Origin of the sequence: Scytonema hofmannii PCC 7110 (genome assembly GCF_000346485.2) — a bacterium.
Taxonomy (GTDB): Bacteria; Cyanobacteriota; Cyanobacteriia; order Cyanobacteriales; family Nostocaceae; genus Scytonema; species Scytonema hofmannii.
The window spans coordinates 5,631,800-5,672,996 of record NZ_KQ976354.1; the positions used below are offsets into that span (position 1 = coordinate 5,631,800).

Annotated in this window: 33 protein-coding genes, 4 pseudogenes, 1 CRISPR repeat array and 1 riboswitch (1 of these 39 only partly in view); of the genes and pseudogenes, 21 read left to right on the forward strand and 16 right to left on the reverse strand. The window is 42.8% G+C overall.

Annotated elements, in window-relative coordinates:
- The 11 genes from cas8a1 to WA1_RS23435 all read left to right on the forward strand — a co-directional run.
- Positions 1-476 carry the end of a type I-MYXAN CRISPR-associated Cas8a1/Cmx1 gene (gene cas8a1, locus WA1_RS23390; RefSeq protein WP_017740137.1) on the forward strand. Its footprint begins 1,078 nt before the window's first position, so only the last 476 of its 1,554 coding nucleotides appear in the window; its start codon lies beyond the left edge, outside the window; the stop codon is at positions 474-476.
- A gap of 79 nt (positions 477-555) precedes the next feature.
- Entirely contained in the window at positions 556-1,482 is a 927-nt protein-coding gene (cas7i, locus tag WA1_RS23395; RefSeq protein ID WP_017740136.1) for a type I-B CRISPR-associated protein Cas7/Cst2/DevR, read from the forward strand.
- Positions 1,479-2,150: a type I-MYXAN CRISPR-associated protein Cas5/Cmx5/DevS gene (gene cas5 / locus WA1_RS23400; RefSeq protein ID WP_017740135.1), complete on the forward strand. Its 672-nt coding sequence runs from the start codon at positions 1,479-1,481 to the stop codon at positions 2,148-2,150. The genes cas7i and cas5 overlap by 4 nt, the downstream gene beginning before the upstream one ends.
- A 57-nt stretch (positions 2,151-2,207) precedes the next feature.
- Entirely contained in the window at positions 2,208-3,872 is a 1,665-nt protein-coding gene (locus WA1_RS23405) for a type I-MYXAN CRISPR-associated endonuclease Cas4/Cas1 (RefSeq protein ID WP_017740134.1), read from the forward strand.
- 9 nt (positions 3,873-3,881) lie between these two features.
- Complete coding sequence (gene cas2, locus WA1_RS23410; protein WP_017740133.1) at positions 3,882-4,175, forward strand: CRISPR-associated endonuclease Cas2; 294 nt, start codon at positions 3,882-3,884, stop codon at positions 4,173-4,175.
- Positions 4,176-4,438: 263 nt separating this feature from the next.
- Positions 4,439-5,979: direct repeats of the CRISPR family, unit length 36 nt; unit sequence CTGATTAAACCTTAGATACCGTAAGGTGTTGAGCAC.
- Positions 5,980-6,196: 217 nt separating this feature from the next.
- Positions 6,197-6,436, forward strand: a complete 240-nt coding sequence (locus WA1_RS23415; protein ID WP_017740132.1) for a hypothetical protein — start codon at positions 6,197-6,199, stop codon at positions 6,434-6,436.
- Positions 6,433-6,711: a type II toxin-antitoxin system Phd/YefM family antitoxin gene (locus WA1_RS23420; RefSeq protein WP_017740131.1), complete on the forward strand. Its 279-nt coding sequence runs from the start codon at positions 6,433-6,435 to the stop codon at positions 6,709-6,711. Before WA1_RS23415 ends, WA1_RS23420 begins: the two co-directional genes overlap by 4 nt.
- Before the next feature lie 18 nt (positions 6,712-6,729).
- Positions 6,730-6,936, forward strand: a complete 207-nt coding sequence (locus WA1_RS53100) for a BrnT family toxin (protein WP_081402924.1) — start codon at positions 6,730-6,732, stop codon at positions 6,934-6,936.
- Entirely contained in the window at positions 6,920-7,174 is a 255-nt protein-coding gene (locus tag WA1_RS23425) for a hypothetical protein (protein ID WP_017740130.1), read from the forward strand. The genes WA1_RS53100 and WA1_RS23425 overlap by 17 nt, the downstream gene beginning before the upstream one ends.
- A gap of 184 nt (positions 7,175-7,358) precedes the next feature.
- Complete coding sequence (locus WA1_RS23430) at positions 7,359-7,589, forward strand: GAT domain-containing protein (protein WP_026134324.1); 231 nt, start codon at positions 7,359-7,361, stop codon at positions 7,587-7,589.
- Positions 7,582-8,004, forward strand: coding sequence for a pepsin/retropepsin-like aspartic protease family protein (locus tag WA1_RS23435; protein ID WP_017740127.1), 423 nt, complete (start codon positions 7,582-7,584; stop codon positions 8,002-8,004). The genes WA1_RS23430 and WA1_RS23435 overlap by 8 nt, the downstream gene beginning before the upstream one ends.
- A 118-nt stretch (positions 8,005-8,122) precedes the next feature.
- Here WA1_RS23435 and WA1_RS23440 read toward each other — a convergent pair whose 3' ends face one another.
- Complete coding sequence (locus tag WA1_RS23440; RefSeq protein ID WP_017740126.1) at positions 8,123-8,530, reverse strand: FAD-dependent oxidoreductase; 408 nt, start codon at positions 8,528-8,530, stop codon at positions 8,123-8,125.
- A gap of 133 nt (positions 8,531-8,663) precedes the next feature.
- On the opposite strand from WA1_RS23440, the gene WA1_RS23445 reads away from it, so the two are divergent.
- Positions 8,664-9,308, forward strand: coding sequence for a TetR/AcrR family transcriptional regulator (locus tag WA1_RS23445; protein WP_017740125.1), 645 nt, complete (start codon positions 8,664-8,666; stop codon positions 9,306-9,308).
- A gap of 343 nt (positions 9,309-9,651) precedes the next feature.
- Here WA1_RS23445 and WA1_RS61785 read toward each other — a convergent pair whose 3' ends face one another.
- From WA1_RS61785 to WA1_RS23465, 4 genes are all read right to left on the reverse strand, one after another.
- Positions 9,652-9,813, reverse strand: coding sequence for a DUF4926 domain-containing protein (locus tag WA1_RS61785; protein ID WP_017740123.1), 162 nt, complete (start codon positions 9,811-9,813; stop codon positions 9,652-9,654).
- A gap of 349 nt (positions 9,814-10,162) precedes the next feature.
- Complete coding sequence (locus tag WA1_RS23455) at positions 10,163-11,464, reverse strand: SLC5/6 family protein (protein WP_017740122.1); 1,302 nt, start codon at positions 11,462-11,464, stop codon at positions 10,163-10,165.
- A gap of 45 nt (positions 11,465-11,509) precedes the next feature.
- Positions 11,510-11,755, reverse strand: a complete 246-nt coding sequence (locus WA1_RS23460; RefSeq protein WP_017740121.1) for a hypothetical protein — start codon at positions 11,753-11,755, stop codon at positions 11,510-11,512.
- A 139-nt stretch (positions 11,756-11,894) separates the two neighbouring features.
- A riboswitch (cyclic di-AMP (ydaO/yuaA leader) is annotated at positions 11,895-12,016 on the reverse strand.
- A 200-nt stretch (positions 12,017-12,216) separates the two neighbouring features.
- A complete protein-coding gene (locus tag WA1_RS23465; protein WP_017740120.1) occupies positions 12,217-12,654 on the reverse strand; it encodes an arsenate-mycothiol transferase ArsC in 438 nt (145 codons plus the stop codon).
- 321 nt (positions 12,655-12,975) lie between these two features.
- On the opposite strand from WA1_RS23465, the gene WA1_RS23470 reads away from it, so the two are divergent.
- On the forward strand, positions 12,976-15,387 hold the full coding sequence (locus WA1_RS23470) for a sucrose synthase (RefSeq protein WP_017740119.1): 2,412 nt from the start codon (positions 12,976-12,978) through the stop codon (positions 15,385-15,387).
- Positions 15,388-15,561: 174 nt separating this feature from the next.
- The gene (gene pgmB / locus WA1_RS23475) at positions 15,562-18,423 is read left to right on the forward strand and encodes a beta-phosphoglucomutase (protein ID WP_017740118.1); all 2,862 of its coding nucleotides are present in this window, start codon (positions 15,562-15,564) and stop codon (positions 18,421-18,423) included.
- A 94-nt stretch (positions 18,424-18,517) separates the two neighbouring features.
- On the opposite strand, the gene WA1_RS23480 is transcribed toward pgmB, so the two are convergent.
- The gene (locus tag WA1_RS23480; protein WP_017740117.1) at positions 18,518-20,092 is read right to left on the reverse strand and encodes an AAA family ATPase; all 1,575 of its coding nucleotides are present in this window, start codon (positions 20,090-20,092) and stop codon (positions 18,518-18,520) included.
- A gap of 227 nt (positions 20,093-20,319) precedes the next feature.
- On the opposite strand from WA1_RS23480, the gene WA1_RS23485 reads away from it, so the two are divergent.
- Genes WA1_RS23485 through WA1_RS23500 form a run of 4 tightly spaced genes read left to right on the forward strand, consistent with a single transcriptional unit; the run spans position 20,320 to position 25,100 of the window.
- Positions 20,320-20,955, forward strand: coding sequence for a hypothetical protein (locus WA1_RS23485; RefSeq protein ID WP_017740116.1), 636 nt, complete (start codon positions 20,320-20,322; stop codon positions 20,953-20,955).
- Positions 20,956-20,985: 30 nt separating this feature from the next.
- On the forward strand, positions 20,986-21,951 hold the full coding sequence (locus tag WA1_RS23490; protein WP_033334513.1) for a DUF1822 family protein: 966 nt from the start codon (positions 20,986-20,988) through the stop codon (positions 21,949-21,951).
- A gap of 22 nt (positions 21,952-21,973) precedes the next feature.
- Positions 21,974-24,307, forward strand: a complete 2,334-nt coding sequence (locus tag WA1_RS23495) for a CHASE2 domain-containing protein (protein ID WP_017740114.1) — start codon at positions 21,974-21,976, stop codon at positions 24,305-24,307.
- Between the two features lie 13 nt (positions 24,308-24,320).
- On the forward strand, positions 24,321-25,100 hold the full coding sequence (locus WA1_RS23500; RefSeq protein ID WP_017740113.1) for a DUF928 domain-containing protein: 780 nt from the start codon (positions 24,321-24,323) through the stop codon (positions 25,098-25,100).
- A gap of 9 nt (positions 25,101-25,109) precedes the next feature.
- On the opposite strand, the gene WA1_RS23505 is transcribed toward WA1_RS23500, so the two are convergent.
- Positions 25,110-28,409: a two-partner secretion domain-containing protein gene (locus tag WA1_RS23505; protein WP_017740112.1), complete on the reverse strand. Its 3,300-nt coding sequence runs from the start codon at positions 28,407-28,409 to the stop codon at positions 25,110-25,112.
- A 380-nt stretch (positions 28,410-28,789) separates the two neighbouring features.
- Between WA1_RS23505 and WA1_RS23510 the strand changes: the two genes are divergently transcribed.
- The gene (locus WA1_RS23510; RefSeq protein ID WP_017740110.1) at positions 28,790-29,872 is read left to right on the forward strand and encodes a hypothetical protein; all 1,083 of its coding nucleotides are present in this window, start codon (positions 28,790-28,792) and stop codon (positions 29,870-29,872) included.
- Between the two features lie 47 nt (positions 29,873-29,919).
- Here the strand turns inward: WA1_RS23510 and WA1_RS57195 are convergent, their stop codons facing one another.
- Positions 29,920-30,075, reverse strand: a complete 156-nt coding sequence (locus WA1_RS57195; protein ID WP_158516681.1) for a hypothetical protein — start codon at positions 30,073-30,075, stop codon at positions 29,920-29,922.
- 149 nt (positions 30,076-30,224) lie between these two features.
- Here WA1_RS57195 and WA1_RS55245 point away from each other — a divergent pair.
- Positions 30,225-30,356 (forward strand): annotated as a pseudogene (locus tag WA1_RS55245) (IS630 family transposase); the annotation flags it as partial.
- A 199-nt stretch (positions 30,357-30,555) separates the two neighbouring features.
- On the opposite strand, the gene WA1_RS23515 reads toward WA1_RS55245, so the two are convergent.
- The 4 genes from WA1_RS23515 to WA1_RS23530 form a co-directional block, all read right to left on the reverse strand.
- Positions 30,556-32,067: a beta-barrel domain-containing protein gene (locus tag WA1_RS23515; protein ID WP_017740108.1), complete on the reverse strand. Its 1,512-nt coding sequence runs from the start codon at positions 32,065-32,067 to the stop codon at positions 30,556-30,558.
- Between the two features lie 102 nt (positions 32,068-32,169).
- A complete protein-coding gene (locus WA1_RS23520; protein WP_017740107.1) occupies positions 32,170-34,392 on the reverse strand; it encodes a peptidase domain-containing ABC transporter in 2,223 nt (740 codons plus the stop codon).
- A gap of 222 nt (positions 34,393-34,614) precedes the next feature.
- On the reverse strand, positions 34,615-34,992 hold the full coding sequence (locus WA1_RS23525; protein ID WP_017740106.1) for a hypothetical protein: 378 nt from the start codon (positions 34,990-34,992) through the stop codon (positions 34,615-34,617).
- A 291-nt stretch (positions 34,993-35,283) separates the two neighbouring features.
- Entirely contained in the window at positions 35,284-35,685 is a 402-nt protein-coding gene (locus WA1_RS23530; protein ID WP_017740105.1) for a beta/gamma crystallin-related protein, read from the reverse strand.
- 562 nt (positions 35,686-36,247) lie between these two features.
- Between WA1_RS23530 and WA1_RS61790 the strand changes: the two genes are divergently transcribed.
- The gene (locus WA1_RS61790; RefSeq protein WP_419183620.1) at positions 36,248-36,385 is read left to right on the forward strand and encodes a hypothetical protein; all 138 of its coding nucleotides are present in this window, start codon (positions 36,248-36,250) and stop codon (positions 36,383-36,385) included.
- A gap of 340 nt (positions 36,386-36,725) precedes the next feature.
- Here WA1_RS61790 and WA1_RS61360 read toward each other — a convergent pair.
- From WA1_RS61360 to WA1_RS23545, 4 genes and pseudogenes are all read right to left on the reverse strand, one after another.
- Positions 36,726-37,112, reverse strand: a pseudogene (locus tag WA1_RS61360) (two-partner secretion domain-containing protein); the annotation flags it as partial.
- Positions 37,113-37,275: 163 nt separating this feature from the next.
- A pseudogene (locus WA1_RS53115) lies at positions 37,276-37,433 on the reverse strand (two-partner secretion domain-containing protein); the annotation flags it as partial.
- Between the two features lie 37 nt (positions 37,434-37,470).
- A complete protein-coding gene (locus tag WA1_RS23540; RefSeq protein WP_017740103.1) occupies positions 37,471-40,110 on the reverse strand; it encodes a CHAT domain-containing protein in 2,640 nt (879 codons plus the stop codon).
- A gap of 58 nt (positions 40,111-40,168) precedes the next feature.
- Positions 40,169-41,197: pseudogene (locus WA1_RS23545) on the reverse strand (S-layer family protein); the annotation flags it as partial.

A 41,197-nucleotide genomic window follows, 5' to 3' on the forward strand; every position in this document is an offset into this window, starting at 1 on the left:
AGCTTTTTCAAAAATTAGCGTATGAAAGGGGAGGATTGTTTCAAGTGATTCAAAAAGTACAGTCAGACGAACGTGAAAAACTATTCGTTAAAACTTGTCATGAAGCTATTAATTATACTTTTGGGAGAATCTCAGATGTAGCCAAAAAAAGAGGAGAATCCCCTAATTTCGACCGTGAAACTATACGTATTAGAACTGGCTTAAGTCGATGTAAAAATTCTGATAGCTTTCGAGAATTTATTACAGACTTTTGGTCAAGAGCCGGAAAAATACCTACTTTGCAGAAACATTGGGAAGAATTAATAGAATTTGTGATGTTAGAGAAAAATTGGAAAAAATCAAGAGATTTAGCCTTACTGGCATTAGCTAGTTATAAAGGGACAGGAAGTTCTAATCGAGATAAAGATGATTCTGATGAAGGCGATCCTGTTGATGATGATACTTTTGATGAAGAAAACGCTCCTGATATTCTTTAACTCTCTCGTTTTTTCATCACAAAGCTCTAAATTTTAACGAGTTTCAAGGACATTTTTATTTATTTAAGGAGATTGACAAGTGACATTTCATTTATTTGGAAATATCTTAACTGGATACGGAACTGCTGCCAATAATCGTGGAGAAAATGAAGGAAATATTACGACTCTCCAAAAAATTCTGTGGAAAAATAATGTACATACAACAGTTTCCGCCGAAGCGATTCGTTGGGCATTACGTTATTACTGGCAAACTTGTGGTGACGATTATCAAGTCAATCGTCGTTGGAATGATGATGCTAACGACAATATTTGGCAAAATGAGAATTTTGATGATACAGCTTTTATTGATGATGATGTTTTAGGTTTCATGCGTGCTGAAGGTGCAAAAGTTGAAGCATCAGATGAACCAAAAGCTAAAGGTAAAAAAGCGGCTGTTGCTAAAGGCACAACGACTGCAAAACGAGGTGTTTTAGAAGTGACTCGTGCTGTTTCCATAACACCCTTCAGTGGTGACTTAACCTTTAATTCTTTAAGTGGTAAAAAAGGCAGAACTTCACTTTATGGAACAGAAGTACACGCAACTTGCTATCAATATGGATTTGCATTAACTCCAGAAAGATTAAAAGATAAATCTCGGATCATGGCAGTTTTAGATGGTTTAAGTTCTTTGGGAGAAGTTGCAGGCAATCATTCGCGGTTTCTCTATGATTTTTCTCCTGAAAGCTTGATTTTACGATGGACACATGATTTTTCTCCTCGTATTTTATATTGTTTTGAAGAGGATGAGGGAGAAATATCTATTGGAGAATTAGTCAGAAAAGTGAGAAATCAAGATATCGAACCAGAGGAATTGTGGCTAGCTGGTGCTGTTACTGAATCTGAGGAAATAAAAGAATTAGAAGAATTGGGAGTACATATTTTTCCTGGGATTAAGTTAGCCGTGCAAAGCATGAAACAAGTTATTGCTAGAGATTTAAAACTACCACAATTAGAGTTAATCCGATGATAACTGCAATCAAGAAAAATTTGGCATTAGAAATTGAAGTTCCCATCGCTTGCTTTCGTCAATCTCGCGCTAGGGAGTATGCTGAAACTTACCTATTTCCCCCACCATCGACAGTCTATGGAATGCTATTGTCAATCGTGGGAGAAACCAATAGGTATAAACATTGTGGTGTGAAATTAGCGATAGCTATGCTGACCTCCGGTAACGCAGTTCTTTCTCAACCTCAAAAATCAACCATCATCCGTACTTTTCGCCGTTTTAAGAAAAAAGACATTCACGATCCAACAAACTCTAGACCAGATTACCAAGAATTACTCACTGATGTGAAATTTATTACTTGGATTGATTCTCAAACCGATCAATCCCAAACAACATTATCCGAAAGGTTAGAACAAGCATTTACAAACCCTGCTTCAATCGAACGTTTCGGGGGTTTATGCTTAGGAGAAAGTCGGGATTTAGTCAATTCTATAACAATGTGGTCAGAAAGCGATCGCAGTCAGTCTTTGCAATGGTTAGTACAAGATGAGGATGGATTATTCACTTTGCCTTATTGGGTAGATCATGTTGGCTCCAAGGGTACGCGATGGAAAAGGTATTTAATACTTGAGCCATCAAAAAATTATCTTCCTCCTGAGACTGCTTGGACGGTCATTCAGCCAACTTAATCATCATTAACCTTAGATGTCGTAAGGCGCTAAAACACAATTACCTTACAGACATATATGCAAATTCTCGAAGATATCGAACTCTCTACCAAACTGGAAACCATCCGCGTTTCTGCTCTCCATGCTTTAGCCTATTGTCCCCGCCTATTTTACCTTGAAGAAGTCGAAGAACTCTACACCCAGGATGCTGCCGTATTTGCTGGACGTAGGTTACACGCTGAACTTGAAAAGCAAGAAGATGAAGACTGGGAGGAATTATTCCTCATCAGCGAAGAATTAGGTATACGGGGACGAGTTGATGCATTGCGGACTCGCGAAGGAGAAACAATTCCCTACGAACACAAGCGGGGAAGATGCCATCGGGATGAAAACAAACAACCCCAAGCATGGGAAAGCGATAAATTACAAATCCTTGCCTACTGTTGTTTGCTTGAATCATCTCTTGGTATACCTATTCAAGAAGGTCGCATTCGCTATCATGCTGACAATGTATTAGTTCGCATCCCACTAGATGATTTAGGACGAGCCGCAGTGCGGGGAGCGATAGAAAAAGCACGCAACCTCAGACAGTCTACCCATCGACCACCAGTAACCGACAACGAACGCTTGTGTACTCGTTGTTCCCTGGCTCCCGTGTGTTTACCCGAAGAAGCACGTCTAGCACACGATCGCGAATGGCAACCGATACGCTTGTTTCCTGAAGATGACAATAGGCAAGTCATTCACGTTCTCGAACCTGGTACTAATGTAGGTAGAACTGGAGAGCAAATCAAAATTGCCCGTCGCAACCAACCATTAGAAACTATTCCCGCTCGACAAGTAGCTCAATTGGTACTGCACAGCTATTCGCAGATTTCCACCCAAGCACTACATTTCTGTGGCGAACAGGGAATTGGCGTACATTTTGTTTCTGGTGGTGGTCGTTACCTGGGTAGTTTTGATACTCGGAATGGTAGCATTCAACGTCGCATTCGTCAGTATACTGCCCTGAGTTCCCCCGATACTTGCCTAGAGTTGGCACGTAAACTCGTAATTTGCCGCGCTCAAGGACAGCGAAAATTTCTCATGCGTGGGAAGGGCAAAAACAAAGCTAGCGAGAAATTGACAAAAGCGATCGACCAAATGAAAGCCGTGCTAAAACTTATTCCTCACGCAAAATCTTTGGAATCGCTCTTAGGATATGAAGGAAATTTAGCAGCACTCTATTTTAATGCTTTCCCCGATTTGATTTCACCTGATGTACCAAAAGAAATGGGGTTCGACATCAGAAATCGTCGTCCTCCTAAAGATAGATTCAATTGCCTTTTAGGATTTGGGTACGCTTTGTTACTCAAAGATATCATGAATGCCATCTTGATAGTAGGGTTAGAACCTGCACTAGGGTTTTACCACCAACCGCGATCGCAAGCTGCACCCTTAGCTTTAGATTTGATGGAAATTTTCCGAGTTCCTTTAGTAGATATGATTGTCATGTCTTCCGTCAATCGCAATCAATGGGATATAAAAACTGATTTTGATATTCGCGGACAACAGGTTTGGCTGAGCGAAGCTGGTAAACGTAAGTTTGTGGAACTCTACGAAAATCGCAAGCAGGAAACTTGGAAGCATCCAGCAACAGGGTATTCCCTTACTTATCGGCGTTTACTGGAGTTAGAAGTGCGACTCTTGGAAAAGGAATGGATGGGTGAGGGTGGTTTATTCGGTCAGTTGATTGTCAGATGAGGTGATGATATGGGAGAAATCAGAAATTGTTACATCATTTGCTACGACATTCGCTGTCCAAAACGTTGGCGCAAAGCTTACAAATTGTTGGAGGGCTATGGAGAACGGATACAATACTCAATTTTTCGCTCCGTCATGAATCAACGCGATCGTGAAAAACTACGTTGGGAGTTGGAGACGATTTTGGCAAAGGAAGACAGTATTTTGTTTGTGCGTTTGAGCGATCGCTGCGTGCAAGATATACCCAAGTATAATCGACCAGGTACATGGGAAAATACAGATAAGCCTTTTTTGATTGTTTGAAAAATACAAGCATCTGTGTTTGTTAGGATAATCAAAGTAAACGTTTTCGCTGAAACCCTGACCAATATAATGTTTGAGAGATTTTTGAGGTTCTGTAGGTGCTTGTAAAATTTTCAAACCGGCTTCTATCATGGGTTTTAGCTGGTGAAGCCAGGTTGGATTTAAGGAAGAATTGCGAAATTTCAGTTTTTTCTTGGTTTTTTAGCAAGGTGCTTGTAAACTTGAGTTGGAGCGCCTGCTGGTTGAGCCTTTCAGCCTTCGCTCTGATTAAACCTTAGATACCGTAAGGTGTTGAGCACTAGCAGAACCAGGACGATTTGATGGACTACTACCACTGATTAAACCTTAGATACCGTAAGGTGTTGAGCACAAGAGGGATTTCCCGTATACTGATTGGCGCTGATCTGATTAAACCTTAGATACCGTAAGGTGTTGAGCACGATATTAACTTGTCCGGTAAATTTCCAGACTGATACTGATTAAACCTTAGATACCGTAAGGTGTTGAGCACAGACTAAGCTAGTAATTTTTATTTGCAATAATTAAGGCTGATTAAACCTTAGATACCGTAAGGTGTTGAGCACTTCACCATTTGTCAAAATAGCCGCTTGTCCGTTTCCTGATTAAACCTTAGATACCGTAAGGTGTTGAGCACATTTTTACTACTTTAAAACTTCTGATGCCTACAAACTGATTAAACCTTAGATACCGTAAGGTGTTGAGCACTCTCTGATCCACTTCTCAGGATCGTTACTCCAAAAGCTGATTAAACCTTAGATACCGTAAGGTGTTGAGCACAAAAGTAGTACATTTCCTCAAAATGGCATTTTAGCCTGATTAAACCTTAGATACCGTAAGGTGTTGAGCACCTTTATCAACTTTCTTCTTCGACTTGAACATATCCCTGATTAAACCTTAGATACCGTAAGGTGTTGAGCACATTTGCGCCCACAACCATCGGAGCTACAATGCGGCTCTCTGATTAAACCTTAGATACCGTAAGGTGTTGAGCACAGTAACCAGTAAGTAGCAAACAAGTAACAGGTTTTCTGATTAAACCTTAGATACCGTAAGGTGTTGAGCACCCAATAGGCGTTGAGCACTTTCGAGCTTGACAGGTACTGATTAAACCTTAGATACCGTAAGGTGTTGAGCACGTAGCGGTAACTTATCATCGATTCGAGGTAGCTTAAACTGATTAAACCTTAGATACCGTAAGGTGTTGAGCACTCATTACCAACACTTCGGATAAGTGGTGGCAACATACTGATTAAACCTTAGATACCGTAAGGTGTTGAGCACGAGGTCTTCTGGAAACCAATAATCACTGCGCTTCCGCTGATTAAACCTTAGATACCGTAAGGTGTTGAGCACGAATTATTAGAGCAACTAAGAGAATATTTGTAATAACCTGATTAAACCTTAGATACCGCAAGGTGTTGAGCACCTTAGCTTGATTAATGTCAGGTATCGAGAAATCGAACTAATTAAACCTTAGATACCGCAAGGTGTTGAGCACTCTTTTATGTTTCTCTCATCTCGTGTGCTGAGTTTCTAATTAAACCTTAGATACCGCAAGGTGTTGAGCACGATAGAGAAGGAGCGCAAAAAGCTAAAAAGACACCACCTGATTAAACCTTAGATACCGTGAGGTGTTGAGCACTTTGAGCTTAAGCTGCTGGTTTTGAGTGTTAAAGCTGATTAAACCTTAGATACCGTGAGGTGTTGAGCACCAAATGGGAAAATTGAAAACGAGCTAGCCACAGAACTGATTAAACCTCAGATACTGCAAGGTGTTGAGCACAAGTTGTTCCAGAAGGATATTAGATAATGGAAGTTCTGATTAAACCTTAAATACCCCCACTATCTAGGAAAGCACAAAAAATTGAGATCGAGTCATTTACATATGACTATAATGATGACTATAATAATAGTCAATAATACCAAAGCCTAATTTCACTCTAATCTTTGCTCCTGAAATCATCGCTCACCTTAGAGCGATCGATAAAAAGTATCACAATTTGATTCGAGAAACGATTGCCGAACAATTATCTTACACACCTCTTGAAATCACTCGAAACCGCAAGCCAATGGAACAACCAGCCCCATTTAGTGCAACCTGGGAACTTCGTTTTGGCTCTCAAAATTGCTTTCGCGTGTTTTATGAGGTGAATACAGTAGAGCAAACGGTTCTGATTTTAGCCATTGGTGTCAAAGATAGAGAAATATTACTCATTGGCGGAGAGGAAGTTGAGTTATGAAAATTGCACCAATTGCAGATGTAAAAGCACAACTCAGTGCGTATGTAGAACAGGCTCAAAGTGGACCGATTGTGATTACTCGCAATGGCAAAGCAGTAGCGGTTTTAATTGCTCCAACTGATGATGAGGATTTAGAAAACCTTTTGCTATCGCGATCGCCTCGGTTTCAAAAAATTCTGAATCAATCACGGCAAAGTATACAATCTGGAAAAGGATTATCTGCTGATGCACTTTGGGAAGTTGTAGAACAAAACACTGAAGAACCAGGGACTTGATTTGAATTGTTAAGTTAGTTGAGATCCCCGTTTAATGACCCGCTATCTGTGACCTTTCCTGACCCCGATCGTTCCATCGGAGAAAGTCGCTACATTATTATTGGCATATCTGGGTTTGAAAAACTCCTAGTTGTCGCACACACAGATCGAGGAGAAAAGATACGAATTATCAGTGCCCGAAAAGCTACCCGTCAGGAGAAGAGGTTTTATGAAGAAGGAAGTTGAGAACGAAATGGAAGACGAATTACGTTCTGAATATGACTTTGCTCAAATGGAGGGAGGTGTGAGAGGAAAGTATGTTGAGCGATATCGTGCAGGAACAAACTTAGTGCTTTTAGATCCAGATGTTGCCCAAGCTTTTCCAACTGATGCAGCAGTGAATGACGCACTGAGGCTGTTGATTCAGGTTGCACAATGCCAGCAGCTTAACAATGCTGTACAACTCCCAGAACAGAGTTTCTAAGTATAGCCTTTCCCAAGCAACTGAGGTACACCTAAATTTTTTGAACCTTTATTAAAACACAAACAGATTTCAAATCGTACCTCACCAGACTGGTAAATGCTGTAACGAAGCATTGAAGAACCAGAAACATGATTTGAATACTTCTCATGATACTATATATTTAGGGTTGTATAAATTTATATTTATGCCTGTTACTGAACTGCTACAAGATTTGCAAAAGCTATCTCGTGCTGACAAGTTAAAAGTCATGCAATTTCTGATACTGGAACTTTCTAGAGAGGAAGAAACTGAAAGCTCTTTATATAAGTTCCAATCTCATGTAAATGACACGATGAATTCACCCTATGATTCTTATGAAGCGGCTCATAAGATGAACAAAATGCTAGAAGATTATAAGCATAGTAAAAATGTCTAAAAGGCAAAGCTTTGCGTACACTAACAAGAAAAATAATTTAGGTTTGACTCTCCATGTACCATTTTTGGGCTTAATACTGAATCATAGAGATCGCTTCTTACAAGTAACTGCTTTGCTTGATACAGGTGCTGATGTCAATGTTTTGCCATATAATATCGGAGAGCAGCTAGGAGCAGTTTGGGAAGAACAAACAACAACATTGCAACTGGGAGGAAATTTAAGTCAATTTCCAGCACGAGGGTTAATTTTGATAGCGACTGTAGGTGAGTTTTCACCAGTTCCTTTGGTATTTGCTTGGAGTCAGTCCAATAATGTCCCTTTACTGCTTGGTCATGTCAACTTTTTTGCTGAGTTTGATGTATGCTTCTACACCTCTCAGTTGTCTTTTGAAATCAGCTTAAAGCAGACAAACTAGAGTGTAATTGGGCTGCATTTAAATCTTGTCCTTCCTGATTAAACCTGAGATACAAGGAATTAAGCTCGGTAAGCATGGAAAGACTTGAAACTGTTGCCGATCGCTGAACTCATTGCCTTCATAAAAGTATTGAAACCCGATCTCCTTTGAGCGATTTGAGCGCAAAGGTTTCTCCCAAAATGAATTTCTCAGGCGGTACATTGCGCCACAATAACTGATGCAGTTGAGCGCGATGAATTCCGATAACGGGTAACTCGGAGTTATCGAGCGCAATATTCACTAACTCAAAGCCACGTTGGGAATTGAATTGATAGTTTGTAATAAAATAACCAACCCGCATCGCTTCTTCCAACAAGCTTAAGTTCTTCAAGATATGGGTTGCGTTTGCCCAAAGCGCAATCCCAGCCCCAACTTCTTGCAACTCTTTTGTTCGCTCGTAAACGACAGGCTCAAAACCAGCACGAAGAAGGGCGAGTGCAGTTGCAGCACCGCCAATTCCACCACCAATGATGATGACTTTTTTCATAATTTTTTGAATTATCGACAGACTTGTCAGTTTTTTACCCTTTATCAAACAGGTTTTCTACAGTTTTGTCAACTGACTATTCAGTCGGGAAAAGGTATACTGATTCATAAGTTCTTCAAATCTTATAACAACTGTGGTGCGTACAAAATCTGAAAAAGTCAAGAATACCAAGCAAGAGAGAGATGCTGAAGCAACTCAATCTGTGATTTTGGCAGCTGCGGAAGAAGAATTTGCCCAACACGGTTTTACAGCAGCGCGAACAGAAGCAATCGCAGCCAAAACAGGTGTTGCAAAGTCAATGATTTATTACTACTTCAAAGATAAAGAAGGTTTGTATCAAGCGGTGTTGGAGCGATCGCATACAGATCTGTTACAAACAATTCAGCAATTACAGTTAGAGCATTTGTCACCTGAAGTCGCGTTGGAAAGATTTTTGAGAGCATTGCTCGGTTGTGTATCGCGTAACCCAAAACTTCCGACTATCATGTTTCACGAAGCAGTGCAAAACCAGGGAAAGTACTATAAACGCAGTAGTTCTGTGAGTATTGATACTGCTTTGATCGCAATTTTAGAACAAGGCTTGGCTGAGGGGGTATTTCGCCCACTCAATCCGTTTCAGTCTGCAATTAATATTATGGGAACTTGTTTGTTCTATTTTATTGGTGCGGGAAACATTCAGCAAATTCCCCAAGGTAAACGGCTTTTTAGCAAAGCAATGCTCGAACAACACACCACTGAAGCGATCGCGCTTATCCTAGCAGGTGTGCGACAATCCTGACTGCGGCTTTGTTCTGATTTTAGCCCTTGGTGTCAAAGATAGAGAAATATTACTCATTGGCGGAGAGGAAGTTGAGTTATGAAAATTGCAATAAAAATATATAAAAGAAAAAGCTTTGCGTACACTAAAAAGAAAAATAATTTAGGTTTGACTCTCCATGTACCATTTTTGGACTTAGTACTGAAACATGGGGATCTACATAGAGACTCATGTAAAGGACTTAATAAAAAATAGCTAACTCACTTGTGTAGCAGTTTATATTACTGCCATTTCAGAGGTTGAATCAGGGGAAGCTGGCTCAAAATGCAGTATCATAAATTGGTCTGGACGTAAACCAATCGACTCATAAGTACGCCCCGCCGCGATCGCTAAACTCAACTTCAAACGCCGTACCACCAGCCAAGACTTCTACCACCGTCCCTACCTGTCCGCGTAACAGGTTGTCATCGGGAAGGTCAATTGTCAATGCAACAATATCAAATAATTTGACTCTCGTCGTTCTCATCCGATCTCACCTTTGATTCCAGTTCGGCTTTTACATTTAATGGTACTATCGTCGATGATGGCAATGAAATATTTTTCATTCAAACTAACGATTTATCGGTAATTACTGGTAATGTAAATAAGGATATCTAGGAATTAAGAATCGGTCACTGGTTAATGTTGGGTTTCGTTCCTCAACCCAACCTACACCCTTCTGAATTTTTTATTACGGATTACGAATTATTCGGTTATTGATCATTGGTTAATGTTGGGTTTCGTTCCTCAACCCAACCTACGCCATTCTGAATTTTTTATTACGAATTACTCGTTTACTGGTTACTGGTCACTGGTCACTGGTCACTGCTCACTGATTACTGGTCACTGGTTACTGTTCCTGATGCGGGGAAGTATTTTTCTATGACTTCACCCACAGACAAAAATAATATTCCAGAGAAAATTCCTGCTCCCATAATATTTAATTCTGTACTTCCCAAGAGTTCTAAATGGGAATTAAAACGAGTGACTATTAAAAGAGATATTGACGAACAACTGCTTGCGATTAAAGATAGCTTAACACTGGTTCTAGAAAAAGTATAACGTTTTCCTTGACTCATTAAATAAGCAGCAAAAGGAACAATAACTGCACCTACATAAGCAGCGTAAAAAGCCACAATTAAACTGACAATTTCGCCTCCTCTTAAGGCGACTATTAAACCAAAAAGTGAATTTCCAAAGGTGACAAGTAATTGAGTGCCAAGCGATACTGGCAAAATATGAAAATCAAAAATAATTTTGCTCTGTACTCTTAATATACTGCTACCAATACCGAGTGAGGGAACTAATAAAGATATAATCAACGCAATCCCCAAGGGTTTGTCAGTTCCACCACCAATCCAAGACAGAATATAGGGTAGTGTTTCTTTACCACCTATGTCATCAGGTAAAATTCCGGCTTGATGAGCGGCTGTCACAAGGGTTGAAGGTAATAAAGCAAGCAACAGTAATACAGTACCAGCTAAAAGACATCCTTTATACAGACTTTTTATATCTTTTGCTTGAACGAGATACATTTGGTACTTCATATCTATAAGTACCAATAAAACTGTAGATAGTGTTATACCTATTGTTGTTGGTAAGCTTTCTGTTTGAAGTGAATTTGCAAAATCTATGGGCGATCGCAAATACTCAGGAAATCCATGCAGCACCCACAGCCCGTAAAGCAGAGCTAAAAAATTGACAAATAGTAACCCTCTCAATATCCAACCTGCTTTCTCTACTGGTAATAGGGAGATAATCGCAAACAAAGTTGCTAAAACAATCATTGAGGGTATAGGCGGGATGCCAAAGACTTTGAGGATGGAAGCTGCTGAAATTAACTGAACTGCTTCAATTCCAATCAGAGAAGCCCAAGACATTAGCCCCACAAATATTTTCACTCCACTTCCATAAGCAGAACCGAGGAGAGTCCAAATTTGTTCTGTTTGCGTCCAGTAAAACTTTGCTAATGCTATGAGAGCAATTGTACCCAAGCCAAGAGAGACAGCATAAAGGCTACCAGCCGCACCATGAGTTAGGGATTTCTCTGCTGTTCCTAAAAGAAATCCCAAACCATAATGTGCTGAAACCAATAAAGCCGCCAGGGAGAAAGTATCTAACCTGCGGTGATTCATCATCAGTGACCAGTGACCAGTGATCAGTGAGCAGTACTGATTACTGTTTTAAATTTCTTCTACAATTGTAACTGGCTCGTTGCTCAACTTTAGCAGCTCGTAAAGATCGTAGGCGAATAAATCTTCTTGGCTTGGTTCTTCTGTCTGACTTGTAGCTACAATCGGTTCGCCGTAGCCTTTCGTTCTACCAATAAGTAAAAGTTTTTTACCAGCACACTCACCAATTTCCTTGAATTGGTTCTCTGGCAAAAAGGTAACGTGTTCGGTAAAGAATGTGCGATTTTGGATAGGCATTTTATCCTCCTTAATTTTGAACTAGACCTACTTAGCAATAAACGTGGCTCATCGCTAGCTATGCACGGTTTTTTAAGATGTGCTGTTACTTGATACATAGGAGGATCTAGGGACACGGCTTAATACAAGCTGCTACCATTGATACTCCTTCCAATGCCGACGGAGTTAGCTGACGGGCTAAGGCTGGAAGGTGCCTTTCTCTATCCAAAGATTCGCCCCAATACATTGGTTCCTCCGCTTCTAACCCAGTTACTTAGATTCCTCAACCACAGAACTGAATTGAATTAGGCGACTTTTCCCAATCAATACATAAAATAATACTGAAACGCCAAAGCAGTCAATCTCTATTTTACCTTCTCAACGCAATCTTTACTTAAAGGATGTTTGTAAAGTCTTAATTCATACTTGCCTGGTGAAGACAAGGTTGTTGCTATTGTGGAGTTCTCTAAGTGCGCTACGCACTAACTTTGAGCTAATTGTTCTATAAGTTGAAATAGGTTTTTTTCAATTTGCCCAAGAGCTTCTAGAGCAGAAGTTTTATCTATATCGTGAACTAGCCAGTATTCAGTTTTCTCTGCCCATTGAGGAAAGCGCTCATTCATCAGTGGTCCGTGTTCTAACTCATCTAGGGCAATAATTCTAGAAGCTGCTTGAAAATCTTGCTCGCTTGCTAGCTTAGGAAACCGTTCATCATCAGTTACATTTACCAATCGCACGGCTAAAGCCTCAAGCGCATATCGGGAAATCGGTCCCACATTATTTACTCCTCGCTCAATTGCCAAGCCTCGTGAATCAGCCTGCCAATCTAACCCCTGCTTAGTTGCCAACCAATTAAAAAGATGTTCGGCAAAGCGGCTGCGGTAGTAGTTACCTGTACAAAGGAACAAGATTTTCTTCATTGAGAATGACCAAATGATTGTCAGTCAACCGACGAGTGCTTTTTACTAGCAAATGAGATAATTTGCTACATATCTACTGTACGTTCAATCATCACTTTTAAAACATCCTCTTCAGGAATAAGAATGAAATATAAAGTATAAATTTTTACAATTAATCTTTCAGACTTCCTCCTTTATCCTTTCCAATGAATCCGATCCCAAACCAAGATATGCGCTAACGTAGGGGGTGAACCTCTATAAAAGCGTCATCACAGGGCAAATAGTTATTTCGGTCAGGGAGAAAAATGAGGTTGCGGTCTATCTAACGATCAGGAGTTGGCTATGCATGAACTAGTTCAAACTGTTGTAAACAGTGATGAGAAGACGGCTCTGCGTCAGTTGGTCTACGATCTAAGTGCTTCTGGGAAGAAATACTTCCTGAGAAACGAAATTTTGCAAGCTTTTGCGGACTATTGCAACCAATCGCAAAAGCCAGCCTACTTTTTTCACTCTTCTTCTCTAGGCAAACTGATTCACTACACTCATGAAATCATTCTAGAAGAGGAAAGTGCCTGGTTCCTTCTCCGACCTCGGATAGGTGTCCAAGAAGCTTGGAGATTGGGAGCAAATTTGACAAGCTTTGAGCAAATGACGCCGCAAGAACTGCTTGATGTGCGCGATCGCCGTGTGGAGCGCTACCAGCCTCAAATCTTAGAAATAGACTTCCGCCCGTTCCACCACGGTTCTCCCAAAATCGACGATCCCAGAAATATTGGTCAAGGACAGGGGTTTCTCAATCGGTACTTGTGTTCTCAAGTGCTGACAGCCCCTGAGTATTGGTTGGAAGTTCTGTACGATGTTCTGAGACGACGCCAGTATGATGGCATTCCCTTACTGATCAACGGTCGCATTCTCTCAGGAACTCAGCTCGCCCAACAAGTTAGACTAGCTATTAGTTTGTTGAGCGATCGCCAACCGAGCGAACCTTACGAAAAATTCCGCTATGAATTGCAAGACTTGGGCTTTGAACCGGGTTGGGGAAACACAGCATCTCGCGTACTGGAGACCCTAGCACTCCTCAACCGACTGATTGACACTGCTGAACCTGCCATTTTAGAAGCCTTTGTTTCCCGTGTTCCCTCTGTCTTCCGTGTTGTGCTTATTTCCGTACACGGCTGGGTTGGACAGGAAGGAGTGATGGGAAGACCCGAAACAGCAGGTCAAGTCATTTACGTTCTCGAACAAGCCCGCAGTTTAGAAAACAAACTCCGCGAAGAAATCCAACTTGCAGGGTTGGAAGTTCTTGGTATCCAACCGCAAGTTACCATACTTACCCGCCTGATTCCCAACTGTGAAGGAACACAATGTAACTTGCGCCTAGAAAAAGTTCAAGGGACAGAGAATGCCTGGATTTTACGGGTTCCCTTTGTAGACTTTAATCCCAAGATTACGCAAAACTGGATTTCTAAATTTGAAATTTGGCCTTATCTTGAAACATATGCCTTAGAAGCAGAAAGAGAGTTATTGGCACAATTTCGAGGCAAACCAGACCTGATTATCGGTAACTACAGCGATGGTAACTTAGTTGCTTTTCTCCTAGCACGTCGTTTAAAAGTCACTCATTGTAACATTGCTCACTCTCTAGAAAAGCCCAAACACTTATTTAGCAATTTGTATTGGCAAGACTTAGAAGACAAATACCATTTTTCAGCCCAATACACAGCAGATTTAATTGGTATAAATGCGGCAGACTTTATTGTGACATCGACCTATCAAGAGATTGTGGGGACACCCGACACAATGGGTCAATATGAGTCATACAAAAATTTTACAATGCCAGCGTTGTATCATGTGGTTGACGGAATTGACCTGTTCAGTTCTAAGTTCAACACGGTACCACCAGGGGTAAACGAACATATTTTCTTCCCCTACAATCAAAAAGAACACCGCGATCCCAACCTTCAATCACGAGTCAAAGACCTACTCTTTACCCGTGAAGATTCGCAAATTCTTGGGCATTTAGAGAACACAAGCAAGAGACCAATTTTTGCTGTTGGTAGCACCACTCCTATAGATAACCTTGCAGGATTGGCAGAATGTTTTGGTCGAAGTCAAGATTTACAAGAACGTTGCAATTTAATTATCCTTTCTGACAAATTACATCCAGAGCAAGCGACAAACTCAGACGAAGCAGGAGAAATCGAACGGCTTCACAACATTATTAATGAATACAATCTTCACGGACGCATTCGTTGGGTAGGTATGCACATTCCCCTCATTGAAATTGGGGAAGCTTACCGCGCGATCGCCGATTGTGGGGGTCTTTTTGTTCATTTTGCCCGGTATGAAGCTTTTGGTAGAACCATTCTTGAAGCGATGAGTTGTGGGTTACCAATTTTTGCCACACAATTTGGCGGTTCTTTAGAAATTATTGAAGATGGTGAAAATGAATTTCATGTAAATCCTACAGATTTAGATGGAACAGCCAAGATAATATCAAACTTTATCGACCAATGCGATATGCAGCCAGAGCACTGGTATAAAATATCGGAGTGGGTAATTCAGCGTATCCGTAATAAATACAACTGGGAATTACATACCAAGCAGTTATTACTGCTTGCTAAACTTTACAGTTTTTGGAACTTTGTCAATCAGGAAAATAGCGAAGCTCGAGGGCGCTATTTAGAAACCTTATTCCATCTACTTTTCAAACCCAGAGCCGAAAAGATTTTAGAGCAGCATATGCAGAGGTAGGGATTTTGGATTTTGGATTTTGGATTTTGGATTTTGGATTGAAGAGAGGGGAGTGGGGAGTAGGTAGTAGGGAGTAGGGAGTAGGGAATTATTTTTTACCCCTAACCCCTAACCACTAACCACCAACAACTACCCACCAACAACTAACAACTAACAACTAACCACCAACCACCAATGAATACACAGCAATTCATTTATGAGGACTGGATACTTGTTGAAAACCAGTTTAACCCCAGTAAAGTTCACCATAGAGAAACCGTTTTCACAATTGGTAACGGTTATTTAGGAACGCGAGGAACTTTTGAAGAAGGTTATACTCACGCTCAACCAGCAACTTTTATTCACGGGGTTTACGATAACGTTCCTATTGTTTACACTGAACTCGCAAATTGCCCAGATTGGATACCGTTAATTGTCATTGTCGATGGCGATCGCTTCCGTTTAGAACGGGGTGAAGTCTTGAGCTATGAACGACAGCTTGATTTGCGGCGCGGTGTTCTCAGCCGCAAGGTACGATGGCGCAGTCCAAAAGGGAAAACGGTAGACCTTTATTTTGAACGTTTTGCCAGTCTGGCTGACGAACACGTGCTGGTATTGCGTGCTCAAGTGACACCTGTAGATTTTGAAGGTCTGATTGAAGTTCAAACGAGTATCAATGGTTATCCTGAAAATCAGGGTTTTAATCACTGGGAATTACTAGATCAGGGAAAAACTGATAAAGGATCTTGGCTGCAACTCCGTACCCGCAATACCCGCATCGAACTGGGCGTAGCGTCTGGCTTAAAAGTATCGGGAATTGATGCTCCGGTGCAAGTGAGCAATCCACCAGGTTACCCCACCTTTACTACCACGTTTCAAGCTGGGGTGGGAACAACTGTCACGGTAGATAAATTCGTCACACTTTTTACATCACGAGATGTGGAGAAACCCTTAGAAGCAGCTTGTGACAAACTCGCACAGTTACCTGCTTATTCAGAACTGTTGAATGCTCACGAACAAGCATGGCAAGAAGCTTGGGAGAAAAGTGACATTGTTATAGAAGGTGATACCAAAGCTCAATTAGCTGTTCGTTACAATCTTTTCCAATTGCTTATCAGTGCCGCACAGCACGATGATAAGGTGAGTATTGCTGCAAAAACGCTTTCGGGTTTTGGCTATCGCGGTCATGTCTTCTGGGATACAGAAATTTTTATCCTTCCCTTTTTCATATATACGCAGCCCGCACTGGCTCGAAATTTGTTATCCTACCGTTACCATACCTTAAATGGCGCACGACGCAAGGCGATTCACTACGGGTACAAAGGGGCAATGTATTCCTGGGAAAGCGCTGATACGGGTGATGAAGTAACACCTCGTTGGTTACCTCCTAACGATTTTTACGGAGAAGATATCAGGATTTGGTGTCGCGATCGCGAAATCCATATCAGTGCTGATGTCGTTTATGCCGTATGGTATTACTGGCAAGCAACAAACGACCACGAATGGATGCGGGATCATGGCGCTGAGATTATTCTAGACACCGCCGTATTTTGGGGAAGTAGGGTAGAGTATAACACCAAGTACGAACGGTATGAAATTCGGGAAGTGATTGGAGCGGATGAGTACCACGAGCACTCAGACAACAACGCTTTTACAAATCGGATGGTGCAGTGGCACTTGGAAAAAGCTCTCTTTATATATGATTGGTTGCGTAACACTTACCCGGAGCAAGCAAACGCACTCACCGAGAAACTGCAACTGACTGCCGGACGGTTCTCCCGTTGGGGAGATATTATCACAAATATATGGATTCCTTACGACCCATCAACAAACTTAATCGAGCAGTACGAGGGATTTTTTAAGTTAGAAGATATCAACTTGGCTGATTACGAACCACGTACCAAATCAATGCAAACTATCTTAACCATTGAAGGCGCTAACAAGCGTCAGGTACTGAAGCAGCCAGACGTGTTGATGCTTCTCTACTTAATGCGACAGTCGAAAGAATTTCCTTACACTTCAGAAGTACTACAAAAAAACTGGGACTACTACGCGCCCCGTACTGACATTACTTACGGTTCATCCTTAGGACCAGCCATTCACGCCATATTAGCCTCAGATATAGGTAACAAAAAAGAAGCTTACGAACGATTTATGCAAGCGGCGTTAGTGGATATAGAAGATGTCCGAGGTAACGCCCATGAAGGAATCCACGGTGCAAGTGCTGGTGGTGTTTGGCAAGCTGTGATTTTGGGTTTTGGTGGCGTGCAATTAGCAGGAGATGCACCGACATCAACACCACACTTGCCCTATGGTTGGAAACGTCTACAATTTAAACTGATGTGGCAGGGCAAATGGCACGAGTTTGACTTGCGTTCTGATGAAAAAGAAATTATGCGCGATATTCGAGGAGTCATCTTTGATTTGGATGGTGTTTTGACAGATACGGCAGAATACCATTATTTAGGTTGGCAAAAGCTAGCAGATGAAGAAGGGTTACCTTTCAATCGAGAAGCAAATGAAGAACTGCGGGGTGTCTCTCGTCGAGATTCGCTGTTAAAGATTATTGCTAACAGGCAACAATACTCTGAAACGCAACTTCAGGAAATGATGGAGCGCAAGAATCGCTACTATGTGGATTTAATTCACAATATGACAGCAACCGATTTATTGCCTGGAGCACTGGCTTTGTTAGATGAGTTAAGGGCTGCTGGTATTAAAATAGCTCTTGGTTCGGCTAGTAAAAATGCCCAGACAGTGATTGAGAAACTGGGAATTAGCGATCGCATTGATGTCATCGCTGATGGTTACAGTGTAAAACAACCTAAGCCAGCACCCGATCTGTTTCTGTTTGCCGCCCGCGAGTTAGGGCTTGAACCACAACAATGTGTAGTAGTGGAAGATGCTGCAGCAGGGATTGAAGCCGCACTTGCAGCCGGGATGTTAGCAGTAGGGCTTGGTCCTACAGAACGAGTTGGTGAAGCTCATGTTGTTTTACCAAGTTTAGCAGGTGTTCGCTGGTTGGAACTGCGAGATAAGTTGAGTGCAGTTGACTAAGGATTAGGGACTGGGGATTGGGGACTGGGGACTGGAGACTTGGAAATCAATTCCCACTCCTTTTGTCCCGGTAGCTCCCCACCTCGCACCTCTACTATGCACGTATAACAGTGACAGAACGTTGATTTTTTGTAGATGTAATTTGAGTTGATAAACGTTCTTCAATTGGTGGTGCCTTAGTACGCCGATCAAAAATAAACAACCAACCCGATTCTAATCCTAAGCGTGCCAAATATGAATCTAATTGTTCAAGACCCTCAGATAGTGGGTCTCCTTTTTTATTGCGCCAAACTTTTATCTCGATTCCTAATGTGACATTCCCGTATCTTAAACATAAGTCCATACGGTCACTTCCGATTGCATACTCGCGCTCTAAAGTCCCACCACCATTGATAACCCGGTGTAAAAATGCCATCAGTACTAGATGGGGTGCAATTTCGTGGTATCCGGTGCTACCTAATAATGGTTCACCATGCTGACGCCAGAATTTCAAAAACGCTTGCAGTAAATCGTCAGTATTTAATTCGCCGTTTTGTGTTAACCAAGACGGTGAAATTGCAGGTAGTGAAGCTGAAGGTGTTATCGTTAATACTCTAGGTAATATTTCGCGATAAATCGGATTTGCAATTATTAATCCTCCTTGCGGGTTCATTTTACATAAACCTAAGTCGATAACAAATTGGATATCATCCGGTGGCACATCCCCTAGTTTCAAACCTGCTAGCATTGGTTCAATAATTGCCTTTACCCTTGGTTCTCGAAGTCTTTCAGCAAGTGAATCAAGATGAGTGTCTTTACGCGCAATTAATATTTCCTTCGCTTGCAAAATATGTTCGTGTGTAATGGCTACATTTCTATCCTTCACCATCTTTTCTACAACTTCTTTGGCTAATGCATTCACTAACCAAGGTTGTCCCTGAGTCAAATCAAACGCTATAGAGATTGCTTGTGCTGTGAAAACTTGTCCTGTATCCAAGGTATGTTGCTGATACAATTCTTCTACCTCAGAAGTATTAAAATCTCTCAGTGTTAGCGAACTGACTTTAATATTGAACGGACTCGACGTATTTAACCGATTCTCCGTAGGAGACGCTTCGCGAACGCTACCGCCTGATGCGACTTTATAGTCACGTACATCCCGTAAACCTATTAACCCTACTGACAACGGGAAGTTTTCGGGACGGTTGGGATAACCATCGCGTAGTTGTCGCAAAATAGAAATTAGTGCTTCATCTTGTAAAGAGTCAATTTCATCAATAAGTAGTACTAACGGTCGTGACGAAGCTTGCGCCCAAGCCTGTAAACTAGCTTGAATTCTCTGTCCCGGTTCCCTATAAACCCAATTCGGAGGTTGTAAATCTTGAGGTAAACGAACTGAAATAGCATTGCGCCAAGCACCAAGAATCGCTAGTTCTGCCGCGCCTGGGTCATCACGATAGGGCGCTCCCACTTCCGCAGATACCATGACCGCCGTGTAGCGCCCACTACCCGTTAGCTGTTTTGCTAGTGCTAACATTGCAGTTGTTTTACCCGTTTGGCGAGGCGCATGAATTACAAAGTAACTTTCTTGCTCAATTAACTGCTCCAAATCAGGCAATCGGCTGGTGGGTGCCAGCATATAGTGTTTGTCAGCTTTACAGGGACCTGCGGTGTTGAACCAGCGAGACATGCATTCTTTATTGGCATAAAGGCGGATGACTCAAGTGTACCATCACAAGGAAATTGCTATATTTAACGAATGCGGAGAGTTGCTAGCATTTCAACTGACTCGGTGCAAATTTGGATTTAGCTAAATGAAAAGTTTTGTAACAATCGCAACTCGTTTGTGTAAAACTCGCGCTCGTTACCTGAGAACTATAGAGCGCAACGGGCGTGCGATGACATTTAAAATCTTTTATGACAAACGACTCGACGAGAAAACAGTTAGATATAGAACTCAAAGAATTATCGCTCCTTGCCCAACGACACCCACAAGCAACTAAGGAGCGACGGATGGCTTTAACACAGCTTGTCAATGCCATTTGGCTGTCAGGTAAACTTTGCCATCCCTATAGCGGTCAATTTCAACTACATTATGAAGATATTTATGAAGAAGCGGTACAAAGTCTATTCTTTTATATTTGTCGAGATGACAATATTAGCAAATATAACTCAGAACGAGGCGAAGTCATGACTTGGGTGAATATGCTACTCACTAAGCGCTTTTTTCCAGAGGCTATACCCGTAGTTGTAGGACAAGAAAATGAAATAAGTTTAGACAAGTCGCACATAGAAAATATTTCCGATTCTGAATCTACGTCTTTGTATGAACAAATCATTCAATGTATCGAATCTGACCCAGAAGGAATTTTTATTAAAGAACATATAAAAGGTCATCCAGAAGCAAATTTTCAAGAAATAGCTAGACGCAGGTATTCGGGAATTTCCTGGAAAGATATCTCAGTAGAATGGGAAATTGGAATATCATCATTACATAATTTTTTTCAAAGATGTGTCAAAAAGTTTGCTCCTACATTAAGAGAATATTTGTAGATTTCATAGTATATACCGGGTAGTCAAAAAATGATGAGCAACAAAACAGGTTTTTTAACATTTACAGGACCGATAACTCCGGGTGCTAGGCGGCTAGCTGAACAGTTATGTAGACAACAAGCCACGCCTGAAAAAGGCGAACAAGTCCGTCTCAATACTTTATCTGTATCTTTTGTGAATTCATATCTACAATGCATGGGGTTCGAGACAGACTTGGAAGTGAGTGACAGTTGGAACCCAGTGCAGCATCTACTGATGGACGTTGCCGATCTATCGCTAAAAAATTTAGGCTCCTTAGAATGCCGTCCTGTGTTGTCAGGGGAACAGTTTGTCTATGTGCCACCCGAAGCACAGTCAAACCGCATCGGCTATGTAGCTGTGCAGATTAGTAAATCATTTCGAGAGGCAAAGTTGCTAGGGTTTGTTAAGGAAGTATCAGATGATGTATTATCAATCGGTCAACTGCATTCTTTGGAAGATTTACTGGATTATTTAGAATATCTCACTCAATTAAATACAGCCAAATTAGCTGATGATTCGCTCACAGTTAATAATAATTTGTTGAAATTAACGCAATGGTTTGAGAAAATTTTTGATGCTGGGTGGCAAGAAATTGAAGCTCTCTTACCCACTCAACCAGTCTATGCAGCTAGTGGACTTAGAAGTAATAAAGGCGATTTGGTTAGCAGGGGCAAGTTGATTGATTTGGGAAAACTTTTGACCCAGCAACTGGTCGTTCTAGTCGTTACTCTCACTCCAGATAACGAGCAGGAAATGGATGTTATCGTGGAAGTACATTCCACAGGCAAAGACAATTATTTGCCACCAAATCTCCATTTGACATTGTTGGATTGTGATGGAGCATCTGTCATGGAAGCCCAAACTAGAAGCACCAATAAGAACATTCAATTACAATTTAGTGGCGAGATAGGAGAGCGTTTCAGCGTTAAACTGGCTTTGGAGAATATCACCGCTATAGAATCTTTTGCCATCTAAAGCGAACACAGGAGTGCTGCCAATGAGAAAGTTAGTTGTCCTAAAACTAGATGGCGATTTAGAGGTGGGAGTGCGGGTGACGCTGGAGATTGGGTTTGAAGGTTTTCGCCCCAGTACAGAAATCTCCGGACAACTGCCTCCAAATCCAGATATGGCAACTTCCCTTAACCAGTGGCAGTCAACCTATGGTAGTCTGTGGAAATTTACCCGCATCAAAGCTAAAAAAATTGTTTACGATGGTTCCATCAGCCAGCGACGCGAGGAGTGCGACAAGTTAACTAGTGAGTTGCGATCGCTCCTGAATAACTGGTTGCTGGCAGAGTCTTTTCGTTCTGTCAGGGAAAAATGCCTCAAACACTTAATGCCAGAGGACGAAGTCAGGGTATTGATTCGCACTGCTTCGGTGCAGCTAAAAAAACTTCCCTGGCATTTATGGGATTTAGTGGATCGGGATTATCCAAAAGCTGAAGTCGCCTTGAGCGTTCCTCAATCAGAACAAGTGGCAGATGCATTGGAGGCAACTTCCTTTAGAAAGAAAATTAGAATTTTGGCGATTTTGGGCGATAGTGATGGTATTGATGTGAAGCAAGACCGCCAGTTACTAGAAAAATTACCCGGTGCTGCTACGAGTTTTTTGGTAAAGCCTCAACGTCAAGACATCAACGATGAGTTGTGGAAACAACCCTGGAATATCTTATTTTTCGCCGGTCATAGCAAGAGCGAGGGTGACACTGGTTGCATCTATATTAATGAGACAGATAAATTAACAATTGATGAACTTAGGTATGCCCTGAAACATGCTGTTGCCAAGGGGTTACAATTAGCGATTTTCAACTCCTGTGATGGATTGGGATTAGCGCGAGAACTACAAGATTTGCAGATTCCGCAAATTATTGTCATGCGGGAGCCAGTGCCAGACTTAGTGGCTCAAAAATTTTTAAAGTATTTTCTGGAGGTTTTTTCATCAGGACAGTCTATATATGCTGCAGTTCGCATTGCCAGAGAAAGGCTCAAAGGAATAGAAAAGGAATATCCTGGTGCAACTTGGTTACCAGTGATTTGCGAACATCCTACCGTAGTGCCAATGACGTGGTCAAAGTCTCAATGGTTTTTCAATACACGTCACCTGAGAACCTTGCTACTTGTGAGCCTGCTGCTAACTACTGGTGTACTGGGGATAAGATACCAAGGAGGGTTGCAAACATCGGAGTTGTTCTTTTATGACAGACTTATGCGATCGCGTCCCCAGGAAAAGCAAGATTCGCGCCTGTTGATAGTCACTGTCACCGAAGATGATTTGAAACTAAAAGAACAGCAACAAGGAAAAGGGTCGCTCTCAGATATAGCACTGGCGCGGCTGTTGGAAAAACTTGTACAGTTCCAACCGCGAACCATTGGCTTGGATATCTATCGTGATGAGCCATCACAATCCAACCAAGCTTCTTTAGCGACTCGGCTAAAAACAGATGACAAGTTCTTTGCGATTTGCAAAGTAAAAGATCGCACAAAAGACCATCCGGGAATTTCACCTCCCTTAGGGGTGCCGTCAGAACGCCAAGGATTTAGTGATACTGTCCCAGACTCAGACGGCTTTCTGCGTCGCCATTTATTGGCAATGCAACCAGCAGATCCAACATCCCCATGTACTGCACCCTACGCCCTTAACGCTCAACTCGCATTCCACTACCTAGAGAAGGAGGGGATTTTTGCCAAATACAGTCCCCAAGGGGATTTGCAGCTAGGCAACGTTGTATTTAAGCGGTTGCGGTCTCACATGGGTGGCTATCAACAAGTGGATACAGAGGGCTATCAAATATTGCTCAATTACCGCTCTTACCGAGGTTCTCCTTTAGAAATTGCCCCCAAAGTTACACTGACAGATGTTCTTAGGAATAAGGTCAACCCGGAACAAGTCAAAGATCGAATTGTCCTCATTGGTACTACTGCTCCAAGCTTCCGTGATTATCTTCTTACACCATACATGACCAAGCAGGGGTTTTACCAGGAAATACCAGGGGTCATTCTGCAAGCACAAATGGTGAGTCAAATCGTAAGTGCGGTGAAAAATGGACGACCTTTATTATCAGTTTTGCCTGTTTGGGGTGAAGTGTTATGGATTTGGAGTTGGTCGGTGGTTGGAGGAGCAATTGCTTGGCGCTATCGGTCAGGACTAAACCTCATACTAGTGGGTGGAGGCGCAATAGGCGTTTTATACGTTCTTTGCTTTATTCTCTGTTGCCAAGGGGTCTGGGTTCCCCTCGTTCCATCAGCTTTACTTCTCACAGTTACTGGCGGTGCTGTAGCGATCTACCTCACTTCACAACCAAGTCAGCGACAACTGATTTCTACAACTTGAGGCATAATTAAAGATGAAATTGTCTGTGCAAAAGATTCAACTTTCCCTCGCCATCAGTTTAATACTCCTTAGCTGTACACAAGTGCAGGCACAGCTTAGACATCCCACAAGACAATTAAACCGATCGTTGATTTTCGCAGCGCCGCCCCCACCATCAGACATTGGGGAACCAGGTAAGCGATCGGAAGCAGGTAGCCGTGGCTGTGGTCAGGACGTGAATGAGTCCGTGACTTCTGTTTCTCAAAAGCGGCTCACAGCCTTAGCCCCTGTTTATTCAAAGTCAGAATTAGTGTTTGGAACAACGATTGCCGAGCGTCCCAGTTTTTGGTTCTATGTTCCTTATTCGTCGTCCTTTGCGTATGGAGAATTTGTGCTGGAAGATGAAGCACAAAATCAGAATATATACAAAGTTGCTTTGACGGGGGCACCAGGAGTGATTAGCCTTCGCTTGCCATCAAAAGCAGTACCTCTAGAAATTGGCAAGAAGTATCGTTGGTATTTTAACATCTACTGTAAGAAGGATAATAAAATTATTGCTGATGTTGAAGGGTACGTAAAACGGGAGCAACTGAACTCTGCTCTGAAAACTCAATTAGAAAAAGCGACACCAAGTCAGCGCGTAGCCCTTTATGGTACTAATGGTATTTGGTATGAGGCGCTGAGTACTGCTGTCCAATTGCGTCGCACTCAACCGCAAGAAACTTCTTGGGCGGCGCTGTTGCAAACTGTTGGTTTGAGTGATGTGGCAACTGAACCAAAAGTGGAGTGCTGCAACTTAGAAAATCAGCAGTGAAGTTCAACACTAACTTGCCCTGCAATCCGGTTGAGTAAACCAAGGACTTTGAGGCGTGGTGATGGGAGAATGTGCTATGAAGACGACTTCCCCTTTTTCGTTTCGCATCCAACCAGTCGCTTCTACAATCCGTTCTGGTATGGCGGTAGTTGTTTTGCTGGTAACAGATGGACTATTGCGGTTATCACTGCGAGAATTGAGAGTAATTAAATCTACTTGTACTGCATCAGTGCTGAGGGTCTCGCCCGCATTAGGAGGTAAGCCGCCGCGTCCAGTGATGATAAATTGGCTCTTAGCTACAGTTCCACCCGCAGTACAGCTTTGTGCTACTTCAGTATCAACTGGTACTGATGGCAAATTGACTAAGCTACTATTGGGGTCGATATCGGGTGTGTTGAGTTCTATAGTGCCACTTAAAGAAGGGTTCGTTCGCGAAATTGCTGTGATATCGTTTGTTAGTAATTGACTGGAGTTTAAATCAGGACGCAACTTCTCAAGCTCTTGCCGACTCAGAGGTGTAATTCCAAAAATATTAGTAGCATTAATTGTGATTTTCCCACCACTGCCAGTAAACGCATTAGCAGTGATGTCATTATTTCCATTAGGGTTAGCAACGATGAAGCCATTAGGGGCATTGATAGTAATGTTGCCACCGTTTCCACCATCCTGCTGTGCAGTTCCAGCAGTGGCAGTGATGCTGCTGTTGTTACGCAGTAGTAGAATATCTCTGACATTGAGGATGATATTGCCACCTTCACCAAATGTGGTTTCAGCCGAGAGAGTTCCTTTATTGTCCAAACGGATGGATCGAGCAGTAACTTTTATGTCGCCTGCATTAGCAGCTTCATTACCTTGAACCCGAACAAACAAGCCACTGGCAGGACTATCATTTGAAAATACGTCCCTACTGTCAGATATAGCAAATTGATCTCCAAAGGTAGGAGTGGGAGCGCTACCAGAGATAGTGATGCTGTCAGTGGAATTGACAGTGATGTCACCTGCTTTTCCGCTGCTGAAGGCTGTGGTAAGAAGTTGCCCACCGCTAGTAACCTCAAGGGTTTTGGCATTAACAGTGATATTCCCGCCACGAAAGGCATTTCTAGTTTGTGTACTCAAAAGCGCTCTATCCGATATGCGTAAGGCATCAGTATTAATTACGATATCACCGCTTTGACCAGTAGCTGTTTCAACCGTGTTAGTAAATAACCCACTAGAGTATGGTAAGCCATCTAGCTGAACCCCAGAAATGCTGACAGAATCAGATGCATTGATCTGAATATTTCCCGCCGCCCCCTGTCCAACGGTGCTAGCGTTCAATCGAGCGCCATCAGTCATAAAGAGCGACTCAGCCTCAAGATAGATGTTGCCGCCATCGCCCTCTGCTTTAAAAAAGCCCACTTGGCTACCGATAGAGCTGTCCGTGAGAGAGACTGCGTCTTTAACCTGCACCGATATGTTGCCAGCATCCCCCAGCCCATCGGTTATGGTACTAAGCCCAGTATCATCAGTCATCAAAAGCGATCCAGCCTTAATCTGGATATCACCACCATCGCCCTTGGCTGTAGAGCTTACGCCGCTGCTGATATAGCTGTAGCCAGAGAGAGAGACAGTGTCTTTAACCTGCACCGATATGTTGCCAGCATTTCCCGTTCCAAACGTGCCAGAGCTTATTTGCGCTCCAGACTTGACTCTTAAACGAGGATCAGCAGTCATCAAGAGCGACCCTGCCTCGATGTGGATGTCACCACCATCACCCACTGCTCTATAGTTTTCACCAAAAAAGTTCACAAAGCTGTTGATGTAGCTGGTTGTAAGAGAGAGTTCGTCCTCAACCTGGACGGATATGTTACCAGCATTCCCCCTTCCATCGGTGCTGACAGTCACAATAGCTTCATCAGCCATAGTGAGCGACCCAGCCTTAATATGGATGTCACCACCATTGCCCACAGTTCTAGAACCTACAATGCTGTCGATAGAGCTGTCTTTGAGAGAGACCGCGCCCTCAATCTGAACGGATATGTTACCACCATTCCCTTGGCCTGGGGGGACGCCTCTTTTCTCAGAACGAGTCGTGCTGGCACTCAGTTGCGCTTCACTCATGGTGAGCGAGCCAGCTTTGATTTGGATGTTGCCACCATTGCCCATGGCTAAATAGTTTGCAGAACTGTCGATATAGCTTTGGCTTGAGAGAGAAACCTCGTCTTCAACGTGGATGGATATACTGCCAGCACTCCCCTGTCCAACGGTGCTAGCTCTTAGCCTAGCGCCATCAGTCATAGAGAGCGACCTACCTTGGATGTTGATACTACCACCATTACCAGTGGCATCAAGATTTACATTGTTTTCAATTCTACTTGATTGCTCTATTTTGATTGCCCCTGTAGCATTGAGCGTAATATCTCCCGCAACAGAGCCAACTAACCCTAAACTTTCTCCTATACCAGCAAGAAGCTTACTTCCTCCTAAAATATTTAAGTTCTGGGCATTGACTACAATATTACCTCCACCTCCGGCAGTCACATCAACTTCAGATCCATTGGTAAGTGATACATTTGCTCGGGCTACACTATCAGGAAAACTTAAACTTAAATTGTTGCCATTCACATTCAACCCTACTGTTCCCTCTCCTACCAATCCTCCCAACTCAACTCGACCACCAGGTGCAAATAAAATTCCGTCATCCAAATTCACTTCACTGCTTACGAGTGCCAAAGTTTTACCAGACTGCACCTGCAAACCAACGGGGTCACCACTACTATTGAATGCGGAGGATTGATTGAGAATATTTCCTCCTGGATTCCTCCCATATTGCAAACCAATGGGCGCACTTATAGTCAGCAAGGACGTGGTTTGTCCAGAAGTGGCATTGAACTCAAACCCATCTGAAAATTCTAGACTACTTGCCGTACTTGCTAAAAAAGAACCGCCGATATCAAGACGAGCATTCTGTCCAAAAATAATCCCATTGGGGTTAATCAGAAATAGGTTAGCTGTACCATTAGCGCGGATCAACCCATCAATATTAGAAATAGACTTACCCGTTACCCGACTGATGATATTCTGAATATCCACAGCATTATTGAAGAAAGCAGTGCCGCCATTCGGAGCAGAAAACTCCCCAAAGCTGTGGAACAAGTTGCTTCCTGCTTGAGTTCCTCCAGTAATATTGAAGGTGCTACCCTCTCTTGTAACGCTGGAATTATTAGGTAGAGTGCTATCGGGCGTAATTTGGGCAAGAGCACAATTTGCAGAGAAAATGCTTGTACCACATATCGCAATTCTTAAGAACCAGCGCCAACGAGTACTCATCTCGGACATTGCATCCCCCTCTAGGAAACAGCAGTTGCTCAACCTGTGTTTATGTCACACCACTAATATGGGTTTACTGATGGTCGAAGTAACCTCTGCCTTATTCTCAGTTTCAGGCATGGGAGTTTTACACAAAAGCCACGATTTCTTTACGAAACTTCAAGATAAACAAGAGAAAGAGCTAGGATTATCACCCCAAAAAAACTCGGAGTAAATCAGAGAGCTTCCCAACTGGGTTCAATTAGAGGAACGTGCAACAAACCTGCAAGTATTAAGTTAATAAATTTTTGTAAAGAATGAAAAATTCTGTGTAAAACTCGCACCTCTCAAGTTGAGTAGTAGCAGGTGTTAACTTGAGACCCACTAATTCCTTCATTCATATGTTCGATCCTAATTTTTATCGCGCTGCCAATTCCGACTTAGCTGGTTTGACCAATGCTCAAGCCTTGTCTCACTTCCAGACTTATGGTCTTAACGAAGGTCGTCGCTTCTCACCACTCATTGATTTGAATTTTTATCGGGCTAGCAATTCCGACCTCTCCAACTTCAACAATAACCAATTGTTGACTCATCTGGAAAATTCCGGGATAGCTGAGGGGCGCAGCTTTTCCCCACTTGTTGACCTCAACTATTACCGCGCTAAAAATAGTGATTTAGCTTCATTTAACAATGAGCAACTATTTAATCATTTAAGAACCTACGGTGTCACAGAAAGTCGGAGATTTTCTCCAATTTTCAGTTTAACAGAGTATCAGACATTTAACTCTGACCTCAACAACTTAAGTTCTTCTCAACTTTTGAACCACTTTGAGATCTATGGTTTAAATGAAGGACGTCAGTTTTCCAACTTTTTCGAGATCAACTACTACCGTACTAACAACAGTGACTTGGCATCTTTTAATAATAGGCAACTGTTGGAGCATTTTGAAATTTATGGTTTGAATGAAGGGCGTAAGTCTTCACTCTTTTTTGATGCTGGCTACTACAAAGCAAATAACCCCGACTTAGCTTCTTTAAAAGGTATCTACTTACTGGAACACTTTCAGTCTTATGGTCTGTATGAAGGACGCTCTGCGACTATTGACTATGCGGGAAACACCTTAAGTACTGCTCGCCAACTTCCCATCAGTTCACTTGAAACTCGCGTATATGAATCCGTTGGCTTGGGTGATACTAGCGACTATTATAGATTTGATTTAAATCAAGCTAGCGATGTAATTATAAGTGATTATGGCTACTCTAGGAGCGTACTTGAGGAAGTACTTGACAGCAATGGTCAAATTATCAGTTCTAAAAACTCTGGAATTATCTCACCTACTGCTACCAAGCTTACTATTGATGAATTAACGAGACAGCTTCTTGATTCATTGCAATTCATTTCATTAGCTCCTGGTACTTACTACTTACGCATTCAACCACAAGCTGGTAACACTAATTACTATTTTACCATTAGTACTTCATAAAGAAAGTTCGCGTCTTTGCTAAAAATGAACAGTGCAGTTTGCGCTCATCAACCCCCTGGCTGTTGCTTGAACGCACGGCAATCAGCTATTCTCTGCCAGGAAGTATTGCCACCACTGCCGTTGTTGCTAGCTGTAGTAGCAATCGCACTGCCGTTACGCATAAGGATTAAATCTCGCACATCTAACATAATAAGCTGTTCCACATCTAATTTGCATAAAATGGAAATTAGATAAATTCGTGAATTACCGCTATGCCTGCCAAAGGATACCTGAGTCAATTACAAAAATAAAGGTTACAAAAAGCTCTATCAGAGAGTGACAATCCAAAATTGACACAGAAAATATTAATGTTATATCTCATCGAGTATTTAAATCGGTAGATGAACTAAAAAATTTATTAGATAGGTTGTTAAATCAGGGAGAACTCATAATTGAATGGGGAAGAAGAATTAAAAACAAGGGTAATGCTGTTATTGCAAACTAAATGTGGAACAGCTTATCGCTGCTGACAGTTAACTTCGCCTCCCACAGGGCAGTTTTCGCACGGCGAACCTGTTCTTCCTGTGTCCGAAGTTCATTTTTGGGAATGAAGCCCCTTTGATCGAGAGCCTCAAGCTCTTGGAGTTTCGTTTCCTCGCCTTTTAGTTGTTCCTCAGCTTCGACAACTTTCTGGCGGTTACGTGCTAAGGGTCTGCGATTAGCCTTGCTTTCCTTAAAAAGAATTGCAGTACAGTCTCTTCTCTAGAAACAATATCGGCTGTGCCTTGCATCCCCAACTGGACAGAACACTGTTTTTCGCCTTGATGTAAAGAAAGGTTCTCTGGCTCAATTGTCACTTCGTAAAAAGCGCCGACACCTGCTGCTTTTTGGGTTGTAGTTGGTGTAGGAGCAGCTGTAGTTGCACCATTAGCTTGAGGAGTGAATGCATCTGGGGAAATCGCCGTGACCTTACCTTTAAGAGTGCCGTAATCTGGATAAGGACAAGCCGAAACCCTCAAAAGTACTTTTTGTCCTTCTTTTAACTTACTCTTTTCCTCAGATGCCACAGATGCTTTAACCACTAAAGGGACATCATTTGGGGCAATTTGAGCAATTTCCTCGCCAACACGTACAGTTTGACCGGGGTTTCGCAGATTCAGTTTAGAGATAATGCCATCCGCTGTGGCAGTGATGGCAGTCTGGCTGAGGTCGATTTTCACTTGCTGGAGTTCACGGATATCGCGCTCAAGCTGTTTGTAAATTTCAATACGTTGTTGGATAAGGGCGATGCGTTCTTTATCTGATGTGGCTAAGCTAGCTTTGCCTGTAGCTTTTTCTTGGGCAATACGTTGTGTGGCGATCGCAACTTCTGCGTTAGTGGGATTAAGGGCAGCCATTGCCTGTTGCCGTTTAGCAACCGAAGCAACAACCGCTTGTTTTAGGCGCTCAATTGTTTGTTTCTGTGCCTCAATTGCTGCTTTTTGTGACTCAACTGCTTGTTGTTGCTGATTAACAGCCAGTTGTGCTTCCTCAAATTGATCCACAGAAAGCGCTCCTTGTTTAGCTACTTTCTGATATCGGTCTCGCTTTGACTGAGCTGCTGTGAGAGTGGCACGAGTAGACCCTAATTTTGCTCGATCTGACCTTAAATCTGCAAAAGCTTTTTGCAATTCCTTCTGAGCCATTCTCACGTTCGCCTCAGCTTCTTGAACCTCGGTCATACTGGTAATTGTTTTGTCTTGATACTCGCGAGTGCGACCGCTCAATTCAGCTTCAGCTGCAGCTATAACGCGGTTGCTCCGGTCGGTTTCGGCTCGAATTCGGCTATGGATAGCATCGAGCTGGGCATTAATTTGAACCAGTTGTAACCGAGACTGGTGGATATTGCTTTGCAGTTGACTTTTTTTGGTTTGAAGGCGGGAGTCATCGATACTGGCAATGATATCGCCTTTTTTGATAGCTTGATTTTCTTTGACCCAAACGCGCATCACCAGACCTTCACTTGCAGCCTGAACAATCCGCAATTCACCCGCCGGACGAACCACAGCTTGTCCTTTAACAGTGACTTTATATTTGGCAACAGCAGCAACCGGAAAAGCTAATCCAAGAACACAAAGGATAAACAATCCGCCGAAGGTCGTCCAACGACTAATTGGTGGCAAAAATTCGTTTTCTTGAATTGGGGGCAGAAACTCGGAGTTGGAGTGACTCAGCATGATAGTCTTATACCATTTTGGATTTTAGATTTTGGATTGCCAAAGCTTTGTGAATAGCTACTTCTCCACTTCAATCTGTAGGAATCATTTTTCAAATCAGTATTATCTACTCACTGCAGTGGATTTACCGTTGGATTCAGCTAGTGAAGATTTCAACACCAAACCATTGCTGGGTAGGAAAAAATCATTTAGGAAGTCTAAGTGTGTGCCGGGAAGATGGCGCAGTTCCTCTGGAGTGCCTTGAATTTTCAAGCGTCCTTCTTCAAGCAGTACAATCCAATTGGCTCGCCCAATAACTTTGGGGCGATGACTAATCATAATTGTGGTTTTGCCCTGTCGATGAAATAGCAATTTATCTAGCACTTCGGCTTCACTTACCGGGTCGAGAGCGCCCGTGGATTCATCTAAAATCAGTACGGGCGGCTCAGTTATTATTGCCCTAGCGATCGCTAATCTTTGCTTTTGACCTCCAGAAAGATTTGCACCAAATTCTCCTAAAACAGTTTGATATTTATCGGGCAATTTACTGATAAACTCATCTGCACCAGCTATTTGGCAAGCTTTAACAATTTGTTCAAAAGTGATATTCGGATAACTGAAGCGGAAGTTGTCGATAATTGAGCGACTCCAGAAGTGGGGTTCTTGCGGGACTAACACTACCTGTTGTCGCAGACATTCTAAAGAAAGGTCTTGCTGGTTGTACATACCATAGCGAATATTGCCAGACTGGGAAGAATATAAACCCGCAATCAGTTTGGCGAGAGTACTTTTGCCACAACCAGATTTACCAATCAAAGCAATAACTTGACCACCTGGGATAGTTAGGGAAAAATCTTGCAGCTGGTCAACTCTACCTGCATAGTGGAAGTTGAGATTCGTGCAAGTCATGTCTGCATTGCCCTTAATTTCTGCCCAAGGCTTTTTGACATCATTATCGTCTTCTGGGGTAGCGTCAATGACTTCTGTCAAGCGTTGGATAACAATTTGGGCAGTGATAAACTCATCAACTAACCCGATGACTGAACCTAGGAAGCCGAGAAAGTTACCACTCATACCGCTAAATGCGAGTAGCTGACCAATGGAAAAGGTTTGATTAATCACCAAGTACGAACCTAACCAAAGTAGAGCAATACTAGTGAAAGTAGAAATAAGACTAGTGAGTGTGCCACTGTAAAGTCCCAGTTTCATTGTAGTCCAGCCTAAATTGGCGAGACGACCAAAATTGGTCTGATACTCTTGCCAAGCTTGCCCAGTGGCAGAGGTGGTTTTGAGAACCTGGACCCCGCGAAAGGTTTCCACCAGAAAGCCTTGGTTTTCTGTACCAAGGACAATCATGTTGCGAGTTTTCTGACGTAAGGCGGGGAGGAAAAGCAGGTTGACGAAGGTGACAATAACAAAGGCGGCAAAGGAAGCTACAGTAAGCTCCCAACTATAGAAGAGCATAAAGCCCAAAGAAACCAAGGCGATAAAAAATTGGCTGGGTAAACCGAGGACAATTTGGGATACTAGGGCATTGATGGCATTAACATCAGCAATGCGGCTAACGACTTCGCCACTGCGCCGTCCTTCAAAATACTCAAGGGGCAAGTGTAGAAGTTTTCGCCCGTATTCCAGGATTAAACCTAATTGCAGCCGCTGACCAAAGTGACCGATGAGGTGAGACTGTACCAATCCAATAGCACTTCTGATTAAGTTCATCACGATCACCCCAATTGCTACAGTTGTAAGCAGTTGAGTGTCTCCCCGCACAAGTACGTCATCGGTAAGGAGCTGCATCATCAACGGGGAAGCGAGGGAGAGGAGTCCAATGGCGATGTTGATTGCTATTGCCTGAATGAGAATGCCACGATAAGGCAAAACACGCGCCAGATAACGTCCAAAGCCGCCTATTTTATCTTCTGGTTGTTGATAAAAGCGGCTGTCGTCTGGCTCTAACAACAGCATTATGCCATTGCCCCAACCTGCCATTAACTCAGAGCGGGTGAGATAGCGGATTCCGATGCCTGGGTCAGCAAGTGCATATTTTTTCCCTTTTTGCCCGTAGAAAACAACCCAGTGATAGCCTTTCCAGTGTATAATGGCTGGCAGGGAGATTTTGTGTAAAGAGTCGAGCAGTTGCGGGGAAGCTTTAACTTGACGGGCATTAAATCCTAGAGCTTCGGCTCCTCGGCGCAAACCCAATAGGGTTGTTCCCCGCGACCCGGTGCCAACTGCTTCGCGCACTCGACCTATAGCAAAAGTGCGGCCGTAGTGTTTGGCAACAGTAGCAAGGCAAGCAGCACCACAGTCTTCTTCACTGTGTTGCAGGACACTTTGATATTTCATCGTCAAAACTCAAACCATCTAGCTTTGTTGGTTCTAGCTCTGTTGTTGATTTTTGAAATGGGACGCTTATTGCATCTTTGAGAACAATCAACAACAAATGTGTTACATCTCCCTTTGTTGGAGAGAAGGCGATCAAGGGGAAGGTCTCGATCGCCGTAAATGTTCTACTGATCTAATCAGTTTGTTCGATCTGACTTTTGAGTATTTAGCAAAGGCGCTGCGTTAGGAGTAGGTAACTTTTATTTCGCCAGCGACATATATACGATCAGCACGATCTCTAAAGTCAATTACGTAAGTACCTCCCCGTACGTTAGTCCATGTAGTGGTATCTTCACCAACACTGACTAGCTTTTCATTCTTGTTATTAGTATCTACATTTCTAATAGCTGCATAAAAGTCTGGGTTATCGCTTGACCGTCCTCCGGAGTTGTAGGTGTTGGTAAAGAGCTTGATTGTGGCATTGGGTGACACTTTGAACCTTCCTGTTTTTTGATCTTCATCAAAATTAAGAGTGCCTCTGAAATCCTTACCTCCTTCAACAACAGCGGCTTCTACAGGAGTTAATTCTGTGAACAGTTGTTCATACTGATTATCTTTCATCTTTTTTCTCCTAATTAAGTGTGAATTGTTCTGTGTCGTTCTTTAAGGAACTATCATTTTAGAAACTTGCTGCAAAAGTTGTTGTTTTGATCTGCTACCTATTTCTCGGAGAGTGAGTGATGTCTGTGTTTTATGCAGGGGAGTGAGATACTAAACTGCCTCAGAAATGGAAGGCTCTAAGGCAGTTTCACCGTTTCAGCAAAAATCCTAGAACGGATGTAGAGAAGTCAAATTCATGGCAGCTTGACTATTTAGGGATAATTCTCCAGAACAGTTGCCCGAAGATTAGAGCTATCCTACCCGTCGAATGGAACTTATTGAGTCGTTTGGAAGACCAATTGCACCGGCATCAGGGTAATATCCTGGGGTAAGGACTCTGGATGGGTGTCTAAAGCCAGTGTGCATGTATACCTGCCATGTTCCTCTTACTACTTCAATGGAGGAAGTCTTGTCATTCCAGTTCCCGAACACACCCAAGCCATTGTTTCCGAGATCCGTAGGACCATCACTATTTGTTGCATTGATTCCCAGTCGTCTCCCACCTCTGAAGTTATTTTCATATAAGATCACATCTGGGTTAGGACCGTTATACTCGACTCTACCTCCACTACAAGTAGCAGCAACCTCATCGTCAAGTTCTTGGAAGACAGGAGTTGCTTCAAGGTTTTGGAAGTAGTCTTTGGTTTTTAACATCGTCGTTTTCCTTCATTTTAGATTGATGTTGATGTGGAATTAGTGATAGATTGTCTAATCCCATTTCAATATTCTGAGATTCAACCTATAAATTCAAGAGTTGAAAACTAATTAATCGCGCATAAATAAAGAATTTATGTTCTCATTATTTAAGCTTTTGAAATTCAAAAACAAAAAGCACTTTTATCTTGATAAATTAAAGTATCTTGTTCTAATAAAATACTCCCATCTACCACCTTAATACTGAAGCTATGCTTTTGATTTCACGATCGCTTTTTTCTAGCTGCTTCTACCCCGTCACAGCAACAACGCCCGAAAAGTCTAACTTCTGACCATTCACACGATGATTGCGAAGTTTTGTAACTAGTTGTGGAATTCCTGGACTTTTGATTCTGATAAGTAAGCGGAGGTTTACAGGGAGTACCCAGGCAAACTTCCAGTCCCGCAAGTTCTACCAGGAGAAATCGCTGTAGAAAATTAGAGTCTTTACTTAACACTTTTTCAGATCAAGCTTTTACTAAAGAGTTTAGAAGGCGATTTACGCCCAGAATATCGCCATCGCATTGAAATTATGCGGCTTACAGATGCAGGCCAATCTCAGGCACAAATCTGTAAAGCCTTGGGGTGTTCTCAAAGGAACCAATCGCACCAAGAATTGCAGCATTACTATTCGCGATTTGCAGTCGAACTTCGAGCCTAATTTCCTGTGGTCACTCAATCTCATCAAAACTGGTAACTAATTCTGCCGTGAAACTTATAGCAAGCAACTTTGGATATTAGCCAATTTATTGAATATACGAACTGCGGAGGTTCGCTCTTTTATGTAAAGTCAGTTACCACTGAGGGCACTCAAGATTTGCGAGAGCAATTGCTGAAGATTGGAATTCCTTTGTAACTGTCAAATCAATACCTTATTGAAATTTTTTTTGAACGATAAACGTCCAATTTATACCTAATAATCTGACGTTAATGGATCTGTTGAAATTTCTTTTGATATTAAGGTCTACTGCAACTTAAAAAATCTACAGTGAAGCACAATTTTAACTTGCTTTGCAATCCGGATAGGTAAACCAAGAACTATGGGACGTGGCGGTGGGAGCACTTGCTATGAGGACGATTTCCCCTTTTTTGTTTATTATCCAACCACTAGCTTCTACAATGCGTTCTGGTATAGTGGTAATTGTTCTGGGTGTTGTTTGGAGAGTGGTAGCACTGAACTCTTTACCATCAGCAAATTTTAGGCTATTTGCCGTAGTAACCAAAAAAGAACCACCAATGTTCAACGAGGCATTTTTCCCAAAAATAATCCCATTGGGATTAATTAAAAATAGGTTGGCATTACCATTAGCGCGAATTAGCCCATCAATATTAGATACTCACCCACCCGTCACCCGACTGATGATATTCTGAATATCCACAGCATTATTAACCCCCATTCCGCACCCCCCACTGTCACAATCGGTTTTCTCGTATTTTTACTAACGGTAAAAGCTTTATTTTATACAAATATGGGGAAATTATCGATGGCGATCGCCAACACCAAATCCTCAAACCTCCAAAATTCGTAGTGTGACACTTTAGGGTGCGGAAGGTGGGTTATTAAAGAAAGCAGTGCCGACAGTAGGAACAGAAAACTCCCTAAAACTGTGGAACAAGTTGCCACCTGCTGGGGTTCCTCCAGTAATCTTGAAGGTATTACCCTCCCTTGTGACGCTGGAATTATTAGGTAAAGTGCCATCGGGAATAACTTAACAAGCCATCTTGGCGTCGATCTCGGATATAGTATCACAGCCAATTCCCTAGCAGAACGTAGGGTGCCCAATACCTGGGACGTTTGTACTTAGGATTCTGTAAAAGAGCTAACTGGGCGCGACGGAGTGCTTCGGCTTTAGTCAGTTTTTTGTTGGCTAACTCTTGGTAAAATTGACTCATCAACACAGCGGTGGACTCATCATCCAAGTTCCACAGAGAAGCAATGGTACTGCGTGCTCCCGCCTGAAAAGCAACACCAGCTATTCCCAGCCCAGCCCGCTCATCGCCTGCAGCTGTTTGACAAGCACTCAGGATAAGCAATTCAATCGCTTCGGGTCTGTTTTGCTCTATAGTTCGCACTAACTTATTGAACTCCTTGACATAAATGCGGTCATCCCAAGCGACAATAAATGTCTCCTCCGGTGTGGAGCTAAACTGACCGTGAGTTGCAAGATGAACGACTGGGAAAGGTAGAGAATTAATTCGGTTTTGCAACGCCTTGCTGGTAAATTCTTGATTAAGAAGTATGCTGCTAGGTACTTGAGAGCGGATTTCCTCTAATTCACGCTTGACGTTGGGGAGTGCAGAAAATCCGGAACGTGGTTCAGATAATCCTGCGGCTATTGTCTTTAATTCTTGCTGCAATGGTTTGGGTTCAATCAGTTGCAGACCGGGGGTCAGTGCAATGCTATACTTCTCTATCAGATACTGTTTGCCGTCGTAGAGAGCCGCCATCGGGATATTCCGCAACCAACCATCCAGCACAAACACCAAAGTCGGGGTATTACTGTCAGCCAAGTCAGCTGAAGCCGGTTTAATTAACCAGTTGTAGACCTTTTGGGACAAGGACTGAACCTGTCGCAGTGTGTGGGGCTTTGTTAAATTTTCCTGTAGTTGTTTTAAAGTACTTTGCACTTCCTCTTTACCTACAAAGGTAGCGTAGTGCCGTGGAGGCTTTTGCGGTAACTGGAGGATGACCTCCAGTCGGTCTGGCAAAATAAAAGGATAGATAACTGCTGCCGTTATTTGGTCTTCTTTTTTACTTTGAATCCTAGCATTCAAACAGGTGTTGCGAAAAAAGTTGTCAAGTTCTGCCACTTGTAGCAATTCTATTGTTTCGCTCGCTTTTTGGATATTTTCTGGACTGGGTTGGGAATTTGCCCCTGGTTGCAAAAGTAACTGTACTAGTTCTCGATATACAGGTTCGACTTCATCCCGAAAGGAAAATTTCACCTCTGGATTGACGGCAACTAAATCGTAGCGCAGAGACTGGAGGGTATTGACTGCTTCATTGTAAGATGCGATCGCTCCTCTCATATCTTTCTTAGCTTTCAGCAAACGTCCCAGCTGCCATTGCCATCGATAGGCAATGTCCTTAGCATCAATAGCTTGAGCCATCAGCAAGGCTTGCTGGGTAAGGTTTTGTGCATCAGACCTCTGCTGGGTTTGTTCATACAGTCCACCCAGGACACCAAGAGCATAGGATTCTGTGCGTTTATCTTGCAGCCCTCTCGCTTGCTCAATAGCAGTCGCTAATAACCGTGCTGACTGCTGAGTGATGAGTTTTGAGTCTTTCTCTGTAATCTTCAGTTCTCGGAACTCAGGACTCAGAAGTTTCATCAAACTCTGAGCAAAGTTGATGCGAGCAGAGATTGCCGTGCGACTCACTGGTAAATCCGCAAGCTGAGTTTGAATTTGGGAGGACAATGCATGGAAAGCCTGGAATTGCTTGGTGTCCACCTGGAGTCTTAGGTGATTGACTTGAGCTTGGATGCGCGTAGTAGCTGAGGTGGCAGTTTTGGCAGTCTGTTGATAAAACTCTATAGCAGCTTGGGTGTCCTGCTGGGCGCGGGCTGTATTACCGAGACTGAGTAGAATATCACCTATTGCTTGTGGCTGTGGTAAAGCTTTTGCTATTTCCAAAGTTTGTTGCAATATCTGCCGAGATGCTTTTAAATCACCTGTCACTTGCACGACATTGCCAAGACTACGCAGTCCTGCAACTTTCAGAGGCGAGTTGGGTTGGTTTTGCAGAACCTGAGTACTTTCCCTTAATATTTTCTCGGCTTGACGATAAAACCCCAAGGCTTGCAAAGCTTGGGCTTGATTTATGCGGTTACGAATAACTGCTTTACTGTCTCCTATTTTTTCGTAAATGTTAGCTGAGAGCCGCCAAGTATTTAAAGCATCTTCAGCTTTAGATAAAGACAATTGCAAGCGACCTTGAATATCTAAAACTTGAGCAAGAATTTGGGAATGCTCTTTTGTGTTTATATTTGGTGAGGTTTGTAATAGATTAAGGTTTTGGGCGTGAAGCGAATCTATTGCCTTGGAAATCGCACTTTCAGCTTGAGTCCACTGTCCAAGTTGTTGATAAGTTAATGAGAGATTGCCGAGTGTCATGGCAAGTCTTAGTTCATCGCCATTGGCTTTGAACGCAGAGATAGCCTGTTGCCATATTGCAGCTGCCTCAGCAAACTGTTCAGCTTCATAAAGTTTTCTGCCTTGTTCAAACAAGTTTTGGGCATCAGGCAAGCTTTGAACAATGGTGGTTTCTGCTGTCATACGTGCAAAAGTGGGGGGCAATAACCCCGCGCCCAAGAACATAGCCAGAAACAGCAGTACACTCAAGAGGCGTTTAATTTGACCTAATCTGAATTTTTTTCTTGCCATGTCTTTACCCTTATTCACGTCGTGTCTTTGCTAAAAATGAACAGTGCAGTTTGCTAGATTAACTTCCCTGGTGTTGATTGAATGCACGGCAATCCGCTGTTTTCTGCCAGGAACTATGAGGCGTGACAGTAGGTGCATTCGCTGTCAGAATTACATCGCCGTTGGTATCAATCACCCAACCAGTCGCTTCCACGATCCGAACTAGTGTAGAGTTAGTGGGATTTGTAGAAACTGGTGGAGTCAAGGATTTATCAATTTTGGGGTTTAGAGTAATCAAATCTACTTGAACTGCGTCAGTGCTGAGGGCATCGCCCGGATTAGAGGGCAAGCCGCCGCGTCCAGTGATAATAAATTCGCTTTGTGCTTGACTTCCACCCGATTGACAGGTCTGAGCCACCTTAGTATCAATTGGTATAGCTGGCAAGTTGACTAACCCCTGAGCGGGGTTAACATCGAGTGTGTTCATTTCCACGGTGCCGCTAAATTCTGGCCCAAGGTTAGAACTGGCAGTGATGTCACTTTGGGGGGTTTCGTGTTTCCGGAATTTTGTACCAAAGATACCTTGAGCATTGATTCTGACCTGACCTCCTCTGGCGACATCAGCGTTGGCAGTGATATCGCTATTTTCCAGGGCGAGGAGGATATCGGTATCAATGGTGATATTGCCTCCCGTAGCTGTGCCAGTGGCGTTGGTGGTGATATTGCTTGAACGACGCAACACTAGGTTTTGAGAGCGCAAAGAGATATTGCCCTTATTGCCCACTATAGTTGTAGCTCCGATGCGGCTTTGGTTGTCCAGATGAATCGTATTGCGGGCGTTAATAATCAAATCGCCCGCATCTCCTTGTCCGAAGCTGCTAACGATCAAGTTAGCGCCATTGGTTATAGAAAGCGACCCCGTCGTGATATTGACAATACCTCCATTACCTCCGGCATCCTTTTCTACCCGGCTGGAAGCACCACTGGGTTGTCCGTTTCTACCCATTCCATCAAAAGAGACCAGATCGCGGACGTTAATGTTTACATTACCTGCATTTTTCTGACCGTAGGTGCTAGAACTTAGGATCGCGCCATTGGTGACCGAGAG

What these genes read in the sequence shown, in the direction of transcription:
- cas5 (WP_017740135.1), top strand. Translation starts at nt 1,479, where the DNA reads ATGATAACTGCAATCAAGAAAAATTTGGCATTAGAAATTGAAGTTCCC.
- WA1_RS23405 (WP_017740134.1), top strand. Translation starts at nt 2,208, where the DNA reads ATGCAAATTCTCGAAGATATCGAACTCTCTACCAAACTGGAAACCATC.
- cas2 (WP_017740133.1), top strand. Translation starts at nt 3,882, where the DNA reads ATGGGAGAAATCAGAAATTGTTACATCATTTGCTACGACATTCGCTGT.
- WA1_RS23420 (WP_017740131.1), top strand. Translation starts at nt 6,433, where the DNA reads ATGAAAATTGCACCAATTGCAGATGTAAAAGCACAACTCAGTGCGTAT.
- WA1_RS23425 (WP_017740130.1), top strand. Translation starts at nt 6,920, where the DNA reads ATGAAGAAGGAAGTTGAGAACGAAATGGAAGACGAATTACGTTCTGAA.
- WA1_RS23430 (WP_026134324.1), top strand. Translation starts at nt 7,359, where the DNA reads ATGCCTGTTACTGAACTGCTACAAGATTTGCAAAAGCTATCTCGTGCT.
- WA1_RS23435 (WP_017740127.1), top strand. Translation starts at nt 7,582, where the DNA reads ATGTCTAAAAGGCAAAGCTTTGCGTACACTAACAAGAAAAATAATTTA.
- WA1_RS23440 (WP_017740126.1), bottom strand. Translation starts at nt 8,530, where the DNA reads ATGAAAAAAGTCATCATCATTGGTGGTGGAATTGGCGGTGCTGCAACT.
- WA1_RS61785 (WP_017740123.1), bottom strand. Translation starts at nt 9,813, where the DNA reads ATGAGAACGACGAGAGTCAAATTATTTGATATTGTTGCATTGACAATT.
- WA1_RS23455 (WP_017740122.1), bottom strand. Translation starts at nt 11,464, where the DNA reads ATGATGAATCACCGCAGGTTAGATACTTTCTCCCTGGCGGCTTTATTG.
- WA1_RS23460 (WP_017740121.1), bottom strand. Translation starts at nt 11,755, where the DNA reads ATGCCTATCCAAAATCGCACATTCTTTACCGAACACGTTACCTTTTTG.
- WA1_RS23465 (WP_017740120.1), bottom strand. Translation starts at nt 12,654, where the DNA reads ATGAAGAAAATCTTGTTCCTTTGTACAGGTAACTACTACCGCAGCCGC.
- WA1_RS23470 (WP_017740119.1), top strand. Translation starts at nt 12,976, where the DNA reads ATGCATGAACTAGTTCAAACTGTTGTAAACAGTGATGAGAAGACGGCT.
- pgmB (WP_017740118.1), top strand. Translation starts at nt 15,562, where the DNA reads ATGAATACACAGCAATTCATTTATGAGGACTGGATACTTGTTGAAAAC.
- WA1_RS23480 (WP_017740117.1), bottom strand. Translation starts at nt 20,092, where the DNA reads ATGTCTCGCTGGTTCAACACCGCAGGTCCCTGTAAAGCTGACAAACAC.
- WA1_RS23485 (WP_017740116.1), top strand. Translation starts at nt 20,320, where the DNA reads ATGACAAACGACTCGACGAGAAAACAGTTAGATATAGAACTCAAAGAA.
- WA1_RS23490 (WP_033334513.1), top strand. Translation starts at nt 20,986, where the DNA reads ATGATGAGCAACAAAACAGGTTTTTTAACATTTACAGGACCGATAACT.
- WA1_RS23495 (WP_017740114.1), top strand. Translation starts at nt 21,974, where the DNA reads ATGAGAAAGTTAGTTGTCCTAAAACTAGATGGCGATTTAGAGGTGGGA.
- WA1_RS23500 (WP_017740113.1), top strand. Translation starts at nt 24,321, where the DNA reads ATGAAATTGTCTGTGCAAAAGATTCAACTTTCCCTCGCCATCAGTTTA.
- WA1_RS23505 (WP_017740112.1), bottom strand. Translation starts at nt 28,409, where the DNA reads ATGAGTACTCGTTGGCGCTGGTTCTTAAGAATTGCGATATGTGGTACA.
- WA1_RS23510 (WP_017740110.1), top strand. Translation starts at nt 28,790, where the DNA reads ATGTTCGATCCTAATTTTTATCGCGCTGCCAATTCCGACTTAGCTGGT.
- WA1_RS23515 (WP_017740108.1), bottom strand. Translation starts at nt 32,067, where the DNA reads ATGCTGAGTCACTCCAACTCCGAGTTTCTGCCCCCAATTCAAGAAAAC.
- WA1_RS23520 (WP_017740107.1), bottom strand. Translation starts at nt 34,392, where the DNA reads ATGAAATATCAAAGTGTCCTGCAACACAGTGAAGAAGACTGTGGTGCT.
- WA1_RS23525 (WP_017740106.1), bottom strand. Translation starts at nt 34,992, where the DNA reads ATGAAAGATAATCAGTATGAACAACTGTTCACAGAATTAACTCCTGTA.
- WA1_RS23530 (WP_017740105.1), bottom strand. Translation starts at nt 35,685, where the DNA reads ATGTTAAAAACCAAAGACTACTTCCAAAACCTTGAAGCAACTCCTGTC.
- WA1_RS23540 (WP_017740103.1), bottom strand. Translation starts at nt 40,110, where the DNA reads ATGGCAAGAAAAAAATTCAGATTAGGTCAAATTAAACGCCTCTTGAGT.